Genomic DNA, 55,971 nt, shown 5'->3' with positions numbered 1-55,971 from the left:
TTGAAGCGGGGCAGTCGCTTTATCAGATCGACCCTGCCACCTATCAGGCCACCTATGACAGCGCCAAAGGCGACCTGGCACAGGCACAGGCTAATGCTCAGATTGCCGCACTTACCGTGAAGCGTTACAAACCTCTGCTGGGCACCAGGTATATCAGCCAGCAGGACTACGACCAGGCGATGGCGGATCAGGGCCAGACGGCTGCGGCCGTGCAGGTTGCCAAAGCTAACGTAGAGACTGCGCGTATTAACCTGGCCTATACCAAAGTGACCTCGCCCATCAGCGGTCGTATTGGTAAATCCTCGGTGACGGAAGGCGCACTGGTGCAGAGCGGTCAGGCGACGGCGCTGGCGACCGTGCAGCAGTTCGATCCCATCTATGTTGACGTCACTCAGTCAAGCGACGAATTTCTTCGCCTGCGTTCAGAGCTGAAGTCGGGCAAGCTGCAACAGACTGACGGCAAAGCGCAGATTAAGCTGCTGTTAGAAGATGGTAGTGAATATCAGCAGACCGGAACATTAGAATTTTCTGACGTTTCCGTGGATGAAACCACCGGCTCCATTACGCTGCGTGCGATTTTCCCTAACCCTGACCATACCCTGCTGCCTGGCATGTTCGTCCGTGCCCGCCTTGAAGAAGGCACCAACCCAAGCGCGTTGCTGGTACCACAGCAGGCTGTTACCCGTACGCCTACCGGCCAGGCTTCCGCCATGGTTGTTGGCGCCGATAACAAAGTGGATGTGCGTAATATCACGGCAGACCGCGCCATCGGCGACAAGTGGCTGGTTACTGACGGGCTGAAGGAAGGTGACAAAGTGATTACCGTTGGCCTTCAGCGTGCGAAAAAGGGCGCCCAGGTGACCCCAGAAGAAGTCAGTGCAGACGACGCCGACAAGGCGAAGACTGAACAAACGAAGTCTTAAACAGGAGCCGCTGATACATGGCTAAGTACTTTATCGATCGCCCGATTTTTGCGTGGGTTATCGCCATCATCATCATGCTGGCGGGCGTGCTGTCGATCTTAAAGCTGCCGATTGAGCAATATCCCAATGTTGCGCCAACGGCAGTTCAGATCCAGGCCAACTACCCGGGTGCGGATGCGAAAACGCTACAGGATTCAGTAACCCAGGTTATTGAGCAAAACATGAACGGTATCGATGGCCTGATGTACATGTCATCGAGCAGCGATTCATCCGGTTCGTTACAGCTTACCCTGAGCTTTGAGTCCGGCACCGATCCGGATATTGCCCAGGTTCAGGTGCAGAACAAACTGCAGCTTGCCACGCCGTTATTACCGCAGGAAGTGCAGCAGCAGGGGATTCAGGTACAAAAATCCTCCAGCAGCTTCCTGATGGTGGCGGGTTTCGTCAGCGATGACGGCAGCATGACGCAGAATGATATCTCGGACTACGTGGCCTCGAATATCAAGGACCCCATCAGCCGTACGCCCGGCGTGGGTGATACCCAGATCTTCGGTGCGCAGTACGCGATGCGTATCTGGATGGATCCGCACAAGCTGAATAACTTCCAGCTGACGCCGGTTGATGTCATCAACGCCATTTCCACGCAAAACGCCCAGGTTGCGGCGGGTCAGCTGGGCGGTACGCCGCCGGTGCCAGGCCAGCAGCTTAACGCCTCGATCATTGCGCAGACGCGTCTGACTTCAACCGACGAGTTCGGCAAGATATTGTTGAAGGTGAACGCTGATGGCTCACGTGTCCTGCTCAAAGATGTGGCTAAGATTGAGCTGGGCGGTGAGAACTATGAAATCATTGCCCGCTTCAACGGTAAACCGGCCTCCGGGATCGGCATTAAGCTGGCAACGGGCGCCAACGCGCTGGATACCGCAGCTGCGGTAAAAGCCGAGCTGACGAAGCTGGAACCCTTTTTCCCTGGTGGGATGAAGGTAGTTTACCCTTACGATACGACGCCGTTCGTTAAAATCTCCATCATGGAAGTGGTGAAAACCCTTCTTGAGGCGATTGTGCTGGTGTTCATCGTAATGTACCTGTTCCTGCAAAACTTCCGCGCCACGCTAATCCCAACGATTGCGGTGCCGGTAGTTCTGCTTGGTACCTTTGCCATTATTAACGCCTTCGGTTACTCGATAAACACGTTAACCATGTTCGGCATGGTGCTGGCGATAGGCTTGTTGGTGGATGATGCTATCGTCGTGGTCGAGAACGTCGAGCGCGTGATGGCGGAAGAAGGACTCCCGCCGAAGGAAGCCACCCGCAAGTCGATGGATCAGATTCAGGGCGCGCTGGTTGGTATCGCGATGGTGCTTTCTGCGGTATTTATCCCGATGGCCTTCTTCGGCGGATCGACCGGGGTTATCTATCGTCAGTTCTCCATTACCATCGTTTCCGCCATGGTGCTGTCGGTAATTGTGGCTCTGGTGCTGACCCCAGCACTCTGCGCCACCATGCTCAAACCGATTAAAAAAGGCGATCACGGTAAAACCACCGGTTTCTTTGGCTGGTTCAACCGCATGTTTGACAAGAGTACAAACCACTATACGGATAGCGTTGGCCACATTATCCGCAGTACTGGCCGTTATCTGGTTATCTATCTGGTGATCGTGGTCGGTATGGCCTGGCTGTTCCTGAAACTGCCAACCGCCTTCCTGCCGGAAGAGGATCAGGGGCTGCTGCTGGCGCAGGCGCAGTTACCGGCCGGTGCCACGCAGGGCCGTACTCAGAAAGTGCTTGATGACGTGACGGATTACTTCCTGACCAAGGAAAAAGCTAACGTCCAGTCGGTCTTTACCGTTAACGGCTTCGGCTTCGCTGGTCGCGGTCAGAACACCGGTATCGCCTTCGTCAGCCTTAAACCCTGGGACGAACGTAGCGGTTCAGAGAACAAAGTTGACGGGATTGCCGGTCGTGCCATGCAGGCATTTGGCGCCATTAAAGATGCGATGGTCATCCCGTTCAACCTGCCGGCAATTATCGAACTGGGTAACGCCACAGGGTTTGACTTTGAGCTGATAGACCAGGCCAACCTGGGGCATGATGCCCTCACGCAGGCACGTAATCAGCTGCTCGGTATGGTGGCGCAGCATCCGGATACGCTGGTCGGCGTCAGGCCGAACGGTCTTGAGGATACGCCGCAGTACAGGCTGATGATTGATCAGGAGAAAGCCAGCGCGCTTGGCGTTTCTATCTCCGACATCAATACCACCATCGCTTCCGCCTGGGGTGGCTCCTACGTCAATGACTTTATTGACCGTGGCCGCGTGAAAAAAGTGTACGTCATGGGCAAAGCCACTTCCCGTATGCTGCCGGAAGATGTGGGTAAATGGTTCGTTCGCGCCTCAAACGGCGAAATGGTGCCCTTCACCGCCTTCTCCAGCGCCGAATGGCAGTACGGTTCGCCGCGTCTGGAACGCTATAACGGGTTACCGGCCATGGAGATCCTTGGCCAGGCTGCCCCGGGTAAAAGTTCCGGTGAAGCAATGGACCTGATGGAACAGCTGGCTTCCAAGCTTCCACAGGGCATCGGCTACGACTGGACCGGCATGTCCTACCAGGAACGCCTCTCCGGGAACCAGGCTCCGGCGCTCTATGCCATCTCGCTGATCGTGGTCTTCCTCTGTCTGGCCGCGCTCTATGAGAGCTGGTCTATTCCGTTCGCGGTTATGCTGGTGGTACCGCTGGGCGTTATCGGGGCGCTGATCTTTACCACGCTTCGTGGCCTCAGCAACGACGTTTACTTTGTGGTGGGCCTGCTGACAACCATTGGACTATCGGCGAAGAACGCAATCCTGATTGTGGAATTCGCCAAGGACCTGATGGAGAAAGAAGGTAAAGGGCTGGTAGAGTCAACGCTTGAGGCGGTACGTATGCGTCTGCGTCCGATTCTGATGACCTCGCTGGCCTTTATCCTCGGCGTACTGCCGCTGACGATCAGTACGGGTGCCGGTTCCGGCGCACAGAACGCGGTAGGTACTGGCGTGATGGGCGGCATGGTCACGGCGACCGTGCTGGCAATCTTCTTCGTGCCTGTCTTCTTTGTGGTGGTTCGCCGCCGCTTCAGTAAGAATAAAGAAGAGCTGGAAGATAACCATCCGGTGGAACACCACCAGCAGTAAATGCTGCGGAAAGTAAGCTGAAGAGGTCGCCTTGTGCGGCCTCTTTTTTTGCCTGCTGTCAGCGTCCCCTGCTTTACCTGTTTGCAATCCATCCAGCTCAGGCGTATAGTAATTGTTATGTTATAACATATCTTTTATAGCGAGGATTTATGAAACAGGGCATCCATCCGGCATACCGTTGCGTGGCATTCCACGATACCAGCGCAGATACCTATTTTATTACCGGCTCCACCATCAAAACGGATCGCACCGTTGAGCTTGAAGGCAAAACGCTGCCCTACGTCGCGCTGGACGTATCATCAGCGTCGCATCCTTATTACACCGGTAAACAGAAAGAGTTTGCTAAAGAAGGCAGCGCTCACCGGTTTAACCAGCGTTTTGGCCGTTTTTTCTCACAAAATAAGTAAGGAGCCGTCATGCAGGTATTAAGCTCGCTGGCCTCCGCCAAAAAGCGCCATAAAGATTGTAAAATCGTCCGCCGAAAAGGACGTGTTTATGTCATCTGCAAAAGTAACCCGCGCTTTAAGGCGGTTCAGGGCAAAAAGAAAAAGCGGTAAGCTGGCTGTTAAGTCATAAAAGGGTCATCTCAGGATGACCCTTTTTTTGCCAGTAAGAAAAAAGGCCGCCCGAAAGGCAGCCAGAGGAGTTTGCTATTTCATACCAGCGACCATCACATTGACGTTATGGGTAAAGGCTGCCACGTAGCTGTCAGCAGGACCGCCCTTTTTGGTCAGGGCTTCCGGATAAAGTTCGCCACCGGGTTTGGCGCCTGCCGCGGAGGCGATCTGTTTGATCAGCCGGGGATCGGTCTGATTTTCAATAAAATAGCTGTGAATATGCGTTTCTTTAAGCTGGTTGATCAGCCCTGCAACGTCGGCAGCGCTCGCCTCTGACTCGGTTGAAAACCCGACCGGCGACATAAAACTGACCCCATAGCGCTGGCCAAAATAGCCGAAAGCGTCATGGCTGGTCAGCACTTTGCGCTTCTCCTGTGGAATGGCGGCAAAGCTTTTCTGCGCCCAGGCATCGAGCTTTTTCAGTCTGGCAATATAGGCCGAGCCGTGCTGCCGGAAATAGTCGGCATCGTCAGGATCGGCTGCAATCAGCGCATTCATAACGTTAGTGGCGTAAACCTCACCGTTCTTCATGCTGTTCCACGCGTGCGGATCGGTAATGGTTTCTCCGTCCTCTTCCATTGAACGGGTGGCAATTCCCTGCGAGGTGACAATAACCTGACCTTTATAACCTGAAGCTTTAATCAGGCGATCCATCCAGCCTTCCAGCCCAAGCCCGCTGACAAACACCACGTCAGCTTCAGACAGGGACTGGCTATCCTGCGGCGTGGGTTCAAAACTGTGGGGATCGCCATTCGGGCCAACCAGGCTTTTCACCTCAACATGATCGCCTCCTACTTCCTTCACGATATCAGCCAGCACTGAAAAACTGGCCACCGTTTCCACGGTTTTGGCCATGACTGCCGGCGTGATTAAAACGGCTGCCAGCGCCAGCGCAACAGGTAACTTCTTCATACTCTCTCCTTACCAACGGACAAAAGGCCCCGCGGTTGACAAATTCCGCCGCACGGCCCGAATAAAATTGAGATAAAAAACAGAATGGCCGCGCTCAGTACCACGGCTGGACCGGCGGGCAGCGAGAGATAAAACGAGGCGCTCAGACCGCTAAAGCTGGCGAGCAGCGCGAGCAGCATCGCCGCCCCGATCATGCCCGGCAGTCGGGGACTCCAGAAGCGGGCTGCCGCAGCGGGCAGCATCATCAGCCCCACACACATCAGCGTGCCAAGTACCTGGAATCCAGCCACCAGATTGATGACGACCAGTACCAGAAAAATGCCGTGAACCAGCGGTGCAGCCCAGCGACTTTGCGCCCGTAAAAACGTGGGATCGAAAGCATCAATGACCAGAGGACGATAAATCAGCGCCAGCATCAGCAGCGTAAACGCAGCAATGCTGCTTACCAGCAGAATGGACGGGTTATCCACCGCCAGCAGTGAGCCAAATAAGACGTGCAGAAGATCGACGCTGGATCCCCGCAGAGACACCAGCGTCACGCCCAGGGCAAGTGAGCCCAGATAAAAGCCGGCAAAGCTGGCATCTTCACGCAGCGGCGTGTAGCGGCTCACCGCACCGGATAACAGCGCCACGGAGAGACCCGCAATGACGCCTCCCGTCCCCATCGCGACCAGCGACAGGCCGGAAATAAGATAGCCGATGGCGGCACCGGGCAGGACCGCATGGGAGAGCGCATCACCCACAAGACTCATTCTGCGCAACAGAAGAAATATCCCCAGCGGCGTGGCGCTCAGCGACAGCGCCACGCAGGCCACCAGCGCACGCCGCATAAAGCCAAATTCAATGAAAGGATGCAGTAAGGCGATCATTATGCTTTCTGCCTGTGGCAGAAATTAAGCTGCGTAACGGCACTTTCTACGCCGGACCACTCCGTATGGGTCGCACTGAGTCGTAGCTTTTGGGGGAAATATTTCTCTACTGTTGGCATATCGTGCAGTACGACAATTAAGGTACAGCCCGCACGGTGACGCTCTTCCAGCAGAGCCAGCAGCAATTCCGTAGTCTGGCTGTCAACGCCCGCAAAAGGTTCATCAAGCAGCAGGAGTTCAGCCTCCTGAACCAGCAACCTTGCAAAAAGGACCCGCTGAAGCTGGCCGCCCGAAAGCGTGCCTGGCTGTGCCGATGCAAATGCCAGCATATTGACCTTCTCCAGCGCAGCCAAAATGCTCTGCCGCATCTGACGGGTGATACCACCAAACCAACCGCATTTTTGCCAGCATCCCATCGCGACTAAATCGACGACGCTGACGGGGAATGTTTTTTCAATTTCAGACTGTTGTGGTAACCAGGCCATACTGGCCCGCTGCGTTGAAAAACTCAGCGAACCACTGACCGGATGCATCAGACCCGCCACTGTTTTCAGCAGCGTGGATTTTCCTGAACCATTTGCACCAATCAGCGCGGTCATCGAGCCACGCTGGAATACCCCGTTAAGGCAGGGCGTGACCGCCCTGCCCTGATAACCTACGGAAAGGTGGTTTAATGCGATCATGATGAGATTGCCCACTGGGTCATAAAGAATAAAAAGCTGATAAGTAACGCTGCAAAGCCCACTCTCAGTCGCGCCGGGTGGGTTAAAAGCGTGCCGTAACGCACAAATGATGAAGAGGACAGCATGACTACGCGCACCAGTATAATGTTATAACATAACAATTATAGTACGCTTTCTACGGGAAGGCCGGTAACACAAAGTGTATCTAATTATTAACCATGGGATTCGTATTCATTCAGTAGGTTATATAAATTTCCTTCACCTTATCGTACACATGCGTCAAGGTTGCCGTGATTAACACCGATAATAATTAACATCCAAATCATCAGGATAGAAAAACAACATAGCGACCACCTTGATTATTTCTCCATTGCGAACAATTATCTTTATAAGCCTTCTTCATCACTATGGATAAAAAATGAACAATACGGTTAACTGGGCGACAGGGGATAATGAAGTAACCATTGCTTACCTGATGCAAAGCATTCAGCAGATTATTCCCAAAATAGCAGATCAATTGACGGCGTCTCTGTCATGGTATTCGCCCAATGCGCAATATGTTCCCGAAAGCATTAAAATTATTTCTATAGAACCGCGTGAAGAATCGCGTTATAAAATGACCTACAGTTTTCGCTGGAACGTGTTTAATGGCTGTCTGGATTTAGACACTGATGAAAAGACAATAGATACGGTTAATTTTTATCTTCGTCCTGACGCCTTTGTTTTTGATATTGTAGAAACAGCACGCCCGAGCACCGCAGACGAATTGTAATTTTAGGTAATAGCCCCACAGTCTGTTCACTAATACGTTATATTTATTTAATGGCTTTATCGTTAGGTTTCATTATCACTCCCTGGCACACCACCCGCTGAAAGCCCTTGCTATCGGCATCTTTCACTCGCTACGGAGGGGAAAAAGATGGACGAATACTCACCAAAAAGGCATGATATTGCCCAGTTGAAATTTCTGTGTGAAAATCTCTTTGATGAGAGCATGGCGACGTTAGGTGACAGTCACCATGGCTGGGTTAACGATCCCACTTCTACCATGAATTTACAGCTTAATGACCTGATTGAACATATTGCTGCCTTCACGATGAATTACAAAATCAAACATATTGAAGATGCCGATCTGATTAGTCAGATCGATGAATACCTTGACGATACGTTTATGCTTTTCAGTAATTACGGTATTAACGTGCAGGATATGCAGCGTTGGCAAAAATCAGCGAAACGGCTTTTTAACCTTTTCGCAGAGGAGTGTGCTCTGGCAAAAGCCCCTGCGAGCCATTCTTTTTAGCAACCCTTTATTATTTCTACGGTTTAACAATGACAGATAAAAACCTGACCAAAACTGATTATCTGATGCGCCTGAGAAGATGTCGTTCCATCGATACACTTGAACGCGTTATCGAAAAGAATAAATACGAATTATCTGATAATGAGCTGGCTGTATTTTATTCGGCGGCCGATCACCGACTGGCGGAACTGACGATGAATAAGCTTTACGATAAAGTCCCGGTCGCCGTATGGAAATTTGTGCGATAAGGCGAACCCGCTAAACAGGTGTTAAGGGATTCTTTAACAGGGAAAATGGATCGAATCCAGTCAACGTAGTTGGCTGTCCTGGTTAAAGGCACCTTTTTAAGTCAGCCGTGCCGCCGTGTAACGATGTCATCCTAAAAGCAGTCAAATGAGATAACGGGTGTTTATCTCTGCCGACGCAGCAGCGAACATTTCATTTGCTCTGACAAACGTCAGAGAAGGCGGTATTACCCCTGATATCTTCTGTGAATGGAAAGGATTAAACTCGCTATTCAAATGAGACTCCTTACTTCGCAGAAATCTGAACTTATATTCCCCAACTCTCCCCAGTCCAGGTGACTTGATCAGCATCTTAAAATCCATACTGATCTGGCCTGAAAGCCTTTATCACACCATTTGAGGGTACTCAGCCGGTCAGGTATTCCTGCTTGTAAAGAGTGCTTTTAAAGCGGCTTATCTGAAATGTAAGGAGATCATTCTTGTAAGTCTGGTAGTCCCTTGCAGAATTGCTGAACAGAACCCAGATTTAATTCTCTTATCAAAGTGCAGTACCCCTGAACCGCAGCCTGATTTCACCCCTGAAAGTTATCCTCCTCTTCTTCTAATCTCATGCGCCGGACGTAAAAATCCCTCGTGGCTGAATTGTTTTGATGAAGGAAAAACGAGTTCATCATTCAGGACAGTAACGCGAGATGGAAAAAAGCAGGCGGAAGCAGCGATATAAATACAACCCTTCGCATGAAGGCCTGGCAAGCGGGACAGCGCAGACAAGTATCAACCTAATCAAAGCGGTGTCAGGTAACGGCATGGGGAAAGGTTAAATCACAGGCTGTGTGCCGGTTAAGACAAGATTTTTATGGCTATGATGAATGCTGGGGGAAGGCAAAAAAATGATTCAAAAGCAGAATTGGGTGGGGGCCCTGCCAGCTACATCCCGGCACACGCGTCACCTGCTGCGGCTGCTTCCTTCCGGATCTGACCGAGTTCACAAGTTAGCATTGCGGGAGAACCAACCGGGCCCCCATTGATAAGCGCCATGTTATGGAGCGAGGGCATTATCAATGAACCCCCGGATAATTGCAACCTGTCCGCTGGCGACCGTTGTTTTCTTGTGCAATCTCTTCTGCATTTTGCTTTTTTCGCTTACATTTCACCTTATGAAAGGAGAAGAAATGCAGAATCACGACACTTTTCAACAGCGTATCTGGCAGATAGTAGCGGCGATCCCCTTTGGGAAAGTCACAACTTATGGCGACGTTGCGCGTCTTGCCGGTTCGCCGCGGGCCGCCCGTCAGGTGGGAGGCGTGCTGAAGCGGCTACCTGCGGGCAGTGCGCTACCCTGGCATCGCGTGATTAACCGGCTGGGAGAGATATCCCTGACCGGCGACGATTTGGATCGCCAGCGGTATGCACTGATAAATGAAGGCGTCAGGGTCAGCCCTGAAGGGAAAATAGCGCTCAGTGAGTATCGCTGGCAGGGTTAAGCCGCCCCTTTCGGGGCAGCTGTATTACAGGGAGGTTGGCGCAGGGACAGAGCCTGAAGGCGTCACGTGGGTCGGCGAGGTGGAAGGCACCGTGGTCGCCGCGCCGCTTTGCGTTGGCATAGCCATTGACGGCACCGGCACCAGCAACAGCTCTTCTTTATTACCGCCGTTGTTGATCACTGTTTTAACGGACTCGGTGATAAACATCATTTTACCGTCTACCGTGATGGCTGCGCTCAGCAGAATACGCGCATTGGGCTGAATGTCAGCCGGGTTATAGGGAAGAATAAATTTAAACGGCGCCTGCTTGCCATTCGTGTGTACGACACGCTGGGAGAGTACCTTAGAGGGCGTATCCGCCACGGAGGCATCAGACAAGGTGACCGTCAGTACCGCATCCGGCGGCAGCGCAACGCGCTGACGGATATAGATCGAGCCGCTGACGTTAGGCTGCCGCAGCTCGCTTTGCTGCCCCATTACCTTTGACCCCAGCGTGGGCGTTGACACATCAGCGCTTTTATCAGCACATCCTGCGAGTGCAACTGCCAGAGCCGCACCTGTTACCATTGGCCAGACTTTCATTGATTTATTCTCCTTATGATCAATGCGGATAGAATATTTTGCTGTTAGCGGAGGAGAAAGAAATTTCCTGTCCCGTTATTTTTAATATTGGCACAGGTTGCCGTTTTTTTCCTGAAAGCTGCGCAAGCGGGTTTTCCTTCACGGAATAGCACACTGCCCCGTTGCGCTAACTGGTCTGATCTCGCACACTAGAAAAGGAATAACCATTGAGGAAGCCGCGATGAGTCAGGCACTACAAAATCTGTTAAACCTGCTGAACCTGGAAAAGCTGGAAGAGGGCCTGTTTCGTGGCCAGAGTGAAGATCTGGGGCTGCGTCAGGTCTTTGGCGGTCAGGTTGTCGGACAGGCTCTCTATGCCGCTAAGCAAACCGTACCGGCAGAACGTTTTATCCACTCTTTCCATAGCTATTTCCTGCGTCCGGGCGATAGCCAGAAGGCCATTATCTATGATGTGGAGACGCTGCGGGACGGGCAGAGTTTCAGCGCAAGGCGGGTCAGCGCTATCCAGAACGGGCATCCCATTTTCTATATGACCGCCTCTTTCCAGGCGCCGGAAACGGGTTATGAGCATCAGAAAGCGATGCCTGACGTCCCCGGCCCTGACGCGTTACCCAGCGAAAGCGAGCTCGCCCACAAGCTGGCTCACTTTATACCGGAAAAAGCGCGCGAGAAGTTTCTTTCAGAAAAGCCCTTTGAAATCCGGCCGGTCAAATTTCATAACCCGCTGAAGGGCCACGTGGATGAACCCGTTCGCCACGTCTGGATTCGGGCGAACGGCGCGATGCCCGATGATAAGCGTATCCACCAGTATCTGCTTGGCTACGCCTCCGACTTCAATTTTCTGCCGGTGGCGTTGCAGCCTCACGGGAAGGGATTTCTTGAGCCCGGTTTACAGGTAGCCACTATCGATCACTCGATGTGGTTCCACCGCCCTTTCGATTTAAATCAGTGGCTGCTTTATAGCGTGGAGAGCACATCCGCCTCCAGCGCCAGGGGTTTTGTTCGCGGGGAGTTTTATACCCAGGATGGCACGCTGGTCGCATCAACGGTGCAGGAAGGCGTCATCAGGCAGCGCTCCTGAAAACGACGAAAACGGCTCCCTCAGGAGCCGTTTTCTGTTTCGAGGCACAATGCGTTAGTTAGCTGTTATACGCGTTCTCACCGTGGCTGTTAACATCCAGCCCTTCACGCTCCTGATCCTCAGGAACGCGCAGACCTACCGTCATATCCGCAATTTTGAAAGCGATAAAGGCGACGACGCCCGTCCAGACGATGGTGACACCCACGCTGAACAGCTGGATCCAGACCTGGTGGCCCATTGTCACGCCCTCTGCATAGCCAACGCCGCCCAATGAGGAAGAGGCAAAAACGCCCGTCAGCAGGCAGCCAACGATGCCGCAGACGCCGTGGACACCAAATACGTCACAAGGATCGTCCACCTTCAGCCATTTTTTCAGGATGGTCACGCCCCACAGGCCAGCCAGTCCGCCAACAATACCGATAATCAACGCCCCGCCGACGCCGACATAACCGCAGGCGGGTGTAATAGCGACCAGTCCGGCAATCGCGCCAGAGCAGACGCCCAGCAGCGATGGCTTACCGCGCAGGGCCCACTCGCCGAAGATCCAGCTCAGCATTGCACCCGCCGTCGCGATAACGGTGTTAAGGAAGGCCAGAGCAGCAATTTCATTAGCCGCGCCTGCCGAGCCCGCGTTAAAGCCGAACCAGCCAACATACAGAATGGCCGTACCCATAAATACCATCGGCAGATTATGCGGTTTGAACGCCTCTTTACCGAAGCCCGCCCGTTTTCCAACCAGATAGGCGCCGACTAGGCCCGCTACGGCAGCATTGATATGCACCACGGTGCCACCTGCGAAGTCGAGCGCGCCATCCTGCGCCAGCAGACCACCAGACCAGACCATATGCGCAATGGGCAGATAGGAGAAGGTCAGCCAGATTGCGACAAAAATCAATACGGCGGAGAAGCGGATGCGTTCAGCGATAGCCCCCACAATCAGTCCCACGGTGATACAGGCAAAAGAGGCCTGGAAAGAGACGTGTATATACTGGTAGAAGGTGCCGGTCAGGGCGGTCAGCTCAATATTTTTCAGCATCGCCATGCTGAAACCGCCAAAAAAGGCGTTACCTTCACTGAACGCCAGCGAATAGCCGTAGAGCATCCACAGGACGCAGACCATCGCAAACGTGACGGAAACCTGAGTCAGCATGGACAGCACGTTTTTGGCGCGAAGCAGGCCGCCGTAAAAAAGCGCAATCCCCGGTATAGTCATAAACAGCACCAGCGCGGTGCAAATCATCATAAAGGCGTTATCAGCTTTGTCCGCCACCGCAGGTACTGCCGCCATCGCGAGCGAGGGTGACAATGCGAGGCTGGCGAGGCCAAATTTAGTGAGTTTTTTGTTCATTTTTATTCCTTCCCATCACAATTCTTCACCCCGCAGGGCTAGAGTGCTGCTTCGTCAGTTTCGCCGGTACGAATACGGATCACCCGCTGCAGCTCTGCAACGAAGATCTTACCGTCACCAATTTTTCCGGTATAAGCCGCTTTACTGATCACGTCCACCACCTCATCGAGCTGGTCATCGGCAATCGCCACATCGATTTTTACTTTTGGCAGAAAGTTAACGCTGTACTCAGCGCCGCGATACAGTTCAGCATGCCCTTTTTGACGACCAAACCCTTTCACTTCGGTCACGGTCAGCCCCTGAATGCCGATAGAGGAGAGTGCTTCCCGCACGTCTTCCAGCTTAAACGGTTTGATTACCACGGTAACCAGCTTCATACGATCCCCTCCGGATAAGTAAAATGATTGTTCGCCCGACACGCAGGGAATACTGCAAAGGTTGTGCCATAAATAGGAATGAGGGGAATTTTAAGAGGATGAGTCAGGCCAGGGCTGATTGCGTATCAGACGTTTAAAACGTCAATACCAATGCGGCAGGGACGGGCGCTGAAAAAACGCACCACGAAGGTGCGTTACGCTTTAAGGAAGTGCAGAGAGCCTGATTCAGCGGTCGCTGTGCCTGCTGCTGGTGCAGCGAAGCGGCTAACTTTCTGCGAGCTCGGCTGCGCCCAGCTCCTCTCCAACCTGCTGAAGCTGATACATCTGCCAGTAGCGGCCCTTTTTCTCCAGCAGCTGCCGGTGGTCTCCCTGCTCCACCGCGCGTCCGCGGTGCAGCACCAGAATAGAATCCGCTTCGGTAATGGTCGACAGGCGATGGGCAATGACGATCAGGGTGGTTTTCTGGCGCACGGCCTGAAGCGCCTTCTGGATCGCCCGTTCGGTTCCGGAGTCGATATTTGCCGTGGCTTCGTCAAGGATCAGGATCTGCGGAGAGGCGACCAGCACACGCGCCATCGCCAGAAGCTGCTTCTGTCCGACTGACAGGTTATTCCCCTGTTCGCCAAGCCGCGTGTAAATGCCCTCGCAGAGGCTGCGCGCCAGATCGGCCAGCTGAACCGTCTCCAGCGCCTGCCAGACCGCCTCTTCGCTGATATCACGGCCTAACGTGACGTTAGCAAAAAACGTGTCGGCCAGCACCACCGGATCCTGCTGGACCATTGCCACCCCCTGCCGCAGCACGCCGTGGCTGAGGGAGCCGAGCGAACGCCCATCGAGCCGGATATCTCCCTGCTGTAACGGATAGTATCCCATCATCAGATTGGCCAGCGTACTCTTGCCGCTTCCCGTATGGCCGACCAGGGCAACGAAGCTGCGCGGCGGGATGTGCAGGTTAATGTCGATCAAAACGTGCCGGTCATCGCGATAAGCAAAGGTCAGGTTCTCAATTTCAACCTGTCCGGTGCTGAGCGGTCGCGTATCGCTTCCGTAACGCTGACGTGGCGCATCCATCAGTTCAAATATACGTTCACCCGCCACCACAGCCTGCTGAAGCATCGACTGCTGCGTGGTCAGCTCTATCAAAGGTTCATTCAGCCTGCCAAGATAGTTGATGAAAGCATAAAGCACCCCCACCTCAATGCTGCCCGCCTGAGAGAAGCCGAACAGCATCATCAGGCCGCAGAGGATCATCGCAGAAAACAGGCTGAGCAGCGGCCGGAGCAAAAAACCATCCAGGCGCAGCGTTTCCATTCTCGCCAGATAGTGTGAGCGGCTCGCCTCCCCCATTCTTTCGCCAAAGCGCGCCTGCTGGCGAAACTGCTGGATGACACTCATGCCGTTTATCACTTCATTAAAGCCGTTGTTAATATCCGCCAGATAACCGCGCACCCGGCGTACAATCGGCGTGCTGTAGCGCTGGTAAATCAGCATCACCGTAATAACGGCCGGAAAAATAGCAATGGCCACCAGCGCCATCCGCCAGTCAAGGCTGAACATGGCGACCAGCATGGCGCCAACCAGCGCCGCGCTGCGCAGCACGGTCGCAACGACGGTGACGTAGAGATCGCGCACGACTTCGGTATCGTTAGTCACCCGCGAAATAATCTGCCCGACGGGCTGGGTATCAAACGCGCTGAGCGGCTGACGCAGCGCCGCATCCATCACGTCAGTGCGCAGACGCTGCACCACGCCCACCGCCGCCTGGTTAAACAGCAATGCCTGCCAGTAATGCAGGGAGGCCGCCAGCACCTGTAGCAGAAAGTAACTGACCACCAGTCCGGCAACGATGCCCAGCGGCATATTGTGTTTTGCCACCAGATTATCGATGAAATAGCTGACCAGCACCGGACCCGTGACCTCCGCAGCGGCGGCAATCCAGAGCAGCAGCACGGCCAGCCCGAGGGATTTTCGCCACGGCGAACCGTAGGCAAGCAGACGCTTCAGCGTCGGCCAGAGGTGGGCAAGATTAGTCATGAGGCACTCCTTTTTCACTATCATCCTCATCAAGCGCGGCCTCAAGCTGCTGATAGCGGTACATATCCTGATACCAGCCGGACGTCGCGACCAGCGCTGCGTGCTGTCCACGCTGCGCAACGGCGCCGTGCTGCATGACTAATATTTCACTGGCTTCGGTCAGGGCAGAGAGGCGATGCGCGCTGATGATCACCGTCCTCCCTTCGCCCCAGCGGCGCAGATTATGCAGAATTTGATGCTCTGTACGGCCATCTACCGCCGAAAGCGCATCATCCAGGATCAGGATCTCCGCATTCAGCAGCAGGGCTCTGGCGATAGAAATACGCTGCTTCTGCCCGCCGGAAAGCATCACGCCCCGCTCCCCGACTTCGGTTTCGTAACCCTGCGGCAGCCGCAGAATGTCGTCATGCACATTCGCCAGCCTCGCGGCCTGCTCAATGTCGCTTTTGCTGGCGGCGGGGCGGCCCAGCGCAATGTTGTTAGCGATGGTATCTGAGAATAAAAACGGCGTCTGGCTGACCACCGCCAGCCTGCTGCGCCAGCTGTCGAGACGAAGCTGCGGCAGGGGAATGCCGTGATAGCGGATATCTCCCTGCGAGATATCAAAGTGGCGCTGAATCAGGCTCAGGAGCGTACTTTTTCCGGCCCCCGTCGGACCGCAAAGACCCAGCATCTGTCCCGGCCTGAGGCTGACATTGATATGCTTCAGCGAGGGCTGCTGCGCGCCAGGATAACAGAATTCGCGGATGGCGATCTGCAATGCTCCCCGATCCGGCGGTAGCAGTCTGGTACCATCTTCCACCGCCGGAGCCTCCGCCAGCAGGGAACGAATACGGCTCCAGGCCGCGCTCCCACGCTCCACAATATTAAACATCCACGCCAGCGCCAGCATTGGCCAGATCATCAGACCGAGATACATCACAAAACTGGTCAGCTGACCCAGCGTCATCTGTCCGTGCCAGACAAACCAGCTGCCGCCGCCAATCGCCAGCAAATTAGAGAGCCCAATGGCAATATAGATAGTGGGATCGAAACGGGCATCCACTCTGGCGACGCGCAGGTTTTTCTGCCCCGTCTCACGGGCGATAGTGGCAAACTGTCCGGATTGATGATCTTCCAGCCCGAACGCCTTGATCATACGAATGCTGGTCAGGCTCTCCTGGGTCTGATCGTTCAGTGAAGAGAAAGCTGCCTGGGCAAGCTTGAAGCGGTTATGGAGCTGATCGCCGTAGCGCTTAATGACTAGCGCCATCACCGGCATCGGCAGCAGCGCCAGCAGCGTCAGCTGCCAGCTAATCTGGGTGCTCATCACCACCAGCACGGCCAGCCCCATCACCAGCGAATCGACCAGCGTCAGCACACCCTCACCGGCAGCAAAAACCACACGATCAACATCATTGGTCGCCCGGGCGATAAGATCGCCCGTCCGGTGGCGCAGATAGAATCCCGGATGCTGGCGGCTTAACTGACGATAAAAATCCTGCCTGAGTTCCACGGCGAGCTGGTAAGAGGCCCCGAACAGCAGCACCCGCCAGACGTAGCGCAGCAGGTAAACCACAATCGCGGTCAGCAGCATGACGCCTACCCACATCATCAGCTGCGAGTTGCTCATTTGCTGTCTGGAGACACCATCAATGATGGTGCCGACTATCTTCGGCGGCAGCAGCTGGAGGATAGCGATAATAATCAGCAGAAAAACGGCGCCAAGATAGCGTCGCCATTCGCGAATAAAGTACCAGCTTAGTTGACTAAACAATCGCACAGAAACCGTCCTGGATAAGCGTGAGCGGCGGCATAATTAGCCGAGGGGCAGTGCCGTCGTGTATTTTATCTCTTCCATAGCGAAGCTCGAAGTGACATCCAGTAAACCTGGAACCGCGTTCACTAACCGTTTATAGAAGGCGTCATAGGCTTTCATATCGGAAACCTGAATACGCAGCAGGTAATCATACTCTCCCGCCATCCGGTAACAACCCATTACCTCCGGCATCGCCTGCACGACAGCAACAAATTGCTGATACCAGCTGCTGCTGTGCTGCTGGGTTTTAATCAGCATAAACGCCGTCAGCGGCAGCGCCAGTTTTTCCGCATTCAGCAGGGCGACCCGGCCGCGAATATAGCCTTCATCTTCCAGCTTTTTCAAGCGTTTCCAGCAGGGTGTGGTGGTCAGGTGAACCGCATCCGCCAGCGCCTGAAGCGAGAGCGTACAGTCCTGCTGAAGCAGCGCAAGGAGCTTAAGGTCTGTTTTATCTGGCATGGCCCTCTCCGGGAGAATATTTTTCTCTTAAGTCGCCATTATACAGTAAAGAGAACAAACCTTTTTTCCTGTTAATGCCGTACCCTGTCTCAAACGATCCGGGGAGAGAAGGTATGACGAACAGTTGGGTTTCGCTGGCGATTAAAGAGATTAATGCTGATATTCAGCGTTCTGCGGATACACATCTGATCCGCCTGCCGCTGCCTGCTTATCCCGGTGTCTGGCTCTATCTGAAAGATGAGAGTACGCATCCCAGCGGCAGCCTTAAGCACCGGCTGGCGCGATCGCTGTTTCTTTATGGACTCTGCAATGGCTGGATCCGGGAAGGTACCCCCATTATTGAAGCCTCTTCAGGCAGCACGGCGGTTTCCGAAGCCTATTTCGCCCGGCTGCTTGGCCTGCCTTTTATTGCGGTGATGCCCGCATCAACGGCGAAACGCAAAGTGGAACAGATCGCCTTCTACGGCGGTCGCTGTCATTTTGTTGAGGATCCCTGCCAGATGTATGCGGAATCGGAACGGCTGGCGCAGGAACTGAACGGACATTTTATGGATCAGTTCACCTTTGCCGAACGTGCTACTGACTGGCGCGGTAACAACAATATCGCCGACAGTATTTTCCAGCAGATGCGCAGCGAGCCCTGTCCCGTTCCCGAAAGTATAGTAATGAGCGCCGGCACCGGCGGAACGTCAGCCACTATTGGCCGCTATCTTCGTTACCAGGGGTATCCCACAAAGCTGCTGGTGGTCGATCCTGAACATTCCGTATTTTACGACTACTGGCATCAGGGCGACAAATCACTGCGCAATACGCGGGGCGGCAATATTGAGGGTATTGGCCGGCCGCGCGTGGAGCCTTCATTTATTGCAGGCGTGGTGGATGAGATGCTGCGGGTGCCGGATGGTGCCAGTATCGCAACTATGCTCTGGCTTGAAAAACAGCTGGGCCGTAAGCCTGGCGCCTCAACCGGAACCAACGTCTGGGGTGCCTTACAGGTTGCCAGAAAGATGGCGGCGGAAAAACGCAGCGGCTCGGTCGTTACGCTGCTATGTGACAGCGGCGAGCGCTATCTTGACAGCTATTATAATCCGCGCTGGGTGGCGGAAAATATTGGGGATATCAGCGCCTGGCAGAAAATGCTGGCATAAAAAAGCCGGGCTTCCTGCCCGGCACACTGGATACAGGCCTCCTTATTCGGGGGAATAGGCGAGGTGGGGGGTGGAAAGCCAGTGATTAAGATAATGAGACACGCCCTGTGTCTCGCAATGTCCGATAATGGGTAAGTGAGGCAGGTGCATTTTCAGCTGGTTCATCGCATTTCCCATGATAAATCCCCGCCCGACCGTTTCCAGCATCTCGCGGTCGTTCATCGCGTCGCCAAACGCCATGCAGTCCGCCAGGGTAAAACCTAAAGACGCGCTGAGCCAGGCGAGTGCCGTTCCTTTATTACAGCCGGTTGGCAGCACCTCAAGGCAGTTTCTTGCTGAAAAGCAGAGATGCGCGGCATCACCCAGCGCCTCACGGAGCTTCCGCTGGAGATCGCAAAGTTCTGCCTCTTCATCGATAAAACAGATTTTGGTCACCTGATGCGCCGGCAGCCGCCGGAGATCGGTTAACTGGTAGCTGAAATCACTCATCTGATGCGCCATGAGTATCTCCGGAACGACATCCTGAGTCAGCCAGCCACGATCGTTAAAAACGTGCATGCTGGCTGTCGTCTTCCAGTGGGCGTGAATAACCTCTTCTGCCACTTCAGGAGCAAGATCGCAGGCGAAAAGCAGATTACCTTCCCTGTCGTGAATACGGGTGCCATTACCGCTGATTAAATAAGCGCTCAGCTTGAGCTGGGCAATCAGTGACTGCATCTCCAGGAAATGACGTCCCGTTGCAAACGAGAGCAGTACACCCCGCTCGGCCACCGAACGCAGCGCTGTAAGGGTGGTCTCCCCCAGCCTGTGATCGGGCATCAGTAACGTTCCATCCATATCAAACGCGGCAAGACGGGCCATAGTGACTCCAGTGGCGTTTTTTTCATCGAAGGTTGAGTATCGCCTGGTAATTACGGTACGAATAGGGAATACTTTTAAAAAACTGTTCCGGGTTTATCTATGCGCCAGCTTAACCGCCTTAATCAGTTTCAGCGCCTCTGGCACGCCAGTCAGGGTCAGCGCCAGCTGACCAGCGTGACGGAGATGGCCAGCCGCTGTTTCTGTAGTGAACGGCACATGCGCACGCTGCTCGGGCAGTGGCAGCATCAGGGCTGGCTCAGCTGGCAGGCGCAGTCTGGCCGCGGACGACGTGGCGAGCTGCGCTTTCTGAAAACGCCCGATCTTATTCGCCGCGAGCTGTTGCAACAGCAGCTTACGCTCGGCCAGCCCCATCACGTCCTTGAGCTGATTAACCTTGAACCCGCGCAGCTGAGCCAGCTGCTGAAACCCTTTATGGGCGGTCAGTGGCAGGACGATCGGCCAACGCTGCGAATTCCTTATTATCGCCCTCTCGATCCGCTGCAACTCCCCGACGTGCCGGGACGCGCTGAACAGCACCTCGCCAGACAAATCTATGCCGGCCTGACCCGGTTTGTGGATAACAAAGTCGCTCCCGATCTGGCGCATCACTGGCAGTGCAGCGCGGAGGGGCTAAGCTGGTTTTTCTTTCTCCGGCCACAGCTTTACTGGCATAACGGCGAGCGCGTCGATTCGCTTCAGCTGCTGCATCGCCTGCAGCAGATACGCGACAGTCAGACGGGACGGAAGCTGCTGGCCGCCGTCAAATCCCTGACGCTGCCTCAGGCATTATGTCTGCGCATTGATTTACACACGCCCGACAGCTGGCTGCCTTATCGTCTCGCGACCGTACCCTGCCTTCTGGCACATCCCGACGAGGAAAGGCTGGGAACGGGTCCCTGGCGGATTGCAGCCTGGTCCCGCGAGCTGATCAGAATTGAAAACCATGAACGCTACCATGATTCGCATCCGCTGATGCAGGCGGTGGAATACTGGATCACGCCGCAGCTGTTTGATCAAGCCCAGGGCAACAGCTGCCGTCACCCGGTACAGATTGCCATTGGCCAGCCGGATGAACTGGCGCAGTTACGCCCGGTCAGCCGCCGTCTCAGCCTGGGATTTTGCTATATGGCGATCAATCAGAAAGCGGCGCTGACGCCACAGCAGCGTCAAAAACTGATGGGACTGATCCAGAGCCAGGGAATGATTGACAGCCTGCCGCTGCAGGAAGGCCTGATCGCGCCCAGCCATGAAATCTTGCCCGGCTGGAAGGTACCGGACTATGGGGGTAACGAGGCGGTGGCTCTGCCCGCCACGCTTCATCTGCATTACCACCTGCCGGTAGAGCTGCACGCTATGGCTGAAAGGCTCAGAAGCGTGCTGGCTGAAGAAGGCTGCGAGCTCAGCCTGCATTTTCATGCCGGGAAAACCTGGCAGGCCTGTGAAGGGCTGGAGAAAGCCGATCTGATTATGGGCGATCGGCTGATCGGGGAAGCGCCGGAATTTACGCTGGAGAACTGGCTCCGGCTTGACCGGCTCTGGCCAGCGATTCTGGGAGAGGTCGCCTGCGCGGATCTGCTCTCAGCGTTAGACCGTTTGCAGCGCAGTGCCAGCGAGCGCGACAGGCACGGTGCGCTGCAACAGGTTTTTCACCGCCTGATGAGTCAGGCGGTCATTACGCCTCTTTTTAACTACCGCTATCAGATTAGCGCGCCGCCTGGAGTGGAAGGAATTGCCCTGAACGCCCGCGGCTGGTTTGATTTCTCCCGCGCCTGGATACCGCCGCCGGTCGCGATTGTCTGAGCGACGCTACCCTTCTGTCCCGGCAGGCAGTACCATAGACCGCTTCAGTATGTATAAGGTGAAAAGTATGAAGCGTGCAGTGGTAGTTTTCAGCGGCGGTCAGGACTCAACAACTTGTCTGATTCAGGCATTGAAGCAGTATGACGAGGTGCACTGCATCACTTTCGATTACGGCCAGCGCCATAGCGCGGAAATTGAGGTTGCCCGGACGCTCTCGGTATCGCTTGGCGCGCGTGCGCATAAAGTGCTGGACGTCACCATGCTTAACGAACTGGCGGTCAGCAGTCTGACGCGGGACAGCATTCCGGTTCCGGCCTGGGATCCGCAGGCCAGCGGTCTGCCCAGCACCTTTGTTCCCGGACGCAATATTCTGTTTTTAACGTTGGCCGCCGTCTATGCTTACCAGGTTGAGGCTGAAGCGGTCATCACCGGCGTTTGTGAAACTGACTTTTCCGGTTATCCCGACTGCCGCGACGAGTTTGTCAAAGCCCTGAATCACGCGGTTGAGCTCGGCATGGCGCGCAATATTCGTTTCGAAACGCCGCTGATGTGGCTGAATAAAGCTGAAACCTGGGCGCTGGCCGACTACTGGCAGCAGCTTTCCCTCGTGCGCCGCGAAACGCTGACCTGCTATAACGGCATTAAGGGCGATGGCTGTGGAGAATGTGCCGCCTGTCATCTGCGCGCCAACGGTCTTAATGAATATCAGGCCAACCCAGGTCTGGTTATGCAGGAGATGAAGCACAAGACTGGCTTAGTCTGAGAGCATCTCTTCCATACGTCTTTTCAGTTCACCCTCCATCGGCTGCGCCTTCTGCGTGCGCAGGTCGATGCAGACAAAGGTCAGGGCGGCATCAGCGACGGCTTCACCCTCAGGCGCCAGCGTCACTTGTTGCCCGATCACGCCGCTCTTTCCGCCCAGCTGCATCAGCTGGCTTCTGATTTCCAGCACGTCCCCCATCAGGGCGGGCCGGCGATAGTTAATGTTGATATTAACCACCACAAACGCCAGGTTGTTTTCCGTCAGCCAGTGAAAGGACTCAAGCCGCTCCAGCCATGCCCAGCGCGCTTCCTCCAGAAATTCCAGATAGCGTGCGTTATTAACATGCTGATAAACATCGAGATGATAGCCGCGAACTTTAATAGTGGTGTGCATTCCGATTCCGCTCCGTTAAAAAAGGCCATACCCACTGGTATGACCTCACACAGCGTAGCATCTGGTCGGGCCAGCACTAGGTTCCCGCGACGGATCTCGCGAAGAGGATCACAGTTTAAGCCTCGTCAGATTGCGCTCCACCAGAGCATTGCCCAGGCCGGGAACCTCTTTCAGCTGGGTAATCTCCGTAAAGGGCCCATATTGCTTGCGGTAGCTGACGATAGCCTCCGCTTTTTTCAGCCCTACCCCGTTCATCGCCGCCGCCAGCTCTTCCGCACTGGCCTGATTGATACTGACCTGTTCCTGCGTTACCGCTGCGGTCTGGGCGGTTGCCTTCGCTTCGCCCGACAGTGCGGTGGGTTCCGCGTGAACGGAGATGCCCGTCATCAATCCGACCGCGAGCGCTAAACCAGCCGCGCTAAGTATCCTGTTTTTCATGCTGTTTCCTCCATGTTTGTGACAGCACGATCAGACTATCCAGGGCTGCCATCAGGCGCAAACGGCGGAAGAGAGAAATGGAAAAGGCCGCAGAAGCGGCCTTTTTTATTACATCAGATTGCAGTAGAAATGCGGGGCTTACTGGGCCTGTGCCGCAGCACCGTACTTAACTTTGCCTTCTTTACGCAGATTACTCATCAGCGCTTCAAAGACAATCTGTGCGTTATTCTGCGTCATGCCCTGTACCAGCGCCTTTTTCTGTTCATCAGGCATAGTACCGGCACTGACCTTGTCGAGCGCCAGAAGCACCACGTTGCCCTGACTGTCTTCGCTGACGCTGTAGACAGGTTTTTCCTGCTGCGGCGGCGTTAAGGTGAAGACCGACTGGGCCAGCGCGCCAGGATCGTTACGGGTCAACGTCTTCTGCTCACCAAAGCTCAGGTTAGCGGCTTTCATCGCCTCTGCTCCCTTACCTGCCTTCAACTCTTCAACCAGCTTCGCGGCCTGGGCCTGCGCTACTTTCAGCGCTTTGTCGGCTTTCAGCCGGTCAGTAATGTCGGCGGTTACCTCTGTCAGCGGTTTCACCGCTTCTGGCTTGTGCTCGCTGACGCGTAGAACGAAAGCGCGATCGCCTTCCACGGTAATGATGTCAGAGTTGCTGCCCGGCGCACCGTTTTCCCCTACCAGACCACCGCTAAAGATAGCCTGTTCAACTGGCTTGAAGTTAAGCTCTGCGGGAAGCGAATCCGCGCTGAACCAGCCGGTCTCAACCGCCTTCACGCCGGCCACATCTTCCGCGCCCGCCAGTGACTCATTGTCATTGCTGGCGGCATCGCTGACTTTCTGCTGGAGCTGATACCATGCATCAAGCGCTTTTTCCTGCTTCACCTTCGCCGCAATCTCGTCATGCACGGTCGCCAGCGGTTTCACCTGCTGCGGCTCAACGTCGTCAACGCGGGCGATAATAAAGCCGACGGAGGAAGGAATGATGCCCGAAAGCTGCCCTTTCTCCTGCAAGTTAGCGCCTTTCAGCTCATCCGGTGTGGTATCCGGCTCCAGCCAGCCCATATCGCCACCTTTACGGGCGGAGATAGGATCGATGGAGTGCGTTTTTGCCAGCGCGGCGAACGCTTCCCCTTTCTTCAGCTCATCAAGGACCGACTGTGCTTCAGCTTCGGTTTTGGTCTGGATGATGCTGAAGCGCGTACGCTGCGGCTGCGTGTAATCCTGCTTATGCTGGCTGTACCACGCCTGAATATCGCTTTCGCTAACGCTTTCCTGCATCGCGGTTGCATCGAGCTTGATGTATTTGACGCGGAACTGCTCAGGTGACATGAAGCTGTTCTTGTTTTGCTCGTAGTAGTTCTTAATCTCTTCTTCACTGACGGACTGTTCAGCCGCCAGCGCAGCAACGTTAATGGTCGCTTCGCGTACCAGACGCTGCTGAGAAATCAGCGCCGAAAGCGCGTCAGTTTCACCGGAAAGCATAAAATCCGTGCCGATAATGGCGCTGACCAGCTGCTGAGTCGTCATCTGCTTACGTAAAGCTTCGGCGTAGCCATCTGCCGTTAAGCCGTTACTGTTGAGAATGCCGAGATATTTGGTGTTATCGAAGCGGCCATTAGTCTGAAATGCCTGCTGCGAGAAAATAGCCTGTTTGATCTGCTCATCGCTGATCGCCAGCCCAAGCTCCCTGGCATACTCGGTCAGAAGCGTCTCATCAATAAGCTGGGAGAGCGCCTGCTGGCGCATCTGCTGCATCCAGGCAGGATTGCCGGCCAGCTGGGAGAACTGCTCACCGAGCTGCTGCTGCTGGCGTGAACGCTCTCTGGAAAATGCGTTTTCGAGCTGCGCACGACTGATTTCCTGGCCGTTAACTTTCGCTGCGTAATCATCATTGCCGCCGATCAGGTAGCCGCCTACGCCGGTCAGCACGAAAGACAGGATGATCAGAGCCAGTATAATTTTGAGCACGACATTGTTCGACGCCGCGCGTAAATTGTCCATCATGGTGTGACAACACTCCGCTGTAGTGTGAATGTAAACCCCTGGCGCTCGTCCCGCATTCCAGGGGACGTGCCGCTGCGTAAACCGCCTGCTGCTCCACGCCCTTAACAACCGCCGTTCGCGTTTGTCATTGAAACATAAAAAAAGGCACACCAGTGATTCCAGTGTGCCCGTATGTTACATGAGAATGCTATGACAATCCTCACCCTACCGAAGAAATTGCTCCGGTAAAGGCAGCGGCTGTCAGTTCACCGCGTCTTTAAGTGCCTTACCGGCACGAAAACCTGGGACTTTACCCGCCGCGATGGTGATCTCTTTTCCGGTTTGTGGGTTACGTCCGGTGCGTTCTGCACGTTCGCGCACGGAGAAAGTCCCGAAGCCAACCAGCGCCACTTCATCACCCGCTTTCAGCGTATCTGATACGGCACCCACAAATGCATCCACGACGCGCCCTGCCGCTGCTTTTGAAATATCCGCATCCGCAGCAATTTTGTCGATCAACTGTGACTTATTCACCCAATCATCCCCTCTTTTATTTTTGATTATCGCACCGGATATCCTACCGGCTACGAACACCTACATGAAGCCTGTCAGGCAGTAACAGGGAGTCTTATGGCAACGCCGTCACTGGCTAAACAGCCCTCTAAAGTAGCGGTACAAAAAAAAGCTGGCAAGTCCCATTTGACCTGCCAGCTCTGGTTTTGCAGCGTATTTGTCTTATGTCACTATTTAGCGGTCGCAACCTGCATGCCGTAAGGCGCATTTTGCAGGGCAAACGTCAGGACTTCCTCAATACGCTTCACCGGATGAATATCCAGATCGGCAATAACGTTATCCGGAATCTCTTCCAGATCGCGTTTGTTTTCATCAGGGATCAGCACGGTTTTAATGCCGCCACGGTGCGCCGCCAGCAGTTTTTCCTTCAGACCGCCGATAGGCAGAACCTGACCGCGCAGCGTGATTTCACCCGTCATCGCCACATCGGCGCGTACCGGATTCCCGGTCAGGCAGGAAACGAGTGCGGTACACATCGCAATACCTGCGCTCGGGCCATCCTTCGGCGTCGCGCCTTCCGGCACGTGGACGTGAATATCACGCTTCTCGTAGAAGTCGCCGTTAATCCCCAGCTTCTCCGCACGGGCGCGGACCACGGTCAGCGCAGCCTGGATGGATTCCTGCATAACCTCGCCAAGCGAACCGGTATAGGTCAGCTTACCTTTGCCCGGCACACAGGCGGTTTCGATGGTCAGTAAGTCGCCACCCACCTCGGTCCACGCCAGACCCGTCACCTGGCCCACGCGGTTTTCACTGTCCGCACGGCCATAGTCATAACGCTGTACGCCGAGGAAGTCTTTCAGGTTATCCGCATTGATCTCAATGTGTTTGATCGACTTATCCATCAGCAGCGTTTTAACCGCTTTACGGCACAGCTTGGAGAGTTCGCGCTCAAGGCTACGCACGCCCGCTTCGCGAGTGTAATAGCGGATGATGCCAACAATCGCGCTGTCATCAACCGTCAGCTCGCTCGGTTTCAGGGCGTTACGCTCAATCTGCTTCGACAGCAGGTGCTGTTTGGCGATATTGAGTTTCTCATCCTCGGTGTAACCGGACAGGCGGATCACTTCCATACGATCCAGCAGCGGAGCTGGGATGTTCATGGAGTTGGAGGTGGCTACGAACATCACGTCGGAGAGATCGTAGTCAACTTCCAGATAGTGATCGTTAAAGGCGATGTTCTGCTCAGGATCGAGAACTTCAAGCAGGGCAGAAGCGGGATCGCCACGCATATCCGAAGACATCTTGTCGATCTCATCCAGCAGGAAAAGCGGGTTTTTAACGCCAACTTTCGCCATTTTCTGAATCAGTTTGCCCGGCATGGAACCGATATAGGTCCGGCGGTGACCGCGAATCTCAGCTTCGTCACGCACGCCGCCAAGCGCCATACGGACATACTTGCGGCCCGTCGCTTTGGCGATGGACTGTCCCAGCGAGGTTTTACCCACGCCCGGCGGCCCCACCAGGCAGAGGATCGGCCCTTTGATTTTGCTGACGCGACTCTGGACCGCTAAATATTCCAGAATGCGGTCTTTAACGCGTTCCAGCCCGAAGTGATCGGTATCCAGCGTTTCCTGCGCTTTCACCAGGTCTTTTTTGACTTTGCTGCGCGCATTCCAGGGTACCTGAACCATCCAGTCAATGTAGCCACGGACAACGGTCGCTTCCGCAGACATAGGCGACATCATTTTCAGCTTTTGCAGCTCGGCTTCGGTTTTTTCGCGTGCCTCTTTCGGCATTTTGGCGGCGTCAATTTTACGCTTCAGCGCTTCATTTTCGTCCGGCGCGTCATCCATTTCGCCAAGTTCTTTCTGAATGGCTTTCATTTGTTCATTCAGATAATACTCGCGCTGGCTTTTTTCCATCTGCTTTTTGACGCGATTGCGGATGCGTTTCTCAACCTGAAGCAGGTCGATTTCCGATTCCATCATCGCCATCAGATATTCAAGACGCTCGTTGACGTCCGACATTTCAAGCACGGACTGCTTGTCGGCCAGCTTCAGCGGCATATGCGCGGCGACCGTATCCGCCAGACGCGCTGCATCTTCAATGTTATTCAGTGAAGTCAGGACTTCAGGCGGAATTTTTTTGTTCAGCTTGATGTAACCTTCAAACTGGTTAATCGCCGTACGCACCAGCACTTCCTGCTCGCGCTCGTCGATCTCAGGTGAAGCCAGATATTCAGCCTGGGCCGTGAAATGGTCGCCGTTATCAGCAAGCGTGGTGATATGCGCGCGCTGTAGCCCTTCCACCAGCACTTTAACCGTACCGTCAGGCAGCTTCAGCATTTGCAGGATCGATGCCACGGTCCCTACAGAGAAGAGATCGTTTATACCAGGCTCATCCGTTGAAGCTTCTTTCTGAGCGACCAACATGATTTTTTTATCATGATCCATGGCGGCTTCAAGGCAGCGGATCGATTTCTCACGTCCGACAAACAACGGAATTACCATGTGCGGATAAACCACTACGTCACGCAACGGCAACACAGGGATTTCAATGCGTTCAGAACGCTCAGGATTCATAGAGCTCTCTCTTAGTTTAATTTCCGCCAGGGTGATGGGAACCGCAACAGACAACTAAAGTGCAGTTTTCCCCACAGGTAGTTGAGTATATGGGGATGAATACGTGACATTCAACGCTATGAGCGAGAGAAAAACGAAAGGGGGAATAATTTCCCCCTTTTTAGATAACTGACTGGAAAGATGTGGTTATTTATTCACCAGAAGCCTGTTGCGCTTCCTGTTTTCCATAAATCAGCATCGGATCGGTCTGACCTTCGATCACCGAGTCGTCAATGACCACTTTCTCTACGTCATCCATTGAAGGAAGATCATACATGGTATTGAGCAATGCACCTTCAACGATAGAGCGAAGACCACGCGCGCCGGTTTTACGCGACATCGCTTTTTTCGCTATCGCCGTCAGCGCTTCTTCACGGAACTCCAGCTCAACCCCTTCAAGATTGAACAACGCCTGATACTGCTTGGTCAGGGCGTTTTTCGGCTCACGCAGGATCTGGATTAGCGCTTCTTCACTCAGCTCGTTCAGCGTTGCCACTACGGGCAGACGACCGATAAACTCAGGGATGAGACCGAACTTGATCAAATCTTCCGGCTCGACCTGCGCCAGCAGCTCGCCTTCGGTAGCTTTCTGCGATTTGCCTTTCACCGTTGCGCCAAAACCGATACCGGAGCCCGTTTCCACACGCTGGGAAATAACCTTATCCAGGCCGGCAAACGCGCCGCCGCAGATAAACAGGATTTTTGACGTATCAACCTGCAGGAACTCCTGCTGAGGATGCTTACGACCACCCTGCGGCGGTACGGCAGCAACTGTACCTTCAATCAGCTTCAACAGTGCCTGCTGCACGCCTTCACCCGACACATCGCGGGTAATAGAAGGGTTGTCTGACTTGCGAGAAATCTTGTCAATTTCATCGATATAGACAATCCCGCGCTGCGCTTTCTGCACGTCGTAATCGCACTTCTGCAACAGTTTCTGAATGATGTTCTCAACGTCTTCACCCACGTAACCGGCTTCAGTCAGCGTGGTGGCGTCCGCCATGGTGAACGGCACATCAAGCAGGCGAGCCAGCGTTTCGGCCAGCAGTGTTTTACCGCTACCGGTTGGCCCAATCAGCAGAATGTTACTTTTGCCCAGCTCAATGCCGTTGCTGGTATCGCCGTTGCGCAGGCGCTTGTAGTGGTTGTATACCGCTACGGCCAGCACTTTCTTCGCCCGTTCCTGACCGATAACGTAATCGTCGAGGTGATGGCGAATTTCGTGCGGCGTCGGTAGTGCGCTACGCTCGCGATGCGGTGCAACTTCTTTAATCTCTTCGCGAATGATGTCATTGCATAAATCGACACACTCATCGCAGATATACACTGACGGGCCAGCAATTAGCTTGCGCACTTCATGCTGGCTTTTGCCGCAGAAAGAGCAGTACAGCAGCTTTCCTGAACCGTCTTTGCGCTTATCTGTCATCAGTTAACCTCTTCTGTTATCTTCGTCCGCACTTCGCTGCGGCGATGATGCCGCCCTGCGGCATCCTCTTTCGTCGCTCATGCCCATCAGTAACTATAGTCGACGATGGGCGCAGAGCTTAAGTGCGATGCGTCAGAATGGAATCGACCAGCCCATACTCTACAGCTTCGCTCGCCGACAAGAAACGGTCACGCTCGGTGTCTCTCTCTATTTCTTCAAGAGTTTTACCCGTATGTTCGGCCATAAGCTCGTTCATACGCTGCTTCACCTTCAGAATTTCACGGGCGTGAATTTCAATATCCGTAGCCTGGCCCTGATAGCCGCCCAGCGGCTGGTGGATCATGACCCGGGAATTTGGCAGGCAGTAACGCTTGCCTTTAGCGCCAGCCGTCAGCAGGAATGCGCCCATTGAACACGCCTGTCCCATACAAATGGTGCTGACATCCGGTTTGATAAATTTCATCGTATCGTAAATAGACATCCCTGCGGTAATCACGCCACCAGGAGAGTTGATATAGAGATGAATATCTTTTTCCGGATTCTCAGCTTCCAGAAACAGCATCTGGGCGACGATCAGATTCGCCATATGATCCTCAACCTGACCGGTCAGGAAGATGATACGCTCTTTGAGCAGGCGAGAAAAAATGTCGTAAGAACGCTCCCCGCGAGAGGTTTGTTCGACCACCATCGGCACTAAAGCCATGTGAGGTGCAGTTTGTTCACGTTCGCCACTGTATGACATCACCGTCTCCTGGATAAATTTCATTTGGCAACACTCCCTATCAGATCTACTTGAGGGCGATACGGCACACTATGTGTCCAGCGCTTCCCCACTGACGCCATCCGGGGTCAGACAAGTATCATTACAACCGAGTTTCCTATTTGGGGATGCTTTCCCACTCTTTCAAGCATAACAACGTTTTGAGCTACTGCTAACCTGGAAAAGTAGCTTAAACGATAATTTGCCCGTTTAATAAGCGAATAAGCCTCATAAGGTCCCTCCGGCCAGGCGATAAAAGCAAAAAGCCCGCAGTCAGAAGACCGCGGGCTTTTATCAACCACACGAAATCAGATAAATCAGGCCGTCTGGGTCTGGTTCATCAGCTCCTGGAAGTTCGTTTCTTTTTCGGTCACTTTGGCTTTTTCCAGTACGGCTTCCACCGCCTGTTCTTCCAGCGCGACGTTACGCATGTTGTTCATCAGCTCGTTGTTTTTGCCGTAGAACTCAATGACTTCTGAAGGATCTTCGTAAGCGGACGCCATCTCTTCGATCAGGGTCTTAACGCGGTCTTCGTCAGCTTTCAGCTCATGGGTGCGGATAACTTCACCCAGCAGCAGGCCAACCACAACGCGGCGCTTAGCCTGCTCTTCGAACAGTTCGCGAGGCAGTTCCAGCGCCTGCTGCTCGTTGCCACCAAAACGCTGCGCAGCCTGACGCTTCAGCACGTCGATTTCACCGTCGATCAGGGCAGCCGGCACGTCGATCTCATTGGCGTTAACCAGACCGTCGATAGCCTGCGTTTTCACACGGTTACGAATAGCGCCTTTCAGCTCGCGTTCCATGTTTTTACGCACTTCGGCACGCAGACCTTCAACGGAGCCATCTTCAACGCCAAAACGTTTGATGAACTCTTCGGTGAATTCCGGCAGCTCGCTCTCTTCCACTTTCTTCAGAACGATTTCAAACTTTGCCGCTTTCCCTTTCAGGTTTTCAGCATGGTAATCTTCCGGGAAGTTAACGTCGATGGTGAAAGTTTCGCCCGCTTTGTGGCCAACCACACCCTCTTCAAAACCGGGGATCATACGACCCTGACCCATCGCCAGAATGAAGTCAGAGGCTTTGCCGCCTTCAAACTCTTCGCCATCTACGGAACCGGAGAAGTCGATGGTTGCGCGATCGTTAGCTTCAGCTGCGCGATCGGTTTCTTTCCAGGTGGCCTGCTGCTTGCGCAGGGTATCCAGCATGGCGTCAACGTCAGCGTCGGTCACGGAAACAACCGGTTTTTCGATCTCAATCGATTCCAGGCCTTTCAGCTCAACTTCCGGATAGACTTCGAACTCTACGGTAAAGGTAAAGTCTTCGCCTTGCGCGTACTGGCCCGGCACATAGTTTGGCGCGCCAGCCGGATTGATTTTTTCTTTAATGATAGCGTCAACAAAGTTGCGCTGCATCAGATCGCCCAGAACATCCTGGCGAACGGAAGCACCGTAACGCTGCGCTACGACAGTCATTGGCACTTTCCCTTTGCGGAAACCGTCGATACGTACTTTTTTAGCTACGCTGACCAGCTCACTTTTCACCGCGTTCTCGATCACATCTTTATCTACGGTAATCGTTACGCGACGGCCCAGGCCCTGAGTTGTTTCTACTGAAACTTGCATCTTATACCCTCAAAAAATCACGTGCTCGGTCAACTTCAGACCCGCTTCGCTTCGTAGAAGCGGCGCGGAGTCTAAGAACCGGGACGGCCTCTGATGTCAGAACCGCGTTCCCTGTTGCCAGAAGCGTCCCGAAGACATTCCGGAAAAATAGACGCAGCATTATAGCGGCAACGTTTAAGCGAGTCGAGGCTGCGCGCCTACCCCATTTCGTTAACGAAGGGGATTTTTGCAGGAAAAAGCGGAAAAAATCGACGATGAAGGCCTTTTTCGCCAGAAACAATAAAGCGGCCCGCAGGCCGCCTGGAAAAACAGATAGCGCGATCAGGCCAGGGTGCCGGCACCGCGACAGTTGGGGGAAGCCGGTACGGTGTCCTGCAAGCCTTCCCATTCCTTAACAGTGTAAGTATGTAAAGCCAGCGCATGGACACTCCCTGCCAGCTCATCCGCCAGCTCACTATAAATAGCGCGGTGACGCATAAGAAAACGCTGATTGATAAAGTGGTCACTGACGAGCACGACTTTAAAATGGCTTTCCGAACCCGCAGGCACGTTATGGCGATAGCTTTCGTCATGCACCTCCAGGTGCACAGGTGTAAACGCCGTTCTCAACTTTTCTTCTATTTGTTCGCGGATCATACCCATACTCCTCTAAGACCTTGAGATGCGCCCCATCCCACTAAATATTAGCTGGTTTTTCACACTTCCCGCCCCTGGTAAGCAAATATTTCTGCGCGGACAGCCTCGCTACTGTGCATTTTCTCCCGCTTCGGTGCAATCTGCGCCGGTCAAAAAATCTCAGCCACCGGCGCCTGAGCGGCAGGCAAAAAATGCAAGCCGATGAATTTACGCGCTATCAGGGCTTCCTCTTGTTTCTGGCGATGTTATGATGACCGCAGTTTTGTCAGCACCACGTCACTTTTGTCATTGAGAAAATAAGCATGCTAAAAAAAATCATTTTTCCTCTGCTGGCCATCTTTGTTCTGGCTGGCTGTGCAAGCAAAAGCAATACCCTGACCATCCTACCTAAAATCGAACTGCCTCAGCAGGACCCAAGCCTGATGGGCGTCACCATCAGCATTAACGGCGCCGATCAACGCAGCGATCAGGCGCTGGCCAAGGTTAACCGCGATGGCCAACTGGTCACCCTGACGGCGTCCCGCGATCTTCGCTTCCTGCTGCAGGAAGTGCTGGAGAAGCAGATGGGCACCCGCGGCTATATGATTGGTCCCGACGGCGCAGTTAACCTGCAAATCGTTGTAAACAACCTCTTTGCTGACGTCACCCAGGGTAACGTGCGCTACAGCATCACCACTAAAGCGGACATCTCCATTATTGCCATAGCTAAGAACGGCAATAAGCAGGTGAAAAACTACCGCCAGACCTACAGCGTCGAAGGCGCCTTCTCCGCCAGCAACGCCAAAATCACCGATGCGGTGAATGCCACCCTCAGCGATGTGATCGCCGATATGGCTCAGGACACCAGTATCCACGAGTTTATCAAGCAAAACGCCCGTTAATCTGCCCTGCCCGCCCTCCGGCGGGCTTGTTTTAAGGTTTGTATGTCCAGCCAATACCTCCGGATTTTTACTCAACGTAATGCTGCCCTACTTCTGCTGCTGGGATTTGCTTCCGGCCTGCCGCTGGCGCTCACTTCCGGCACTCTCCAGGCCTGGATGGCCGTGGAGAACGTGGACATCAAAACCATTGGCTTCTTCTCACTGGTAGGCCAGGCATACGTTTTTAAATTCCTCTGGTCGCCGCTGATGGATCGCTACACGCCGCCATTCCTGGGCCGTCGTCGCGGCTGGCTGCTGGTGACGCAGATCCTGCTGATTATCGGTATCGCGCTGATGGGTTTTATGCAGCCGTCACACGACCTGACGCTGCTGGCCGCCCTTGCGGTACTCGTTGCCTTTTGCTCCGCCTCGCAGGATATTGTCTTTGATGCCTGGAAAACGGACGTGCTTCCCGCAGAGGAGCGCGGCAGCGGCGCGGCTATCAGCGTGCTGGGCTATCGCCTGGCGATGCTGGTCTCCGGAGGATTAGCGCTGTGGCTGGCGGATCGTTTCCTGGGCTGGCAGGCAATCTGGTGGCTGATGGCCGCAATGATGGTCCCCGGCGTAGTCGCGACGCTGTTAGCGAAAGAGCCGGAAGATGCGATCGCCAGACCTCACAGTCTTGAGGAGGCGGTCATTGCTCCTCTGAAGGATTTTTTCAACCGTAACAATGCCTGGCTCATTCTCTCGCTGATTGTGCTTTATAAACTTGGGGATGCGTTTGCGGCGAGCCTGACGACCATTTTCCTTATTCGCGGTGTCGGTTTCGACGCGGGCGATGTTGGCCTCGTCAATAAAACGCTCGGGCTTATCGCGACGATCATAGGTGCGCTGTATGGTGGCCTGTTAATGCAGCGGCTGAGCCTGTTTCGCGCGCTGCTGCTGTTTGGTATTTTTCAGGCGGTTTCCAATCTTGGTTACTGGATCCTTTCCGTCACTGACAAAAATATCTATAGCATGGCTGCGGCGGTGTTTGTCGAAAACCTCTGTGGCGGAATGGGCACTGCTGCCTTTGTGGCGCTGCTAATGACGCTCTGCAATAAGTCTTTTTCCGCGACGCAGTTTGCGCTGCTCTCAGCGCTCTCCGCAGTGGGACGCGTCTACGTCGGTCCGGTTGCCGGCTGGTTTGTGGAATCCTGGGGCTGGCCAGCCTTTTACGCCTTCTCGGTTGCCGCGGCTTTGCCGGGTCTGCTGCTGCTGCTGGGCTGTCGACAAACCCTCGATGATGCACAGCGAGCTGGCGCTTTCCCACAGCGAACCCTTTGGCCAAACGCCTACAGTTGGGCAACCCGACTGCTGAAAACGGGGGCCCTGATGGCCGTGGTGGGCCTGATCCTGTTATTGCCCGATCTTTTAGGCTGGCTGGCGATAGACTTTACACTCAGCCTGCTCTTTTCCGGCGCCCTTGCTATAGCACTTGGTGGAGTGGCGCTTGGTACCTTACTGGATTATCTGGCATTAAGGCGAACCTCATCCCGGTAGGCCCCCGTCTCTATCGCTCAATTAACGATATAAAATGGGCTTTATTCCGGGATGACGATTTTCTTGTCTTTACCGCAGGCTAACGGCATTTTTCAACATAAATGCAACAACACAGCGGCAGACTTTCACGAGGATGCCGTAAAAAATCGTTAATCTGGCATCTTTGTTAATCAGCGAGCCAGTTGCTATTTCCTGATTTCCAACTATTTTCATAAAGGTTTTTAAACTTCACCCGCACAGACAAGCGATGAATAACACCGGTACGTAATTATTATTGTGTAATTTTTATCACTCAAATGATGCGGGTATGTTAAATATTTGAGCGCTAAAGTAGCTGTTTATAGCAGCACGGATTTTCATTGCACAATTTTCATGGTTTTTCGTTATATTGATGGCAACCCTTTGCTAATATTCATGTTTTGTCACCCTCAGCAACATCTGTGACAGTGTTTGCAAAAGGTGTCAACACCTCGCTGACACAAGCTGTTGCTGGTTTACAGTACTGAAACCTTCCCGTAAAATGCCGCCACACTTAAACGACAATAGAGCCCTTGTCATTGAGGTCGTTAAATGAGACTCAGGAAATACAATAAAAGTTTGGGGATTTTGTCATTAATTGCAGGCACTTTATTGTTAAGTGGCTGTGATAGTGCATTGTTAAATCCCAAAGGACAGATTGCACTGGAGCAACGTTCGCTGATTCTGACAGCCTTTGGCTTGATGTTGATCGTCGTTATTCCCGCAGTCGTAATGGCCGTGGTGTTCGCCTGGAAATATCGGGCATCCAACACCAATGCGAAATACAGCCCTAACTGGTCACACTCGAATAAAGTGGAAGCCGTGGTCTGGACTGTGCCCATTTTGATCATCATCTTCCTTGCTATCCTGACGTGGAAATCAACCCACGCGCTGGAACCGAGTAAGCCCCTGGTTTCCGATGTGAAACCTGTGGAGATCGACGTGGTTGCATTGGACTGGAAGTGGCTGTTTATTTACCCGGAACAGGGTATTGCGACAGTAAACCAGATCGCGTTCCCGGCAAATACCCCCGTGAACTTCAAGATCACGTCTAACTCCGTAATGAACTCATTCTTCATCCCAACCCTCGGTAGCCAGATCTATGCGATGGCGGGTATGCAGACCAAACTGCATCTGATTGCGAATGAGCCCGGCACGTTTGACGGCATTTCGTCTAACTTCAGTGGTCGCGGCTTCTCCGGTATGAAGTTCAAAGCGATTGCCACCCCTGATAATGCTTCATTCGATCAGTGGGTAGCGAAAGCGAAAGAATCACCGAATACGCTGATGACAATGGAAGATTTCGAGAAACTGGCTGCGCCAAGCGAAAATCATCCGGTTGAGTTCTTCTCGACGGCAGATCCTGAACTGTTCAAGAAAATTATTGGCAAGTTCATGCATAACCACGGGAAAATGGACATGTCTGAGCACGAAGGCATGGACATGAGCGAAGCCTCTCATGCGGGAGCCGAGGAATAATACGATGTTGGGAAAATTAACCCTTGATGCAGTACCGTATCATGAACCAATTATCATGATTACGGTTGCCGCCATCATTCTTGGTGGTTTGGCACTTGCTGGTGCACTGACTTACTTCGGTAAGTGGAAGTACCTGTGGACCGAGTGGCTGACTTCGGTTGACCACAAACGTCTGGGTATCATGTATATCATCGTGGCATTCGTTATGCTGCTGCGCGGCTTTGCCGATGCGGTGATGATGCGTAGCCAGCAGGCGCTGGCATCGGCGGGTGAAGCCGGATTCCTTCCTCCTCACCACTACGACCAGATCTTCACCGCCCACGGCGTGATCATGATCTTCTTCGTGGCAATGCCGTTTGTTATCGGTCTGATGAACATCGCTGTTCCATTACAGATTGGTGCGCGCGATGTCGCCTTCCCGTTCCTGAACAACCTGAGCTTCTGGTTCACGGCTGTGGGCGTGGTGCTGGTTAACCTGTCACTGGGTGTGGGCGAGTTTGCTCAGACCGGCTGGCTGGCTTATCCGCCGCTCTCCGGCGCGGAATACAGTCCGGGGGTCGGCGTCGACTACTGGATATGGAGTCTGCAGCTTTCGGGAATTGGTACGACCCTGACCGGGATTAACTTCTTTGTGACGATCCTGAATATGCGTGCCCCTGGCATGACCATGTTCAAAATGCCGATTTTCACCTGGGCATCACTCTGTACTAACGTACTGATTATTGTCTCATTCCCGGTACTGACCGTTACGCTGGCGCTGCTGACCCTGGATCGCTATCTGGGCTTCCATTTCTTTACTAATGAAATGGGCGGCAACATGATGATGTACGTCAACCTGATCTGGGTTTGGGGTCATCCGGAAGTATATATCCTGGTTCTGCCGGTCTTCGGGGTCTTCTCCGAAGTGGTGGCAACCTTCTCTAAAAAGCGCCTGTTTGGTTACACCTCACTGGTTTGGGCGACGGTCGTTATCACCGTTCTCTCCTTCATCGTGTGGCTGCACCACTTCTTCACCATGGGCGCCGGTGCGAACGTTAACGCCTTCTTCGGTATTATGACGATGATTATCGCCATTCCGACCGGGGTTAAAATCTTCAACTGGCTGTTCACCATGTACCAGGGCCGCATTCAGATGCACTCTGCCATGCTGTGGACCGTAGGCTTCCTGGTTACCTTCTCCGTTGGCGGGATGACCGGTGTACTGCTTGCCGTGCCGGGTGCTGACTTCGTTCTGCACAACAGCTTGTTCCTGATCGCTCACTTCCATAACGTTATTATCGGTGGTGTGGTATTCGGTTGCTTTGCCGGCGTAACCTACTGGTTCCCGAAAGCGTTCGGCTTCACCCTGAACGAAAAATGGGGTATCCGCGCGTTCTGGTTCTGGATCATCGGCTTCTTCGTTGCCTTTATGCCACTTTACGTGCTGGGCTTCATGGGAATGACCCGTCGTCTGAGCCAGGAAATCGATCCACAGTTCCACTCGCTTCTGGTGGTTGCTGCGGGCGGTGCTGCGCTGATTGCCTGTGGCGTTCTCTGCCAGCTTACCCAGTTCTGGGTCTCAGTACGTGACCGCGATCAGAACCGCGATCTGACCGGTGACCCGTGGGGCGGTCGTACGCTGGAGTGGGCAACCTCTTCACCACCACCGTTCTATAACTTTGCCGAAGTGCCTGTCATTGAAGAGCGCGATGCGTTCTGGGAAATGAAAGAGAAAGGTGAAGCTTACAAACAGCCTGCTCACTATGAAGAGATTCACATGCCGAAAAACAGCGGCGCGGGTCTGATCATTGGTGTATTTAGCCTGGTGTTTGGTTTTGCCGCTATCTGGCACATCTGGTGGCTGGTAGGTCTGTCGTTCCTCGGTATGATCGCAAGCTGGGTCATCAAGAGCTTTGACGAAGACGTTGATTATTACGTTCCCGTTGCCGAGATCGAAAAAATCGAGAATCAGCACTTTGACGAAATTAGCAAAGCAGGTCTGAAAAATGTCAACTGAAACTCTGACTGAAAACCTGGACGCCCATGCAAAGCATGGGCATCACCATCACGATGCAGGATCTAATAAGGTATTTGGTTTCTGGATCTACCTGATGAGCGACTGCATCATCTTCGCCACCCTGTTCGCAACCTACGGTGTGATGGTTAATAACACCGCAGGCGGCCCGGCGGGCAAAGATATTTTTGAACTGCCGTTCGTACTGGTTGAAACCGCCCTGCTTCTGTTGAGCTCCATTACCTATGGTATGGCAGTCATCAACATGAACAAAGGCAGCAAAAGCGCCGTTAACAGCTGGCTGGCGCTGACGTTCCTGTTCGGTCTGGGCTTTATCGCGATGGAAATCTATGAGTTCCATCATCTGATCGAAGAGGGCTTCGGACCTCAGCGCAGCGGCTTCCTGTCGGCGTTCTTTACGCTGGTGGGTACTCACGGCCTGCACGTGACCTCCGGTCTGATCTGGATGCTGGTACTGATGTATCAGATTTCCAAACGCGGCATCACCGCCACTAACCGCACCCGTATCCTCTGCCTGAGCCTGTTCTGGCACTTCCTGGATGTGGTATGGATTTGCGTATTCACCATTGTCTACCTGATGGGAGCCATGTAATGAGTCATTCAGCAAAAGAACATGGCGCCTCTCACGGCAGCGTGAAGTCTTATATGATCGGTTTTATCCTGTCGATCATTCTGACCGCGATTCCGTTCTGGATGGTGATGGACGGCGGCGCTTCTAAGGCAACCATTATCGGTGTGGTTGTGGTCTGCGCGGTAATCCAGGTGCTGGTGCATCTGGTTTACTTCCTGCACCTCAATACCTCGTCCGAAGAGCGATGGAACCTGGTGGCGATTGTCTTTTCCGCACTCATCATTCTGATAGTTGTTGTTGGCTCGCTGTGGATCATGTGGAACCTCAACTACAACATGATGCCCAACTAACCGAGTTATTCGTGATGATTAAGCAATACCTGCAAGTAACGAAACCAGGAATTATTTTCGGAAATTTAATTTCTGTTATCGGGGGATTCCTGCTCGCCTCTAAAGGCAGCATCGACTATGCCCTGTTCCTCTCCACCTTAGTCGGCGTTTCGCTGGTGGTTGCATCGGGTTGTGTTTATAACAACTTTATCGACCGTGACATCGACAAAAAAATGGAGAGAACCAGAAATCGGGTGCTGGTAAAAGGCCTCATGTCTCCGACAACCTCACTGGTTTATGCAACCGTTCTGGGTATTGCTGGATTCGCGTTGCTCTATTTCGGTGCTAACCCGCTGGCGATGTGGCTGGCGGTAATGGGCTTTGTGGTTTATGTCGGCGTTTACAGCCTGTATATGAAGCGCAATTCCGTTTATGGCACCCTGATCGGAAGCCTGTCTGGCGCCGCACCACCGGTCATCGGCTACTGTGCCGTGACCAACCAGTTTGATGCTGGTGCGCTAATCCTGCTGGCGATCTTTAGCCTGTGGCAGATGCCGCATTCGTACGCGATTGCCATCTTCCGCTTTAAGGATTACCAGGCTGCGAATATCCCGGTGCTGCCGGTGGTAAAAGGCATCTCCGTGGCAAAAAACCATATCACGCTCTATATCCTGGCGTTTATGGTGGCCACGCTGATGCTGACGCTGGTGGGTTATGCGGGCTATAAGTATCTGGTTGTGGCTGCGGCCGTCAGCGTGTGGTGGCTCGGAATGGCACTTTCAGGCTACAAGACGCAGAACGATCGCGTCTGGGCCCGTAAACTGTTTGTCTTTTCGATTGTCGCCATTACCGCGCTGAGCGTTATGATGTCAGTCGACTTTATGGCACCCGCCTCATCCGATTTGCTGACCCTGGTCAGGTAACAAGAATCTCCTGCCTGAGGGCGTGAGAATACCCGAAATAATTGGCGCCGTATCATGGCCGCCAGCGAGTTTAGCCCGGCGCTTACGCAAGTAAGCTGACCGGGGGAAGAAGCGCTGCCGCTAACGATACTGCGTTAAATAAGACGGGATTCTCACGCCCTTTCTTTTTGTTACCACTCCTTAAAAAGTATTATTTTACCCGCCCTGCCCCGCCACCTAAAATACGTGCATCAGATAAACTGAGGTAGTAATGAAAGATAATAAAATGACGCCGGTCGAACTGCGTGCGACCTGGGGTTTGGGGACGGTTTTTTCCCTGCGGATGCTGGGAATGTTTATGGTACTGCCCGTACTGACTACTTACGGAATGGCGTTACAGGGCGCCAGCGAAACCCTCATCGGCGTGGCTATCGGTATCTACGGCCTGGCGCAGGCGCTGTTTCAAATTCCTTTCGGTCTGATGTCAGATCGTATTGGCCGCAAGCCGCTTATTGTTGGGGGCTTACTGATTTTCGTTCTTGGCAGCGTAATTGCCGCTTCCACTACCTCTATCTGGGGAGTGATCCTGGGCCGGGCGCTGCAGGGTTCCGGCGCTATTGCGGCGGCGGTCATGGCGCTGCTTTCTGATTTAACCCGCGAGCAGAACCGCACTAAAGCGATGGCGTTTATTGGTATCAGCTTCGGCATTACCTTCGCTATCGCCATGGTTCTGGGCCCGGTGATTACCCACGCGTTGGGGCTACATGCCCTGTTCTGGATGATCGCCCTGCTGGCCTTGTGCGGCATCGTCATTACGCTGGCAGTCGTGCCCTCAACGCCAAACCATGTGCTTAACCGCGAGTCGGGCATGGTGAAAGGCAGCATTCGCGCCGTGCTGGCGAACAAACGGCTGCTGAAGCTTAACTTCGGCATTATGTGCCTGCATGTGCTGCTGATGTCGAGTTTTGTTGCCCTGCCGGGTGAGTTTGAACAGGCGGGATTCCCTGCTGAAGAGCACTGGAAAGTTTATCTGGTCACCATGCTCATCGCTTTTTGCAGCGTGATCCCCTTTATTATTTATGCCGAAGTTAAACGCCGTATGAAGCGGGTATTTATCAGCTGCGTGGCGCTAATGCTGATTGCAGAGATCGTCTTGTGGGGTGCAGGAAATCATTTCTGGACGCTGGTGGCAGGCGTTCAGCTCTTTTTCATCGGCTTTAATCTGATGGAGGCGATACTGCCATCGCTGATCAGCAAGGAGTCCCCGGCGGGCTATAAAGGCACCGCAATGGGCGTTTACTCAACCAGCCAGTTCCTGGGCGTGGCGATTGGCGGCAGCATGGGTGGCTGGCTGTTCGGGCATTTCGATGCGCAAACCGTTTTCCTGGCGGGTGCCGTGGTGGCCACGCTCTGGCTGCTGGTCAGCACGACGATGAAAGAACCGCCTTACGTTAGCAGCCTGCGTATTATGCTGGGCGACAAGCCGCTCGACAGCGGAAAGCTGGAGAAGCAGCTGCTGGCACAGCCCGGTGTCGCGGCGGTCTTTATCGTCCCTGAAGAGAAAAGCGCCTACGTGAAAATCGACAGTAAGATAACCAGCCGTCCTGAACTTGAGGCGCTGGTCGCCACGGCCTGAGCCAAAGCGTAAAAAGCGCGGGGGATCCCCCCGCGCCGATTATCAGTCGCGGAAATTTTTAAACTGGAAAGGCTGCCCCAGATCGCCGCCGCGTATCAGCGCCATAGCATTCTGCAGGTCGTCACGGGATTTCCCGTTAACCCTCACTTCCTCTCCCTGGATCTGTGACTGCACTTTCAGCTTGCTGTCTTTAATCAGCTTCACGATTTTCTTCGCCACGTCCGTCGGGATGCCCTGCTTCATTTTGGCTTCCACGCTCCAGCTTTTACCGCTGTGCTCGATCTGCTCCGGCACCTCCAGCGCTGCGCCCTCAATGCCCCGCTTCAGCAGCTTTTCACGCAGAATATCCACCAGCTGTTTAACCTGGAAGTCGGACTCGCTCAGCACCTTAACGGATTCGTTTTTCTCATTCAGCTCAAAGCTGGCGATGACGTTACGGAAATCGAAACGGCTGGCGATTTCGCGGTTGGCGTTTTCCACCGCATTTTTTACTTCCTGAATATCAATTTCAGAAACGATATCGAAAGATGGCATGATCTCTTCTCCTGATGCAAAAGTGACATGCATAATACCCACTTAAGCCGGTTAAAAAAACCGTCGGCGTAGAAAGCTATAATAAGAGATTATCCACGGGTACGCCGGGTCGCGGGTGACAGGCATACTCATGGAAGCAACCGGCATTTGGTTGAATTAACGCAGTCCGTCTGCAGGGAGGACAAATGAAAATTACCGTACTGGGATGTGGTGCACTGGGTCAAATCTGGCTGGCCGCACTGGAGCAACAGGGACACGATGTTCAGGGGTGGCTGCGGGTTCCGCAACCCTACTGTTCGGTCAATGTGATCGGCCTGGACGGAGCCATCATTAACAAAACCTGCATTGCCAACGATCCGAAATTCCTGGCGGAGAGCGATCTGCTGCTGGTGGCGCTTAAAGCCTGGCAGGTTTCCGGTGCCGTCAGGAATCTCCAGTTCATACTACGGGATTCCTGCCCCATTCTGCTGCTGCATAACGGCATGGGCACGCTGGATGAACTTTCCACCCTTCCGCAGCCGTTACTCAAGGGCATGACCACTCATGCAGCCTATCATGACGGTACTGTTATCGTTCATGTCGCCGCCGGCGTCACTCATATCGGCCCGGTCTCCTCTGGTGCCGCATCACTCAGCCATCTTGCAGAAACGCTGCATAATGCCCTACCCGACGTTGCCTGGCATAATAATATCGCCTCAGCGGCCTGGCAGAAGCTGGCGGTTAACTGCGTCATCAATCCGCTGACGGTAGAGTATGACTGCCAGAATGGGGAGCTGCTTCATCATCCGCAGGCAATCAGCGTGCTTTGCCATGAAGTGGCGACAGTGATGGCGCGTGAGGGCCAGCATACTACGCCCGAAACGCTGCTGGCCTATGTCAATGAGGTGATTAACAGCACGGCCGCCAATATCTCTTCAATGTTGCAGGATATCCGCGCCGGACGCCGGACAGAGATAGATTATATTACCGGTTACCTCATCCGGCGTGCCAGGGCACAAGGGCTGATTACGCCGGAAAATAACCGCCTTTATGAATTAATTAAGCGTAAGGAACAAGATTATGAACGCGAAAGCATCGGTGCTGGTCTGCCTGGCGCCTGGCAGTGAAGAAACGGAAGCCGTTACCACCATCGATTTGCTGGTGCGCGCCGGACTGAGCGTCACCACGGCCAGCGTGACGGATGATGGCAGCCGGGAAATTGTCTGTTCACGCGGCGTTCGTCTGCTGGCGGATGCGCCGCTGGTGACGGTCGCTGATAACGAGTTCGACGCGATTGTGCTGCCCGGCGGGCTGAAAGGCGCTGAAGCCTTTCGTGACAGCCCCCTGCTGGTTGAAACGGTACGCCAGTTTCATCTCGCTGGGCGCATTGTCGCCGCGATCTGCGCTGCCGCAGGGACTGTGCTGGTGCCGCACAATCTTTTTCCGGTCGGGAATATGACGGGTTTTCCCGGTCTGAAAGAGACCATTCCTGAGGAAAAGTGGATGGATAAGCGCGTGGTGTGGGATCCGCGTGTAAACCTGCTGACCAGCCAGGGGCCGGGAACCGCGATGGATTTTGCTCTGAAGCTTATCGACTTACTGGCCGGAAAAGAAAAAGCGCATGAGGTAGCCGGTCAGCTGGTGCTGGCGGCGGGGATCTATGACTATCGGGAATGGGAATAGCAGAAAGGCAGCAGGCCGGACGTGAAGGGAGCGAAGCGATCCGCTCCCCGTTGACCGCTAGGGGCGATAAACCTTCACGTTTTTGTAACCTTGCTCGTGCAGATAGAGCGCCTGAAGACGGCTCATTACGCCACGATCGCAGTAAAGCAGCCAGTTTTTACTCTGATCGAGATTGCCAAACTGGGTGCTGAGCTTATAGAACGGCATGCCTTTGACCTCCACGCCTTCCAGCGCCAGCGGACGATCGTCCTGTTCATCAGCAGAGCGGATATCGAGCACCACATCGTTTTCGGTAAAGGAAACCACGGTCTCAACCTCAACCACTTCCTGCTGCGTCTCTTCCGCGATCTGGCGGATATCCACGTTAGTCGCTTCAGCGACCACCTTATCCAGAATGGCGAAGTCGAAATGCTGCTCTTCGCCTTCAATTCTGGATTTGACCGCTTTCACCGTCGGGCTTTTTGAGATCACGCCGCAATATTCCGGCATGGTGCGGGCAAAATCTTCAGTGCCAATCTGCCGGGCCAGGTTAATAATGTGCTCTTTATCATGCGAAATCAGCGGACGCAGGATCAGCGTATCGGAAGCATTATCAATCAGGCGCAGGTTGGTCAGCGTCTGGCTTGATACCTGACCAAGCGCTTCGCCCGTTACCAGTGCCTGAACCCCGTAACGCTCGGCAATCTGGGAGGCGGCACGCACCATCATGCGCTTCAGCACCACGCCCATCTGACCATCATCGACCTTTTCCAGAATTTCGCCCACGACCGGTTCAAAGTCGATCGCCACAAAGCGAACCTTATGCGAGCGACCAAACCGGTTCCACAGATAGTGCGCAACCTGACGGACGCCGATCTCATGCGCGGCACCGCCGAGATTAAAGAAGCAGTAATGGACGCGACAGCCACGGCGCATCAGCATATAGCTGGATACGCCAGAGTCGAAGCCGCCGGAGATGAGCGACATCACATCTTCCTGCGTACCAATCGGGTAGCCGCCAATCCCTTCGTGGCGTCCGGTAACCAGCAGCAGACGATCGTCTTCGATCTCCAGGTTCACCGTCACCTGAGGGTGATTCAGCTTCACCTGCGCGCTTTCAACATGCTGATTCAGCCCGCCGCCCACGTAGCGCTCCACGTCCTGCGAACTGAAATCGTGTTTGCCCCGGCGCTTGACACGCACGGCGAAGGTTTTGCCCTCAATGCGGTCGCGGTTCAGCTCCAGCGCCTGTTCAAAGATATTATGCATATCCGTGTAGGGGCGATCTTCCACCGCCAGCACGTGGTGAATGCCGGGAATGCGGGAGAGTTCATCCACGATCGTCTCACGCTTGCTCTCATCTTTCGAGCGCACTTCGATATGATCCCAGTGACGCACAACGGCAAGCGTTTCGTCGCTATTTTTCAGCACGTTTCGGATGTTCGTCGTCAAAATTTTGATAAAACGCAGGCGAACGGACTGGCTTTTGATGGTAATTTCGGGGAACAGCTTAATAATAAACTTCATGGCGGCACGGGTTCGTTGGGCAATTAAGTGCTGAAATATCGGCACTTAGCAGGTAAAATCATCGACTTGCAGCAGCTTTTATCCTGGCTATCCAAAATACAACGAGGCGGCAAGAGCAGGCGTCTCTGACGGCTTACTCGGTAAGCAGCAGAGGTGAATGCACGCAGCTGACAGCGCTGCAGCTTCAGGAATGAAGGGAATACATTCAGGGGCAGGAGTGTACCACATCCGAGCGGCAACTGCTTCTTCAACCGTTGCCGATATCATTATTTTGCTAATCATTTCGAGTCGGCTACCATGAGCGACTTACCCGTAATGATAAAAGATCGAGCCGATAGCGATTATGCCGAAAAAAGCCGAACAGCCCGCCAGCTTCGAAACCTCCCTGCAACAGCTGGAGCAGATTGTCTCCCGTCTGGAAAGCGGTGACCTGCCGCTGGAAGAGGCGCTCAATGAATTTGAACGTGGCGTGCAGCTGGCGCGTGTGGGCCAGCAAAAGCTGCAACAGGCCGAACAGCGTGTTCAGATCCTGCTGAATGACGATCAGGAAGCCGGACTGGCTCCTTTCACGCCGGAAAAAGAGTGATGGATATTACCGCTCTGCTTCACGCTCATCACGCCAGGGTCAATCAGGCCCTGACGCGCTTTATCGCGCCGCTGCCCTTTCAGAGTTCTCCTCTGGTAGAAGCGATGCAGTATGGTGCATTATTAGGGGGCAAGCGGCTGCGTCCGTTTCTGGTCTATGCGACCGGAGAAATGCTGCATGCTGACACCCAGGCGCTTGACGCGCCAGCCGCGGCGATAGAGTGCGTTCATGCCTACTCGCTGATCCACGATGACCTGCCCGCTATGGATGATGACAGCCTGCGTCGCGGTCAGCCGACCTGTCATATTAAATTTGGCGAAGATACGGCTATTTTAGCCGGCGATGCCCTGCAAACGCTGGCGTTTACTATACTGGCCGATACGCCTATGCCCGGCGTGACGCCTGCCGATCGCATTGCGATGATTTCTGAACTGGCTCAGGCCAGCGGCGTCGCGGGCATGTGCGGCGGTCAGGCGCTTGATTTGGCTGCCGAAGGTCAGCAGATCACGCTGCCCGCGCTTGAGCAAATTCACCGTTTTAAAACCGGGGCGCTGATCCGGGCTGCGGTACGTCTGGGCGCACTGGCCGCCGGCGAGCGGGGTCGCCAGGCGCTGCCGGCCCTCGACCGCTACGCCAGCGCGATTGGCCTCGCCTTTCAGGTTCAGGACGATATCCTGGATGTGGTCGGCGACACCGCTATTATCGGTAAACGGCAGGGAGCCGACCAGGATCTGGGAAAAAGTACCTATCCGGCCCTGTTGGGACTGGAAGGCGCACGGGAAAAAGCGAGGGACCTGTATCAGGAATCCCTCAACGCATTAGAAATCCTTGCCGCGCAATCCTTTAATACAACGTCACTTCAGGCGCTGGCGGGTTACATAATTGAACGCGACAAATAACTTCATGAGTCTCTGATGAGTTTTGATACTGCAAAATACCCGACGCTGGCACTGGCCAGCGAGGTCACGGAACTACGTCTGCTTCCTAAAGAAAGCCTGCCAAAACTCTGCGACGAGCTGCGTCAGTACCTGTTAGACAGCGTCAGCCGCTCGAGCGGCCACTTTGCCTCCGGTCTCGGCGTGGTAGAGCTGACCGTTGCGCTGCATTACGTTTACAACACGCCTTTTGATCATCTGGTCTGGGACGTGGGCCACCAGGCCTACCCGCACAAAATCCTGACGGGCCGGCGCGACCGTATCGGTACTATCCGCCAGAAAAACGGGCTGCATCCTTTTCCGTGGCGAGATGAGAGCGAGTACGACGTCCTGAACGTGGGGCACTCCTCCACCTCTATCAGTGCCGGGCTGGGTATGGCCGTGGCGGCGGGTAAAGAAGGGAAAGGTCGTCGCACCGCCTGCGTGATCGGCGACGGCGCGATCACAGCGGGGATGGCTTTTGAGGCGATGAATCATGCGGGTGATATCAAAGCCGATCTGCTGGTGGTGCTGAACGATAATGAGATGTCTATCTCAGAAAATGTCGGCGCCCTGAATAATCGCCTGGCACAGATCCTTTCCGGTAAAACCTACTCACGCCTGCGCGAAGGCGGTAAAAAGGTCCTGACGGGCCTGCCGCCGATCAAAGAGCTGGTGAGGCGCACCGAAGAACATCTCAAAGGCATGGTGGTGCCGGGCACGCTGTTTGAGGAGCTGGGCTTCAACTATATCGGCCCTGTCGATGGCCATGATGTCCTGACGCTGGTACAGACGCTGCGCAATATGCGCGATCTGAAAGGCCCCCAGTTCCTGCACATTATGACCAGAAAGGGCAAAGGCTATGCGCCGGCGGAAAAAGATCCCATCAGCTGGCATGCGGTGCCAAAATTCGATCCGGCCAGCGGACTGCTGCCAAAATCGGCCGAAAGCCTGCCCACCTATTCCAAAATCTTCGGTCAGTGGCTGAGTGAAACGGCGGCGGATGATAAAAAGCTGATGGCAGTGACGCCCGCGATGCGTGAAGGCTCCGGCATGGTGAGCTTCTCGCGTGACTACCCGGACCAGTATTTTGATGTCGCTATCGCCGAACAGCACGCGGTAACCTTTGCCGCCGGGCTGGCGATCGGCGGCTATAAGCCAGTTGTGGCAATCTACTCCACGTTTCTCCAGCGCGCCTACGATCAGCTGATCCATGATGTGGCAATCCAGAAGCTGCCGGTGCTGTTTGCCATCGATCGTGGCGGCATCGTCGGTGCAGACGGTCAGACGCACCAGGGCGCGTTTGACATCGCTTTTCTGCGCTGTATTCCCTCTATGGTGATCATGACGCCGAGCGATGAAAACGAGTGCCGTCAGATGCTCTATACCGGCTACCACTATTCTCAGGGGCCAAGTGCGGTGCGCTACCCGCGCGGCACCGGCACCGGGGCTGAATTGCAGCCGCTGGCATCCCTGCCGCTGGGCAAAGGCGTGGTTAAGCGGGAAGGCGAGAAACTGGCAATCCTGAACTTTGGTACGCTGTTGCCGGAAGCGGAGGCCGTTGCCGAATCGCTTAACGCCACGCTGGTGGATATGCGTTTCGTGAAGCCGCTTGATGAGACGCTGATCGTTGAGCTGGCCGCCAGCCATGAGGCGCTGGTCACGCTGGAAGAAGGTGCCATCAAAGGCGGAGCCGGCAGCGGCGTTATTGAAGCGCTGATGGCCCGGCGCGTGCTGGTGCCGGTTCTGAATCTTGGCCTGCCGGACGAATTTATTCCGCAGGGAACCCAGGAAGAGATCCGCCATGATTATCAGCTGGATGCACAGGGCATCGAAGAGCAGATCGGCCGCTGGCTGGCGCTGTAAATAAGACCTTGCTCCCCGCCAGGGGAGCATTGCACCTGCTATGCTTACCGGATTGTAAAAAGGCTAAACGCCCTCAACCGATCAGCAGGAGCCGCATGAAAACCACACAATTAGGCAACACCGATCTGACCGTTTCCCGTCTCTGCCTGGGCTGTATGACCTTCGGCGAACCAGGACGCGGGCGTCACGCCTGGACTTTGCCGGAAGAGAGCAGCCGGCCTCTGATAAAACAGGCGCTTGAATCGGGCATCAACTTTTTCGATACCGCGAACAGCTATTCTGACGGCAGCAGTGAAGAGATTGTTGGCCGCGCCCTGAAGGATTTTGCCCGCCGCGATGAAGTTGTCGTCGCCACCAAAGTTTATTTCCCGATGAGCAATCTCTCCGGCGGCCTGTCACGCGCCAATATTATGCAGTCTATTGACGACAGCCTGGCCCGTCTGGGTATGGATTACGTTGATCTGCTGCAAATTCACCGCTGGGACTATGACACGCCGCTGGAAGAGACGCTGGAAGCGCTTCACGACGTGGTGAAGTCGGGCAAGGCACGTTATATCGGCGCGTCGTCAATGTATGCCTGGCAGTTTGCCAAAGCGCTGTATACCGCCGATCGTCACGGCTGGACGCGTTTTGTCACGATGCAGGATCAGTACAATCTTATTCAGCGGGAAGAGGAGCGCGAAATGCATCCCCTCTGCCAGGCCGAAAATATCGCCGTGCTGCCGTGGAGTCCGCTGGCGCGCGGTCGTCTTACCCGCCCCTGGGGCGAAACCACCGCCCGCTCCGTCTCGGATGAATTTGGCAGCTCGCTGTATGAAAAAACGGAAGAGAATGATGGCGCTATTGCGCAGCGCGTCGCCGCCATCGCCGACGATAAAGGCGTCAGCCGGGCACAGATCTCGCTTGCGTGGATGCTGAGCAAGCCTGCGGTCAGCGCCCCTATCATTGGCGCCTCCCGTGCAGAGCAGCTGGAAGATTTGGTTAACGCGGTGGACGTTGAGCTGACTCAGGAAGAGATTATTGAGCTGGAAAGCGCCTATCAGCCGCATCCGGTAGTGGGATTTGAATAGCAAAAGGGCGACTATGTCGCCCTTCAGACTGCTGACAAAGGTAAAGCTCCGGGAACAGGACTGGGAGTAAAGCGTCCCGCCCCATGGACGGTGCGGGCCGAGCTATCAGGGACGATGCTTTTTGCGTCTTTACGAGCAGGCCCTGTTCCCGGAGCCGGCACTTTATCAGTTTGCCAGCAGATGGCCCGCATAATAGAGGATGCCCGCGGAGAGTATCCCGGCAATAATATCATCCACCATGATCCCCATGCCGCCATGCACATTGCGATCAAACCAGCGAATCGGCCACGGCTTCCAGATATCCAGAATGCGGAAAACCACAAAGCCAGCCAGTACCCACTGCCAGCTATTTACCGGGATGGCCATCAGCGTAATCCACATGCCGATAAACTCATCCCAGACAATACTGCCATGGTCGTGTACGCCCATATCTTTTGCCGTACGATGACAAAGATAAACGCCGATTGAGATGCCAAACATGACGACCAGGGAATAGATATCCGACGGCAGGAAGGTCAGCAGGCACCAGAAGGGTATCGCCGCCACCGAGCCCACGGTGCCGGGCATATAGGGGCTTAGTCCGCTGCCGAATCCGGTCGCCAGCAGGTGCCACGGATTGGACATTTTCAGGCGGCTTTTAGCCACATCTTTATCACGAGTCAAAATGATCAAATCCTTTCAGGTCGATCTCTACCGGCGCGCCATCCTGCATCAGCACCAGCCCTTCCGACTGCGGCGCCATCTGTCCTACGCAGGTAAAGGGCACGCCATAATGTCCCAGCGCGACATCAAGCGCGCCGCGGTTGATCTCCGGTACGGTAAAGCAGAGTTCATAATCCTCACCGCCGCCTAAGGCCCAGCGCAACGCCTGCTGAGGCTCGAAATGCTGCTGCATCACGTCCGAAAGCGGCAGGGCTTCCAGATTGAGACGAGCGCCGCAGTCGCTGGCTTTCAGAATATGCGCTAAATCGGAGATCAAACCGTCGGAGAGATCGATGGCTGAACTGGCGAGATCGCGCAGCGCCTGGCCCTGCAAAATACGCGGCATCGGGCGCAGATGGCGCTTGATCAGCGCTTCATGCGCCACCGGATCGCAGATTTTCACCTGATGCTGAAGCAATGCCAGACCCGCAGCGCTGTCGCCCAGGGTGCCGGTGACATAAATCCAGTCGCCTGGCCGGGCACCGGATCGCCTCAGCGCCCTGCCCTGCGGCACCAGTCCATGAATGCCCAGCGTCATACTCAGCGGGCCGCGCGTGGTATCACCGCCGATCAGCTGCATATTGTAGTAGTCGAGCAGTTCAAACAGGCTGTCGCTAAACGCCTTCAGCCAGGGTTCGTTTATCTCAGGCAGCGTCAGCGCCAGCGTCAGCCACGCCGGATCGGCCCCCATCGCGGCAAGATCGCTGAGGTTGACCGCCAGCGCCTTGTAGCCGAGATCGGCAGGATGCATATCACGCAGAAAATGCACCCCCTCCACCAGCGTATCGGTGCTGATAGCCAGCGTCTGCTTTTCAGGGAGAGTCAGTAATGCGCAGTCGTCGCCGATGCCCTTTTCCACATCGCGACGGGAGCTTGTCACGCGGTCGAAATAGCGCGTGATAAGTTCAAATTCGCCACATGCCATAGAGTGCGTTCCGAGTCTGAAAAGAAAGAAGGCCGGAAAACCGGCCTGGAAGGATTACTTCTTATTGGGGCGGATTTGCGGCGCGGCTTTATCCAGCACGCCGTTGACAAACTTATGGCTGTCTTCGGCGCCGAAAATTTTGGCCAGCTCAATCCCTTCATTGATTGCCACTTTGTAGGGAACATCAGAACGCTTGCTCAGCTCGTACAGTGAGATACGCAAAACGGCTCTCTCAACCTGTCCCAGCTCTTCCAGCTGGCGTGACAGGTACGGCTTCATCAGCCCGTCAAGGTACGCGCTGTTGGTCGCAACGCCAGTCAGAAGCTCACGGAAATAGCTGATATCAACGTCTTTGACGTCTTGCTCCGCCAGAAACTGGTATTCGACATCAGCGATGTCGTTTTTGGACAACTGCCAGGAGTAAAGCGCCTGGACAGCACATTCACGGGCGCGGCGACGAGCAGCAGGTTTCACGAAATTCCCCTTAAAATCAGGCTTTGATGGCTTTCAATACGTTAATCATTTCAAGTGCGGTCAGGGCAGCTTCCGCGCCCTTATTCCCCGCCTTCGTTCCGGCGCGCTCAATGGCCTGCTCGATGTTTTCCGTCGTCAGGACACCAAAGGCTACCGGAATATCGCTGTTCATCGCAACGCTGGCCAGGCCAGAGCTTGCTTCACCCGCGACGTATTCGAAGTGGGCGGTACCGCCACGGATAACGGTGCCCAGCGCCACAACGGCATCATGCTTACCGGCTGTCGCCAGCGCACGTGCGGTCATTGGCATCTCATAGGCGCCCGGTACCCAGACCACGGTGATGTTTTCATCTTTCACCTGGCCAATGCGTTTTAAGGCATCAAGCGCACCGCTCAGCAGGCTGTCGTTGATAAAGTTGTTGAAACGCGCAATCACGATGGCAACGCGCGCGTCAGGAGTAGCAACAGCAGCTTCAATAACGTTCATAATCTTCCTTTCAGGGTTCTGTAATGGCCCCGCAGGGGGGCGGATTCTATCACACTCTTTACCGGTCTGCTTCCGCTTTTAGTAGGAGTTTGACCGGGGTGTCAGGGTGAGGCGTAAATCCGGCCCCACCTGACGAATATCGCTGAAAATGAACTCAGGCACTTCAGCAAGTTGTGCTATGCCGGGAAGATGGCACAAACCCCGCGCCGCATCACCGAGCAGTTTAGGGGCGATATAGACAATCAGCTCATCCACCACGCCCGCTGCGATCAGCGCACCGGCAAGACCAGCGCCCGCCTCAACCCAGACGCTGTTGATCTGACGGCGGCCAAGCAGCATCAGCAATGAAACTAAATCTGTCTGCCCATTGTGCTGCGGCACCATGAACTGCTCAACGTTATCCGGCCACTCGCGTTCGTCAGCGTGGTGGCGCGCCAGCCAGGTCTGCCCGGTCTGCCGGATGAGCTTTCGCTCAGGCGTCACGCGGTTCTGGCTATCCAGGATCACGCGAACCGGCTGGCGTAAATCGCTTTCCGGATAGTCGCGCTGGCTCTCCGCGCTCAGCTCATCCCAGCGCACGGTGAGCGAGGGATCATCCGCCAGTACGGTAGCGCTGGTACTTAAAATAGCGGCGCTTTGCGCCCGCAGGCGCTGCACGTCACGGCGCGCTTCAGGGGAGGTGATCCACTGGCTTTCGCCGCTGGCCATGGCGGTGCGTCCATCCAGCGAGCAGCCCATTTTCAGCTGAAGCCAGGGAAAGCCGGTGCGCATCCGCTTGAGAAAGCCGCGGTTGAGCGCCTCAGCCTCCTGCATCATCAGTCCGTGGCTTACCTCAATTCCCGCCTGCTGCATACGATACATCCCTCGCCCCGCCACTTCCGGATTGGGATCCTGCATCGCCACCACTACCCGACCGACGCCGGCGGCAATCAGCGCATCGCAGCACGGCGGCGTACGCCCGTGGTGGCTACAGGGCTCCAGCGTGACATAGGCTGTGGCGCCCTGCGCTTTTCCCCCCGCCATTTGCAGCGCATGCACTTCCGCGTGCGGCTCACCGGCACGGTAGTGATAGCCTTCGCCAACGATGGCGTTATCGCGCACGATCACGCAGCCTACATTGGGATTAGGCGCAGTAGTAAAGCGACCGCGGCGGGCCAGCTCAAGCGCTCTTGCCATGTATATTTCATCGCGCATCATTTAATCCTGCAGGCGGGCGATCTCTTCGCCGAATTCTTTGATGTCTTCAAAGCTCCGGTAGACGGAGGCGAAACGGATATAGGCTACCTTATCCAGCTTTTTCAGCTCATCCATCACCAGATTGCCAATCATTTTGCTCGGCACTTCCCGCTCGCCGGTGGAGCGGAGCTGGCTTTTAATATGGGTGACCGCGTTTTCCACATCGTCAGCGCTGACCGGGCGCTTTTCCAGCGCCTTCATCAGGCCGCTGCAAAGCTTATCTTCGTTAAAAGGTTCACGAACATCGTTACTTTTCACCACCCGTGGCATCACCAGCTCGGCCACTTCAAAGGTGGTGAAGCGCTCATGACACACCAGACACTGACGGCGGCGACGCACAGAAGTGCCTTCTCCCACCAGGCGAGAATCGATCACTTTGGTATCCACAGCGGAACAGAACGGGCAATGCATGATGCTTCCTGCTAATCCTGGAAATTGGAACACAGTGTAGCGCGAAGTGGCCGCTAACTAAATAACGGACGGGGCTTTTACCCCGGTTTGTGCCCGCTCCACGGCCTGATGTCACTTTCAGAGACCCTCTGAAGGAGGGAACGGGATCTACAAGCTATAATGAAGGGGCTAATCAGCGTAACTTTTTTCTTATCAAGGATAAACCGGAGGATATATGGGATTGTTTAACTTCGTAAAAGAAGCAGGAGAGAAATTGTGGGACAGCGTGACCGGCGACAAGAACGATCAATCGAAAAAGCTTCAGGACCACATTTCCGGACTGAATCTGCCAGGAAGTGACAAAGTTAACGTGCAGGTGAATGACGACAAAGTCAGCATCAGCGGCGAGGGGATCTCTCAGGAACTGAAAGAAAAAATTCTGGTTGCCGCAGGTAACGTCGCGGGCATCACTGCGGTAGAAGATAACGTGAAGGTTTCCGACGCCGCTACCGAAGCGCGTTTCTATACGGTGAAAAAAGGCGATACCCTGAGCGCCGTAGCGAAAGAGATGTACGGCGACGCCAGCAAGTACAACAAAATCTTCGAGGCAAACAAGCCGATGCTTACCCATCCGGATAAAATCTACCCCGGACAGACGCTGCGTATCCCGGAATAATGCTGCTGTAAGGAGCTGTATTATGGCTAACCCCCTGATGACTAAAACGCTTTTCTTTTCTCTGGCGGCTCTGCTTGCAGGCTGCGCCTCACCGCAGAATCAGCCCGAGCTGAACAGGCTGAATAATCAGGTGGGTAAGCTGAATAGTGAGATGCGCCAGCTGACCCGGCAGGCTACCGCACTTGAGCAGCAGAACAGCCTGAATCTTAACGCATCGCAGGGAGCCTGGCTGCTCCCTGCAACCAACGCCGCGGTACTGTTAAAGAGCCAGGCGGGTGAGGTCAGGCTTTCACTGAGTCATGTGGAAAGCGAAGCTAACGGTACCAGAGCGACGTTGCACGTCCGTACGGCAGGCGACAAACCGCTTCCCGGTTTCAGCGCCCAGATCGAATGGGGCGAAATGGATAAGACGACCGGCAGGCCGCTACAGGCAAGCAGCCAGACGCAGAAGGTCAGCGTGAGGGAATCGCTGTTACCGCGTAGCGAAATCGCTATTCCTCTGCGGCTCAGCAACTTCACTCCTCAGCAGTTAGGCTACGTGAGGGTGCATGACATTGTGGTAAACGCCCCAGCTCCAGCAACGATACAGCCATAAAAAAAGCGCCGCATAAGCGGCGCTTCAGACAGATGTCATAACGCAGGAAGAACTGGCCGTTACGGCAGAATCGAAGGCTGATCGGCGCCCTCTTTCTCCACTTTCTGCTGCAGCATATGCTCCCGCTTCATCCCCAGCTTCA

Annotated in this window: 56 protein-coding genes and 1 other RNA gene (2 of these 57 cut by a window edge); 28 read left to right on the top strand and 29 right to left on the bottom strand. The window is 54.5% G+C overall.

Annotation, left to right across the window (positions count from 1 at the left end):
- From AAH446_RS08680 to ykgO, 4 genes are all read left to right on the top strand, one after another.
- Window positions 1-923: the 3' portion of an efflux RND transporter periplasmic adaptor subunit gene (locus tag AAH446_RS08680; protein ID WP_342906304.1), read on the top strand. Its footprint begins 262 nt before the window's first position; 923 of the gene's 1,185 nt are visible here — the last part of the coding sequence; its start codon lies off the left edge, out of view; its stop codon occupies window positions 921-923.
- Window positions 924-940: 17 nt separating this feature from the next.
- Window positions 941-4,093, top strand: a complete 3,153-nt coding sequence (locus AAH446_RS08675) for an efflux RND transporter permease subunit (protein WP_342906303.1) — start codon at window positions 941-943, stop codon at window positions 4,091-4,093.
- Window positions 4,094-4,242: 149 nt separating this feature from the next.
- Window positions 4,243-4,500 carry a type B 50S ribosomal protein L31 gene (locus AAH446_RS08670; protein ID WP_342906302.1) on the top strand — a complete coding sequence of 86 codons (258 nt, stop codon included), beginning with the start codon at window positions 4,243-4,245 and terminating at the stop codon, window positions 4,498-4,500.
- A 9-nt stretch (window positions 4,501-4,509) separates the two neighbouring features.
- Entirely contained in the window at window positions 4,510-4,650 is a 141-nt protein-coding gene (ykgO, locus tag AAH446_RS08665; protein WP_024967291.1) for a type B 50S ribosomal protein L36, read from the top strand.
- Between the two features lie 93 nt (window positions 4,651-4,743).
- Here the strand turns inward: ykgO and AAH446_RS08660 are convergent, their stop codons facing one another.
- The 3 genes from AAH446_RS08660 to AAH446_RS08650 are packed head-to-tail and all read right to left on the bottom strand — an operon-like array spanning window position 4,744 to window position 7,174.
- Window positions 4,744-5,622 (bottom strand): metal ABC transporter substrate-binding protein, encoded by an 879-nt coding sequence (locus tag AAH446_RS08660; RefSeq protein WP_342906301.1) that lies wholly within the window; start codon window positions 5,620-5,622, stop codon window positions 4,744-4,746.
- On the bottom strand, window positions 5,619-6,491 hold the full coding sequence (locus tag AAH446_RS08655) for a metal ABC transporter permease (protein WP_463322788.1): 873 nt from the start codon (window positions 6,489-6,491) through the stop codon (window positions 5,619-5,621). The genes AAH446_RS08660 and AAH446_RS08655 overlap by 4 nt, the downstream gene beginning before the upstream one ends.
- Window positions 6,491-7,174: a metal ABC transporter ATP-binding protein gene (locus tag AAH446_RS08650; RefSeq protein WP_342906300.1), complete on the bottom strand. Its 684-nt coding sequence runs from the start codon at window positions 7,172-7,174 to the stop codon at window positions 6,491-6,493. The genes AAH446_RS08655 and AAH446_RS08650 overlap by 1 nt, the downstream gene beginning before the upstream one ends.
- A 418-nt stretch (window positions 7,175-7,592) precedes the next feature.
- Between AAH446_RS08650 and AAH446_RS08645 the strand changes: the two genes are divergently transcribed.
- The 3 genes from AAH446_RS08645 (at window position 7,593) to AAH446_RS08635 (ending at window position 8,722) form a co-directional block, all read left to right on the top strand.
- Window positions 7,593-7,946: a hypothetical protein gene (locus AAH446_RS08645; protein WP_342906299.1), complete on the top strand. Its 354-nt coding sequence runs from the start codon at window positions 7,593-7,595 to the stop codon at window positions 7,944-7,946.
- Between the two features lie 147 nt (window positions 7,947-8,093).
- Window positions 8,094-8,474: an Hha toxicity modulator TomB gene (gene tomB / locus AAH446_RS08640; RefSeq protein WP_342906298.1), complete on the top strand. Its 381-nt coding sequence runs from the start codon at window positions 8,094-8,096 to the stop codon at window positions 8,472-8,474.
- Between the two features lie 29 nt (window positions 8,475-8,503).
- Window positions 8,504-8,722, top strand: coding sequence for an HHA domain-containing protein (locus AAH446_RS08635; RefSeq protein WP_342906297.1), 219 nt, complete (start codon window positions 8,504-8,506; stop codon window positions 8,720-8,722).
- Between the two features lie 915 nt (window positions 8,723-9,637).
- Here AAH446_RS08635 and ffs read toward each other — a convergent pair.
- Window positions 9,638-9,734, bottom strand: an RNA gene (ffs, locus tag AAH446_RS08630) — signal recognition particle sRNA small type.
- Window positions 9,735-9,891: 157 nt separating this feature from the next.
- On the opposite strand from ffs, the gene AAH446_RS08625 reads away from it, so the two are divergent.
- On the top strand, window positions 9,892-10,203 hold the full coding sequence (locus AAH446_RS08625; RefSeq protein ID WP_342906296.1) for an MGMT family protein: 312 nt from the start codon (window positions 9,892-9,894) through the stop codon (window positions 10,201-10,203).
- Between the two features lie 24 nt (window positions 10,204-10,227).
- Here AAH446_RS08625 and AAH446_RS08620 read toward each other — a convergent pair whose 3' ends face one another.
- Window positions 10,228-10,785, bottom strand: a complete 558-nt coding sequence (locus AAH446_RS08620; RefSeq protein ID WP_342906295.1) for a YbaY family lipoprotein — start codon at window positions 10,783-10,785, stop codon at window positions 10,228-10,230.
- Between the two features lie 220 nt (window positions 10,786-11,005).
- On the opposite strand from AAH446_RS08620, the gene tesB reads away from it, so the two are divergent.
- Entirely contained in the window at window positions 11,006-11,866 is an 861-nt protein-coding gene (gene tesB, locus AAH446_RS08615) for an acyl-CoA thioesterase II (RefSeq protein ID WP_342906294.1), read from the top strand.
- A 58-nt stretch (window positions 11,867-11,924) separates the two neighbouring features.
- Here tesB and amtB read toward each other — a convergent pair whose 3' ends face one another.
- The 5 genes from amtB to AAH446_RS08590 form a co-directional block, all read right to left on the bottom strand.
- Window positions 11,925-13,214, bottom strand: a complete 1,290-nt coding sequence (gene amtB, locus AAH446_RS08610; protein WP_342906293.1) for an ammonium transporter AmtB — start codon at window positions 13,212-13,214, stop codon at window positions 11,925-11,927.
- A 38-nt stretch (window positions 13,215-13,252) separates the two neighbouring features.
- A complete protein-coding gene (gene glnK, locus AAH446_RS08605) occupies window positions 13,253-13,591 on the bottom strand; it encodes a P-II family nitrogen regulator (protein ID WP_038627577.1) in 339 nt (112 codons plus the stop codon).
- Between the two features lie 264 nt (window positions 13,592-13,855).
- Window positions 13,856-15,625, bottom strand: coding sequence for a SmdB family multidrug efflux ABC transporter permease/ATP-binding protein (locus tag AAH446_RS08600; protein WP_342906292.1), 1,770 nt, complete (start codon window positions 15,623-15,625; stop codon window positions 13,856-13,858).
- Window positions 15,618-17,387 (bottom strand): SmdA family multidrug ABC transporter permease/ATP-binding protein, encoded by a 1,770-nt coding sequence (locus AAH446_RS08595; RefSeq protein ID WP_342906291.1) that lies wholly within the window; start codon window positions 17,385-17,387, stop codon window positions 15,618-15,620. The genes AAH446_RS08600 and AAH446_RS08595 overlap by 8 nt, the downstream gene beginning before the upstream one ends.
- A 36-nt stretch (window positions 17,388-17,423) precedes the next feature.
- On the bottom strand, window positions 17,424-17,882 hold the full coding sequence (locus tag AAH446_RS08590; RefSeq protein ID WP_342906290.1) for an Lrp/AsnC family transcriptional regulator: 459 nt from the start codon (window positions 17,880-17,882) through the stop codon (window positions 17,424-17,426).
- 113 nt (window positions 17,883-17,995) lie between these two features.
- Here AAH446_RS08590 and AAH446_RS08585 point away from each other — a divergent pair, with 113 nt between their 5' ends.
- Window positions 17,996-19,030 (top strand): PLP-dependent cysteine synthase family protein, encoded by a 1,035-nt coding sequence (locus AAH446_RS08585; RefSeq protein WP_342906289.1) that lies wholly within the window; start codon window positions 17,996-17,998, stop codon window positions 19,028-19,030.
- 42 nt (window positions 19,031-19,072) lie between these two features.
- Here the strand turns inward: AAH446_RS08585 and cof are convergent, their stop codons facing one another.
- Complete coding sequence (gene cof / locus AAH446_RS08580) at window positions 19,073-19,891, bottom strand: HMP-PP phosphatase (protein WP_342906288.1); 819 nt, start codon at window positions 19,889-19,891, stop codon at window positions 19,073-19,075.
- Window positions 19,892-19,990: 99 nt separating this feature from the next.
- Between cof and AAH446_RS08575 the strand changes: the two genes are divergently transcribed.
- Window positions 19,991-21,691: an SgrR family transcriptional regulator gene (locus tag AAH446_RS08575; protein ID WP_342906287.1), complete on the top strand. Its 1,701-nt coding sequence runs from the start codon at window positions 19,991-19,993 to the stop codon at window positions 21,689-21,691.
- 67 nt (window positions 21,692-21,758) lie between these two features.
- On the top strand, window positions 21,759-22,454 hold the full coding sequence (queC, locus tag AAH446_RS08570) for a 7-cyano-7-deazaguanine synthase QueC (RefSeq protein WP_342906286.1): 696 nt from the start codon (window positions 21,759-21,761) through the stop codon (window positions 22,452-22,454).
- On the opposite strand, the gene AAH446_RS08565 is transcribed toward queC, so the two are convergent.
- From AAH446_RS08565 to bolA, 9 genes are all read right to left on the bottom strand, one after another.
- Complete coding sequence (locus AAH446_RS08565; RefSeq protein WP_342906285.1) at window positions 22,446-22,847, bottom strand: acyl-CoA thioesterase; 402 nt, start codon at window positions 22,845-22,847, stop codon at window positions 22,446-22,448. The genes queC and AAH446_RS08565 overlap by 9 nt on opposite strands.
- A gap of 108 nt (window positions 22,848-22,955) precedes the next feature.
- Entirely contained in the window at window positions 22,956-23,285 is a 330-nt protein-coding gene (locus AAH446_RS08560; protein WP_342906284.1) for a helix-hairpin-helix domain-containing protein, read from the bottom strand.
- 138 nt (window positions 23,286-23,423) lie between these two features.
- Window positions 23,424-25,295: a peptidylprolyl isomerase gene (ppiD, locus tag AAH446_RS08555; RefSeq protein ID WP_342906283.1), complete on the bottom strand. Its 1,872-nt coding sequence runs from the start codon at window positions 25,293-25,295 to the stop codon at window positions 23,424-23,426.
- A 240-nt stretch (window positions 25,296-25,535) separates the two neighbouring features.
- Complete coding sequence (gene hupB / locus AAH446_RS08550) at window positions 25,536-25,808, bottom strand: nucleoid-associated protein HU-beta (RefSeq protein ID WP_342906282.1); 273 nt, start codon at window positions 25,806-25,808, stop codon at window positions 25,536-25,538.
- Window positions 25,809-26,017: 209 nt separating this feature from the next.
- The gene (gene lon / locus AAH446_RS08545; protein WP_342906281.1) at window positions 26,018-28,372 is read right to left on the bottom strand and encodes an endopeptidase La; all 2,355 of its coding nucleotides are present in this window, start codon (window positions 28,370-28,372) and stop codon (window positions 26,018-26,020) included.
- Between the two features lie 190 nt (window positions 28,373-28,562).
- Complete coding sequence (clpX, locus tag AAH446_RS08540) at window positions 28,563-29,837, bottom strand: ATP-dependent protease ATP-binding subunit ClpX (protein WP_342906280.1); 1,275 nt, start codon at window positions 29,835-29,837, stop codon at window positions 28,563-28,565.
- A gap of 118 nt (window positions 29,838-29,955) precedes the next feature.
- Window positions 29,956-30,579 carry an ATP-dependent Clp endopeptidase proteolytic subunit ClpP gene (gene clpP, locus AAH446_RS08535; protein WP_024967267.1) on the bottom strand — a complete coding sequence of 208 codons (624 nt, stop codon included), beginning with the start codon at window positions 30,577-30,579 and terminating at the stop codon, window positions 29,956-29,958.
- 335 nt (window positions 30,580-30,914) lie between these two features.
- Window positions 30,915-32,219, bottom strand: coding sequence for a trigger factor (gene tig / locus AAH446_RS08530; RefSeq protein ID WP_342906279.1), 1,305 nt, complete (start codon window positions 32,217-32,219; stop codon window positions 30,915-30,917).
- Window positions 32,220-32,540: 321 nt separating this feature from the next.
- Window positions 32,541-32,855, bottom strand: coding sequence for a transcriptional regulator BolA (bolA, locus tag AAH446_RS08525; protein WP_342906278.1), 315 nt, complete (start codon window positions 32,853-32,855; stop codon window positions 32,541-32,543).
- A gap of 302 nt (window positions 32,856-33,157) precedes the next feature.
- Between bolA and AAH446_RS08520 the strand changes: the two genes are divergently transcribed.
- From AAH446_RS08520 to AAH446_RS08485, 8 genes are all read left to right on the top strand, one after another.
- Complete coding sequence (locus AAH446_RS08520; protein WP_342906277.1) at window positions 33,158-33,736, top strand: lipoprotein; 579 nt, start codon at window positions 33,158-33,160, stop codon at window positions 33,734-33,736.
- Window positions 33,737-33,778: 42 nt separating this feature from the next.
- Window positions 33,779-35,257, top strand: a complete 1,479-nt coding sequence (gene ampG, locus AAH446_RS08515; protein ID WP_342906276.1) for a muropeptide MFS transporter AmpG — start codon at window positions 33,779-33,781, stop codon at window positions 35,255-35,257.
- A gap of 570 nt (window positions 35,258-35,827) precedes the next feature.
- Entirely contained in the window at window positions 35,828-36,754 is a 927-nt protein-coding gene (gene cyoA / locus AAH446_RS08510; RefSeq protein ID WP_342906275.1) for a cytochrome o ubiquinol oxidase subunit II, read from the top strand.
- A gap of 4 nt (window positions 36,755-36,758) precedes the next feature.
- Window positions 36,759-38,750, top strand: a complete 1,992-nt coding sequence (gene cyoB, locus AAH446_RS08505; RefSeq protein WP_342906274.1) for a cytochrome o ubiquinol oxidase subunit I — start codon at window positions 36,759-36,761, stop codon at window positions 38,748-38,750.
- On the top strand, window positions 38,740-39,360 hold the full coding sequence (locus AAH446_RS08500; RefSeq protein ID WP_342906273.1) for a cytochrome o ubiquinol oxidase subunit III: 621 nt from the start codon (window positions 38,740-38,742) through the stop codon (window positions 39,358-39,360). The genes cyoB and AAH446_RS08500 overlap by 11 nt, the downstream gene beginning before the upstream one ends.
- On the top strand, window positions 39,360-39,689 hold the full coding sequence (locus tag AAH446_RS08495; RefSeq protein WP_342906272.1) for a cytochrome o ubiquinol oxidase subunit IV: 330 nt from the start codon (window positions 39,360-39,362) through the stop codon (window positions 39,687-39,689). The genes AAH446_RS08500 and AAH446_RS08495 overlap by 1 nt, the downstream gene beginning before the upstream one ends.
- 14 nt (window positions 39,690-39,703) lie before the next feature.
- A complete protein-coding gene (gene cyoE / locus AAH446_RS08490) occupies window positions 39,704-40,591 on the top strand; it encodes a heme o synthase (RefSeq protein ID WP_024967258.1) in 888 nt (295 codons plus the stop codon).
- A 250-nt stretch (window positions 40,592-40,841) separates the two neighbouring features.
- The gene (locus tag AAH446_RS08485) at window positions 40,842-42,206 is read left to right on the top strand and encodes an MFS transporter (RefSeq protein ID WP_342906271.1); all 1,365 of its coding nucleotides are present in this window, start codon (window positions 40,842-40,844) and stop codon (window positions 42,204-42,206) included.
- Between the two features lie 42 nt (window positions 42,207-42,248).
- Here AAH446_RS08485 and AAH446_RS08480 read toward each other — a convergent pair whose 3' ends face one another.
- Window positions 42,249-42,740: a YajQ family cyclic di-GMP-binding protein gene (locus AAH446_RS08480; RefSeq protein ID WP_342906270.1), complete on the bottom strand. Its 492-nt coding sequence runs from the start codon at window positions 42,738-42,740 to the stop codon at window positions 42,249-42,251.
- A 185-nt stretch (window positions 42,741-42,925) separates the two neighbouring features.
- On the opposite strand from AAH446_RS08480, the gene panE reads away from it, so the two are divergent.
- Complete coding sequence (panE, locus tag AAH446_RS08475) at window positions 42,926-43,846, top strand: 2-dehydropantoate 2-reductase (protein WP_342906269.1); 921 nt, start codon at window positions 42,926-42,928, stop codon at window positions 43,844-43,846.
- Window positions 43,800-44,402, top strand: coding sequence for a protein deglycase YajL (gene yajL / locus AAH446_RS08470; protein ID WP_342906268.1), 603 nt, complete (start codon window positions 43,800-43,802; stop codon window positions 44,400-44,402). Before panE ends, yajL begins: the two co-directional genes overlap by 47 nt.
- 57 nt (window positions 44,403-44,459) lie before the next feature.
- Here the strand turns inward: yajL and thiI are convergent, their stop codons facing one another.
- The gene (gene thiI / locus AAH446_RS08465; protein WP_342906267.1) at window positions 44,460-45,908 is read right to left on the bottom strand and encodes a tRNA uracil 4-sulfurtransferase ThiI; all 1,449 of its coding nucleotides are present in this window, start codon (window positions 45,906-45,908) and stop codon (window positions 44,460-44,462) included.
- A gap of 343 nt (window positions 45,909-46,251) precedes the next feature.
- On the opposite strand from thiI, the gene xseB reads away from it, so the two are divergent.
- The 4 genes from xseB (at window position 46,252) to AAH446_RS08445 (ending at window position 50,344) form a co-directional block, all read left to right on the top strand.
- Complete coding sequence (gene xseB, locus AAH446_RS08460) at window positions 46,252-46,494, top strand: exodeoxyribonuclease VII small subunit (protein WP_342906266.1); 243 nt, start codon at window positions 46,252-46,254, stop codon at window positions 46,492-46,494.
- A complete protein-coding gene (gene ispA, locus AAH446_RS08455; protein ID WP_342906265.1) occupies window positions 46,494-47,393 on the top strand; it encodes a (2E,6E)-farnesyl diphosphate synthase in 900 nt (299 codons plus the stop codon). The genes xseB and ispA overlap by 1 nt, the downstream gene beginning before the upstream one ends.
- Before the next feature lie 15 nt (window positions 47,394-47,408).
- The gene (gene dxs / locus AAH446_RS08450) at window positions 47,409-49,274 is read left to right on the top strand and encodes a 1-deoxy-D-xylulose-5-phosphate synthase (RefSeq protein ID WP_342906264.1); all 1,866 of its coding nucleotides are present in this window, start codon (window positions 47,409-47,411) and stop codon (window positions 49,272-49,274) included.
- Between the two features lie 95 nt (window positions 49,275-49,369).
- A complete protein-coding gene (locus tag AAH446_RS08445; protein WP_342906263.1) occupies window positions 49,370-50,344 on the top strand; it encodes an aldo/keto reductase in 975 nt (324 codons plus the stop codon).
- 165 nt (window positions 50,345-50,509) lie between these two features.
- On the opposite strand, the gene pgpA is transcribed toward AAH446_RS08445, so the two are convergent.
- From pgpA to nrdR, 6 genes are all read right to left on the bottom strand, one after another.
- Window positions 50,510-51,016 carry a phosphatidylglycerophosphatase A gene (gene pgpA, locus AAH446_RS08440; RefSeq protein WP_342906262.1) on the bottom strand — a complete coding sequence of 169 codons (507 nt, stop codon included), beginning with the start codon at window positions 51,014-51,016 and terminating at the stop codon, window positions 50,510-50,512.
- Window positions 50,997-51,971, bottom strand: a complete 975-nt coding sequence (gene thiL, locus AAH446_RS08435; protein WP_342906261.1) for a thiamine-phosphate kinase — start codon at window positions 51,969-51,971, stop codon at window positions 50,997-50,999. The genes pgpA and thiL overlap by 20 nt, the downstream gene beginning before the upstream one ends.
- Window positions 51,972-52,025: 54 nt before the next feature.
- Window positions 52,026-52,445 carry a transcription antitermination factor NusB gene (gene nusB, locus AAH446_RS08430; protein WP_342906260.1) on the bottom strand — a complete coding sequence of 140 codons (420 nt, stop codon included), beginning with the start codon at window positions 52,443-52,445 and terminating at the stop codon, window positions 52,026-52,028.
- 16 nt (window positions 52,446-52,461) lie between these two features.
- Window positions 52,462-52,932, bottom strand: coding sequence for a 6,7-dimethyl-8-ribityllumazine synthase (ribH, locus tag AAH446_RS08425; protein ID WP_342906259.1), 471 nt, complete (start codon window positions 52,930-52,932; stop codon window positions 52,462-52,464).
- Window positions 52,933-53,010: 78 nt separating this feature from the next.
- Window positions 53,011-54,126: a bifunctional diaminohydroxyphosphoribosylaminopyrimidine deaminase/5-amino-6-(5-phosphoribosylamino)uracil reductase RibD gene (gene ribD / locus AAH446_RS08420; RefSeq protein WP_342906258.1), complete on the bottom strand. Its 1,116-nt coding sequence runs from the start codon at window positions 54,124-54,126 to the stop codon at window positions 53,011-53,013.
- Between the two features lie 3 nt (window positions 54,127-54,129).
- The gene (gene nrdR / locus AAH446_RS08415; protein WP_342906257.1) at window positions 54,130-54,579 is read right to left on the bottom strand and encodes a transcriptional regulator NrdR; all 450 of its coding nucleotides are present in this window, start codon (window positions 54,577-54,579) and stop codon (window positions 54,130-54,132) included.
- A gap of 214 nt (window positions 54,580-54,793) precedes the next feature.
- On the opposite strand from nrdR, the gene lysM reads away from it, so the two are divergent.
- Both lysM and AAH446_RS08405 read left to right on the top strand, forming a co-directional pair.
- The gene (lysM, locus tag AAH446_RS08410) at window positions 54,794-55,234 is read left to right on the top strand and encodes a peptidoglycan-binding protein LysM (RefSeq protein ID WP_342906256.1); all 441 of its coding nucleotides are present in this window, start codon (window positions 54,794-54,796) and stop codon (window positions 55,232-55,234) included.
- A 22-nt stretch (window positions 55,235-55,256) separates the two neighbouring features.
- Entirely contained in the window at window positions 55,257-55,829 is a 573-nt protein-coding gene (locus AAH446_RS08405) for a SadB/YajI family lipoprotein (RefSeq protein WP_342906255.1), read from the top strand.
- 59 nt (window positions 55,830-55,888) lie between these two features.
- Here the strand turns inward: AAH446_RS08405 and secF are convergent, their stop codons facing one another.
- On the bottom strand, window positions 55,889-55,971 hold the final stretch of the coding sequence (gene secF, locus AAH446_RS08400; RefSeq protein WP_342906254.1) for a protein translocase subunit SecF. It continues 886 nt past the right edge of the window; the window shows 83 of its 969 coding nt (coding positions 887-969); its start codon lies off the right edge, out of view; the stop codon is at window positions 55,889-55,891.

Source organism: Erwinia psychrophila, assembly GCF_039023475.1.
Classification (GTDB): Bacteria; Pseudomonadota; Gammaproteobacteria; order Enterobacterales; family Enterobacteriaceae; genus Erwinia.
Note: the sequence above shows the minus strand (reverse complement) of the source record. Positions and strands in the feature narration are given on the sequence as shown.

What these genes read in the sequence shown, in the direction of transcription:
- glnK (WP_038627577.1), bottom strand. Translation starts at nt 13,591, where the DNA reads ATGAAGCTGGTTACCGTGGTAATCAAACCGTTTAAGCTGGAAGACGTG.
- queC (WP_342906286.1), top strand. Translation starts at nt 21,759, where the DNA reads ATGAAGCGTGCAGTGGTAGTTTTCAGCGGCGGTCAGGACTCAACAACT.
- AAH446_RS08675 (WP_342906303.1), top strand. Translation starts at nt 941, where the DNA reads ATGGCTAAGTACTTTATCGATCGCCCGATTTTTGCGTGGGTTATCGCC.
- cof (WP_342906288.1), bottom strand. Translation starts at nt 19,891, where the DNA reads ATGGCCCGTCTTGCCGCGTTTGATATGGATGGAACGTTACTGATGCCC.
- clpX (WP_342906280.1), bottom strand. Translation starts at nt 29,837, where the DNA reads ATGACAGATAAGCGCAAAGACGGTTCAGGAAAGCTGCTGTACTGCTCT.
- AAH446_RS08655 (WP_463322788.1), bottom strand. Translation starts at nt 6,491, where the DNA reads ATGATCGCCTTACTGCATCCTTTCATTGAATTTGGCTTTATGCGGCGT.
- AAH446_RS08495 (WP_342906272.1), top strand. Translation starts at nt 39,360, where the DNA reads ATGAGTCATTCAGCAAAAGAACATGGCGCCTCTCACGGCAGCGTGAAG.
- AAH446_RS08620 (WP_342906295.1), bottom strand. Translation starts at nt 10,785, where the DNA reads ATGAAAGTCTGGCCAATGGTAACAGGTGCGGCTCTGGCAGTTGCACTC.
- yajL (WP_342906268.1), top strand. Translation starts at nt 43,800, where the DNA reads ATGAACGCGAAAGCATCGGTGCTGGTCTGCCTGGCGCCTGGCAGTGAA.
- ampG (WP_342906276.1), top strand. Translation starts at nt 33,779, where the DNA reads ATGTCCAGCCAATACCTCCGGATTTTTACTCAACGTAATGCTGCCCTA.
- cyoA (WP_342906275.1), top strand. Translation starts at nt 35,828, where the DNA reads ATGAGACTCAGGAAATACAATAAAAGTTTGGGGATTTTGTCATTAATT.
- AAH446_RS08565 (WP_342906285.1), bottom strand. Translation starts at nt 22,847, where the DNA reads ATGCACACCACTATTAAAGTTCGCGGCTATCATCTCGATGTTTATCAG.
- ribD (WP_342906258.1), bottom strand. Translation starts at nt 54,126, where the DNA reads ATGCGCGATGAAATATACATGGCAAGAGCGCTTGAGCTGGCCCGCCGC.
- AAH446_RS08590 (WP_342906290.1), bottom strand. Translation starts at nt 17,882, where the DNA reads ATGCCAGATAAAACAGACCTTAAGCTCCTTGCGCTGCTTCAGCAGGAC.
- AAH446_RS08670 (WP_342906302.1), top strand. Translation starts at nt 4,243, where the DNA reads ATGAAACAGGGCATCCATCCGGCATACCGTTGCGTGGCATTCCACGAT.
- lysM (WP_342906256.1), top strand. Translation starts at nt 54,794, where the DNA reads ATGGGATTGTTTAACTTCGTAAAAGAAGCAGGAGAGAAATTGTGGGAC.
- tig (WP_342906279.1), bottom strand. Translation starts at nt 32,219, where the DNA reads ATGCAAGTTTCAGTAGAAACAACTCAGGGCCTGGGCCGTCGCGTAACG.
- bolA (WP_342906278.1), bottom strand. Translation starts at nt 32,855, where the DNA reads ATGATCCGCGAACAAATAGAAGAAAAGTTGAGAACGGCGTTTACACCT.
- thiI (WP_342906267.1), bottom strand. Translation starts at nt 45,908, where the DNA reads ATGAAGTTTATTATTAAGCTGTTCCCCGAAATTACCATCAAAAGCCAG.
- AAH446_RS08625 (WP_342906296.1), top strand. Translation starts at nt 9,892, where the DNA reads ATGCAGAATCACGACACTTTTCAACAGCGTATCTGGCAGATAGTAGCG.
- AAH446_RS08520 (WP_342906277.1), top strand. Translation starts at nt 33,158, where the DNA reads ATGCTAAAAAAAATCATTTTTCCTCTGCTGGCCATCTTTGTTCTGGCT.
- cyoE (WP_024967258.1), top strand. Translation starts at nt 39,704, where the DNA reads ATGATTAAGCAATACCTGCAAGTAACGAAACCAGGAATTATTTTCGGA.
- tesB (WP_342906294.1), top strand. Translation starts at nt 11,006, where the DNA reads ATGAGTCAGGCACTACAAAATCTGTTAAACCTGCTGAACCTGGAAAAG.
- lon (WP_342906281.1), bottom strand. Translation starts at nt 28,372, where the DNA reads ATGAATCCTGAGCGTTCTGAACGCATTGAAATCCCTGTGTTGCCGTTG.
- ribH (WP_342906259.1), bottom strand. Translation starts at nt 52,932, where the DNA reads ATGAACGTTATTGAAGCTGCTGTTGCTACTCCTGACGCGCGCGTTGCC.
- AAH446_RS08560 (WP_342906284.1), bottom strand. Translation starts at nt 23,285, where the DNA reads ATGAAAAACAGGATACTTAGCGCGGCTGGTTTAGCGCTCGCGGTCGGA.
- ykgO (WP_024967291.1), top strand. Translation starts at nt 4,510, where the DNA reads ATGCAGGTATTAAGCTCGCTGGCCTCCGCCAAAAAGCGCCATAAAGAT.
- dxs (WP_342906264.1), top strand. Translation starts at nt 47,409, where the DNA reads ATGAGTTTTGATACTGCAAAATACCCGACGCTGGCACTGGCCAGCGAG.
- AAH446_RS08500 (WP_342906273.1), top strand. Translation starts at nt 38,740, where the DNA reads ATGTCAACTGAAACTCTGACTGAAAACCTGGACGCCCATGCAAAGCAT.
- ppiD (WP_342906283.1), bottom strand. Translation starts at nt 25,295, where the DNA reads ATGATGGACAATTTACGCGCGGCGTCGAACAATGTCGTGCTCAAAATT.
- AAH446_RS08660 (WP_342906301.1), bottom strand. Translation starts at nt 5,622, where the DNA reads ATGAAGAAGTTACCTGTTGCGCTGGCGCTGGCAGCCGTTTTAATCACG.
- AAH446_RS08405 (WP_342906255.1), top strand. Translation starts at nt 55,257, where the DNA reads ATGGCTAACCCCCTGATGACTAAAACGCTTTTCTTTTCTCTGGCGGCT.
- amtB (WP_342906293.1), bottom strand. Translation starts at nt 13,214, where the DNA reads ATGAACAAAAAACTCACTAAATTTGGCCTCGCCAGCCTCGCATTGTCA.
- AAH446_RS08635 (WP_342906297.1), top strand. Translation starts at nt 8,504, where the DNA reads ATGACAGATAAAAACCTGACCAAAACTGATTATCTGATGCGCCTGAGA.
- AAH446_RS08480 (WP_342906270.1), bottom strand. Translation starts at nt 42,740, where the DNA reads ATGCCATCTTTCGATATCGTTTCTGAAATTGATATTCAGGAAGTAAAA.
- cyoB (WP_342906274.1), top strand. Translation starts at nt 36,759, where the DNA reads ATGTTGGGAAAATTAACCCTTGATGCAGTACCGTATCATGAACCAATT.
- panE (WP_342906269.1), top strand. Translation starts at nt 42,926, where the DNA reads ATGAAAATTACCGTACTGGGATGTGGTGCACTGGGTCAAATCTGGCTG.
- AAH446_RS08650 (WP_342906300.1), bottom strand. Translation starts at nt 7,174, where the DNA reads ATGATCGCATTAAACCACCTTTCCGTAGGTTATCAGGGCAGGGCGGTC.
- nrdR (WP_342906257.1), bottom strand. Translation starts at nt 54,579, where the DNA reads ATGCATTGCCCGTTCTGTTCCGCTGTGGATACCAAAGTGATCGATTCT.
- AAH446_RS08645 (WP_342906299.1), top strand. Translation starts at nt 7,593, where the DNA reads ATGAACAATACGGTTAACTGGGCGACAGGGGATAATGAAGTAACCATT.
- xseB (WP_342906266.1), top strand. Translation starts at nt 46,252, where the DNA reads ATGCCGAAAAAAGCCGAACAGCCCGCCAGCTTCGAAACCTCCCTGCAA.
- AAH446_RS08485 (WP_342906271.1), top strand. Translation starts at nt 40,842, where the DNA reads ATGAAAGATAATAAAATGACGCCGGTCGAACTGCGTGCGACCTGGGGT.
- tomB (WP_342906298.1), top strand. Translation starts at nt 8,094, where the DNA reads ATGGACGAATACTCACCAAAAAGGCATGATATTGCCCAGTTGAAATTT.
- ispA (WP_342906265.1), top strand. Translation starts at nt 46,494, where the DNA reads ATGGATATTACCGCTCTGCTTCACGCTCATCACGCCAGGGTCAATCAG.
- AAH446_RS08585 (WP_342906289.1), top strand. Translation starts at nt 17,996, where the DNA reads ATGACGAACAGTTGGGTTTCGCTGGCGATTAAAGAGATTAATGCTGAT.
- AAH446_RS08445 (WP_342906263.1), top strand. Translation starts at nt 49,370, where the DNA reads ATGAAAACCACACAATTAGGCAACACCGATCTGACCGTTTCCCGTCTC.
- clpP (WP_024967267.1), bottom strand. Translation starts at nt 30,579, where the DNA reads ATGTCATACAGTGGCGAACGTGAACAAACTGCACCTCACATGGCTTTA.
- AAH446_RS08575 (WP_342906287.1), top strand. Translation starts at nt 19,991, where the DNA reads ATGCGCCAGCTTAACCGCCTTAATCAGTTTCAGCGCCTCTGGCACGCC.
- AAH446_RS08600 (WP_342906292.1), bottom strand. Translation starts at nt 15,625, where the DNA reads ATGACTAATCTTGCCCACCTCTGGCCGACGCTGAAGCGTCTGCTTGCC.
- thiL (WP_342906261.1), bottom strand. Translation starts at nt 51,971, where the DNA reads ATGGCATGTGGCGAATTTGAACTTATCACGCGCTATTTCGACCGCGTG.